Annotated in this window: 60 protein-coding genes and 1 tRNA gene (2 of these 61 running past the window's edge); 34 read left to right on the top strand and 27 right to left on the bottom strand. The window is 64.7% G+C overall.

Annotated features, from left to right (window positions below; genetic code table 11):
* Together mddA and ABIB99_RS06305 are read left to right on the top strand one after the other, a co-directional pair.
* Positions 1 to 410 carry the 3' portion of a methanethiol S-methyltransferase gene (gene mddA / locus ABIB99_RS06310; protein WP_354175287.1) on the top strand. 313 nt of this gene lie to the left of the window's left edge, so the window shows 410 of its 723 coding nt (coding positions 314-723); its start codon lies off the left edge, out of view; the stop codon is at positions 408 to 410.
* Between the two features lie 21 nt (positions 411 to 431).
* Positions 432 to 833: a nuclear transport factor 2 family protein gene (locus ABIB99_RS06305; protein ID WP_038944930.1), complete on the top strand. Its 402-nt coding sequence runs from the start codon at positions 432 to 434 to the stop codon at positions 831 to 833.
* Between the two features lie 69 nt (positions 834 to 902).
* On the opposite strand, the gene ABIB99_RS06300 is transcribed toward ABIB99_RS06305, so the two are convergent.
* Positions 903 to 1,751, bottom strand: a complete 849-nt coding sequence (locus ABIB99_RS06300; protein WP_354175286.1) for a LysR family transcriptional regulator — start codon at positions 1,749 to 1,751, stop codon at positions 903 to 905.
* 103 nt (positions 1,752 to 1,854) lie between these two features.
* Here ABIB99_RS06300 and ABIB99_RS06295 point away from each other — a divergent pair, with 103 nt between their 5' ends.
* Complete coding sequence (locus ABIB99_RS06295) at positions 1,855 to 2,847, top strand: zinc-dependent alcohol dehydrogenase family protein (protein WP_354175109.1); 993 nt, start codon at positions 1,855 to 1,857, stop codon at positions 2,845 to 2,847.
* A 44-nt stretch (positions 2,848 to 2,891) separates the two neighbouring features.
* Here ABIB99_RS06295 and ABIB99_RS06290 read toward each other — a convergent pair whose 3' ends face one another.
* Entirely contained in the window at positions 2,892 to 3,122 is a 231-nt protein-coding gene (locus tag ABIB99_RS06290) for a hypothetical protein (protein ID WP_014494328.1), read from the bottom strand.
* A gap of 276 nt (positions 3,123 to 3,398) precedes the next feature.
* A complete protein-coding gene (locus ABIB99_RS06285) occupies positions 3,399 to 4,382 on the bottom strand; it encodes an aldo/keto reductase (protein ID WP_354175108.1) in 984 nt (327 codons plus the stop codon).
* Between the two features lie 103 nt (positions 4,383 to 4,485).
* Here ABIB99_RS06285 and ABIB99_RS06280 point away from each other — a divergent pair, with 103 nt between their 5' ends.
* A complete protein-coding gene (locus tag ABIB99_RS06280; RefSeq protein WP_354175107.1) occupies positions 4,486 to 5,379 on the top strand; it encodes a LysR family transcriptional regulator in 894 nt (297 codons plus the stop codon).
* A gap of 274 nt (positions 5,380 to 5,653) precedes the next feature.
* Here the strand turns inward: ABIB99_RS06280 and ABIB99_RS06275 are convergent, their stop codons facing one another.
* Positions 5,654 to 6,727 (bottom strand): RgsD C-terminal domain-containing protein, encoded by a 1,074-nt coding sequence (locus tag ABIB99_RS06275; protein ID WP_063982501.1) that lies wholly within the window; start codon positions 6,725 to 6,727, stop codon positions 5,654 to 5,656.
* A gap of 244 nt (positions 6,728 to 6,971) precedes the next feature.
* Between ABIB99_RS06275 and ABIB99_RS06270 the strand changes: the two genes are divergently transcribed.
* Positions 6,972 to 8,015, top strand: a complete 1,044-nt coding sequence (locus ABIB99_RS06270) for a patatin-like phospholipase family protein (protein WP_354175106.1) — start codon at positions 6,972 to 6,974, stop codon at positions 8,013 to 8,015.
* Between the two features lie 19 nt (positions 8,016 to 8,034).
* Here the strand turns inward: ABIB99_RS06270 and ABIB99_RS06265 are convergent, their stop codons facing one another.
* The gene (locus ABIB99_RS06265; protein WP_071912650.1) at positions 8,035 to 8,463 is read right to left on the bottom strand and encodes a CBS domain-containing protein; all 429 of its coding nucleotides are present in this window, start codon (positions 8,461 to 8,463) and stop codon (positions 8,035 to 8,037) included.
* Between the two features lie 190 nt (positions 8,464 to 8,653).
* Positions 8,654 to 9,460 (bottom strand): rhomboid family intramembrane serine protease, encoded by an 807-nt coding sequence (locus ABIB99_RS06260; protein WP_354175103.1) that lies wholly within the window; start codon positions 9,458 to 9,460, stop codon positions 8,654 to 8,656.
* Positions 9,461 to 9,927: 467 nt separating this feature from the next.
* Here ABIB99_RS06260 and ABIB99_RS06255 point away from each other — a divergent pair, with 467 nt between their 5' ends.
* From ABIB99_RS06255 to ABIB99_RS06245, 3 genes are all read left to right on the top strand, one after another.
* Positions 9,928 to 10,482: a PAS domain-containing protein gene (locus ABIB99_RS06255; RefSeq protein ID WP_041958462.1), complete on the top strand. Its 555-nt coding sequence runs from the start codon at positions 9,928 to 9,930 to the stop codon at positions 10,480 to 10,482.
* Positions 10,483 to 10,546: 64 nt separating this feature from the next.
* Positions 10,547 to 10,975, top strand: coding sequence for a cupin domain-containing protein (locus tag ABIB99_RS06250; RefSeq protein ID WP_028150261.1), 429 nt, complete (start codon positions 10,547 to 10,549; stop codon positions 10,973 to 10,975).
* Between the two features lie 146 nt (positions 10,976 to 11,121).
* Positions 11,122 to 11,913: a Crp/Fnr family transcriptional regulator gene (locus ABIB99_RS06245; protein ID WP_354175285.1), complete on the top strand. Its 792-nt coding sequence runs from the start codon at positions 11,122 to 11,124 to the stop codon at positions 11,911 to 11,913.
* Positions 11,914 to 12,205: 292 nt separating this feature from the next.
* Here the strand turns inward: ABIB99_RS06245 and ABIB99_RS06235 are convergent, their stop codons facing one another.
* Both ABIB99_RS06235 and ABIB99_RS06230 read right to left on the bottom strand, forming a co-directional pair.
* Positions 12,206 to 12,697, bottom strand: a complete 492-nt coding sequence (locus tag ABIB99_RS06235; RefSeq protein ID WP_354175102.1) for a phasin — start codon at positions 12,695 to 12,697, stop codon at positions 12,206 to 12,208.
* A gap of 530 nt (positions 12,698 to 13,227) precedes the next feature.
* Entirely contained in the window at positions 13,228 to 13,614 is a 387-nt protein-coding gene (locus ABIB99_RS06230; protein WP_354120511.1) for a COG4315 family predicted lipoprotein, read from the bottom strand.
* Positions 13,615 to 13,761: 147 nt separating this feature from the next.
* Between ABIB99_RS06230 and ABIB99_RS06225 the strand changes: the two genes are divergently transcribed.
* Complete coding sequence (locus ABIB99_RS06225; protein WP_354175284.1) at positions 13,762 to 14,268, top strand: GNAT family N-acetyltransferase; 507 nt, start codon at positions 13,762 to 13,764, stop codon at positions 14,266 to 14,268.
* Positions 14,269 to 14,385: 117 nt separating this feature from the next.
* Positions 14,386 to 14,688 carry a hypothetical protein gene (locus ABIB99_RS06220; RefSeq protein WP_354096240.1) on the top strand — a complete coding sequence of 101 codons (303 nt, stop codon included), beginning with the start codon at positions 14,386 to 14,388 and terminating at the stop codon, positions 14,686 to 14,688.
* A 77-nt stretch (positions 14,689 to 14,765) separates the two neighbouring features.
* Here ABIB99_RS06220 and ABIB99_RS06215 read toward each other — a convergent pair whose 3' ends face one another.
* On the bottom strand, positions 14,766 to 16,739 hold the full coding sequence (locus ABIB99_RS06215) for a DEAD/DEAH box helicase (RefSeq protein ID WP_354175101.1): 1,974 nt from the start codon (positions 16,737 to 16,739) through the stop codon (positions 14,766 to 14,768).
* A gap of 284 nt (positions 16,740 to 17,023) precedes the next feature.
* On the opposite strand from ABIB99_RS06215, the gene ABIB99_RS06210 reads away from it, so the two are divergent.
* The 3 genes from ABIB99_RS06210 (at position 17,024) to ABIB99_RS06200 (ending at position 18,525) form a co-directional block, all read left to right on the top strand.
* Positions 17,024 to 17,311 (top strand): hypothetical protein, encoded by a 288-nt coding sequence (locus ABIB99_RS06210; RefSeq protein WP_354175100.1) that lies wholly within the window; start codon positions 17,024 to 17,026, stop codon positions 17,309 to 17,311.
* 54 nt (positions 17,312 to 17,365) lie between these two features.
* Complete coding sequence (locus ABIB99_RS06205; protein WP_063982494.1) at positions 17,366 to 18,106, top strand: metallophosphoesterase family protein; 741 nt, start codon at positions 17,366 to 17,368, stop codon at positions 18,104 to 18,106.
* A 65-nt stretch (positions 18,107 to 18,171) separates the two neighbouring features.
* Positions 18,172 to 18,525, top strand: coding sequence for a cupin domain-containing protein (locus tag ABIB99_RS06200; RefSeq protein ID WP_354175099.1), 354 nt, complete (start codon positions 18,172 to 18,174; stop codon positions 18,523 to 18,525).
* A gap of 21 nt (positions 18,526 to 18,546) precedes the next feature.
* On the opposite strand, the gene ABIB99_RS06195 is transcribed toward ABIB99_RS06200, so the two are convergent.
* The 4 genes from ABIB99_RS06195 to ABIB99_RS06180 form a co-directional block, all read right to left on the bottom strand.
* Positions 18,547 to 19,059 carry a hypothetical protein gene (locus ABIB99_RS06195; RefSeq protein ID WP_354097537.1) on the bottom strand — a complete coding sequence of 171 codons (513 nt, stop codon included), beginning with the start codon at positions 19,057 to 19,059 and terminating at the stop codon, positions 18,547 to 18,549.
* Positions 19,060 to 19,154: 95 nt separating this feature from the next.
* Positions 19,155 to 19,571: a VOC family protein gene (locus ABIB99_RS06190; protein ID WP_354175098.1), complete on the bottom strand. Its 417-nt coding sequence runs from the start codon at positions 19,569 to 19,571 to the stop codon at positions 19,155 to 19,157.
* A gap of 105 nt (positions 19,572 to 19,676) precedes the next feature.
* Complete coding sequence (locus tag ABIB99_RS06185; RefSeq protein WP_354175096.1) at positions 19,677 to 20,159, bottom strand: DUF5680 domain-containing protein; 483 nt, start codon at positions 20,157 to 20,159, stop codon at positions 19,677 to 19,679.
* Between the two features lie 3 nt (positions 20,160 to 20,162).
* Positions 20,163 to 21,314, bottom strand: coding sequence for a zinc-binding dehydrogenase (locus tag ABIB99_RS06180; protein WP_354175095.1), 1,152 nt, complete (start codon positions 21,312 to 21,314; stop codon positions 20,163 to 20,165).
* 177 nt (positions 21,315 to 21,491) lie between these two features.
* On the opposite strand from ABIB99_RS06180, the gene ABIB99_RS06175 reads away from it, so the two are divergent.
* From ABIB99_RS06175 to ABIB99_RS06150, 6 genes are all read left to right on the top strand, one after another.
* Positions 21,492 to 21,971, top strand: a complete 480-nt coding sequence (locus tag ABIB99_RS06175) for a GNAT family N-acetyltransferase (RefSeq protein WP_354175094.1) — start codon at positions 21,492 to 21,494, stop codon at positions 21,969 to 21,971.
* Positions 21,972 to 22,008: 37 nt separating this feature from the next.
* Positions 22,009 to 22,806 carry an alpha/beta fold hydrolase gene (locus tag ABIB99_RS06170; protein ID WP_354175092.1) on the top strand — a complete coding sequence of 266 codons (798 nt, stop codon included), beginning with the start codon at positions 22,009 to 22,011 and terminating at the stop codon, positions 22,804 to 22,806.
* Between the two features lie 142 nt (positions 22,807 to 22,948).
* A complete protein-coding gene (locus ABIB99_RS06165) occupies positions 22,949 to 24,196 on the top strand; it encodes an MFS transporter (RefSeq protein ID WP_354175091.1) in 1,248 nt (415 codons plus the stop codon).
* A 52-nt stretch (positions 24,197 to 24,248) separates the two neighbouring features.
* Entirely contained in the window at positions 24,249 to 25,415 is a 1,167-nt protein-coding gene (locus ABIB99_RS06160) for an MFS transporter (protein ID WP_354175090.1), read from the top strand.
* Between the two features lie 68 nt (positions 25,416 to 25,483).
* On the top strand, positions 25,484 to 26,095 hold the full coding sequence (locus ABIB99_RS06155; RefSeq protein ID WP_063982484.1) for a PilZ domain-containing protein: 612 nt from the start codon (positions 25,484 to 25,486) through the stop codon (positions 26,093 to 26,095).
* A gap of 330 nt (positions 26,096 to 26,425) precedes the next feature.
* Positions 26,426 to 27,049 (top strand): transglutaminase-like cysteine peptidase, encoded by a 624-nt coding sequence (locus ABIB99_RS06150; protein ID WP_028154093.1) that lies wholly within the window; start codon positions 26,426 to 26,428, stop codon positions 27,047 to 27,049.
* A gap of 118 nt (positions 27,050 to 27,167) precedes the next feature.
* Here ABIB99_RS06150 and ABIB99_RS06145 read toward each other — a convergent pair whose 3' ends face one another.
* Both ABIB99_RS06145 and ABIB99_RS06140 read right to left on the bottom strand, forming a co-directional pair.
* Positions 27,168 to 28,931, bottom strand: coding sequence for a CYTH and CHAD domain-containing protein (locus ABIB99_RS06145; RefSeq protein WP_354175089.1), 1,764 nt, complete (start codon positions 28,929 to 28,931; stop codon positions 27,168 to 27,170).
* A 451-nt stretch (positions 28,932 to 29,382) separates the two neighbouring features.
* Entirely contained in the window at positions 29,383 to 30,738 is a 1,356-nt protein-coding gene (locus tag ABIB99_RS06140) for a metal-dependent hydrolase family protein (RefSeq protein ID WP_354175088.1), read from the bottom strand.
* Between the two features lie 341 nt (positions 30,739 to 31,079).
* Between ABIB99_RS06140 and ABIB99_RS06135 the strand changes: the two genes are divergently transcribed.
* Complete coding sequence (locus ABIB99_RS06135; RefSeq protein ID WP_094183828.1) at positions 31,080 to 31,301, top strand: hypothetical protein; 222 nt, start codon at positions 31,080 to 31,082, stop codon at positions 31,299 to 31,301.
* A 14-nt stretch (positions 31,302 to 31,315) separates the two neighbouring features.
* On the opposite strand, the gene ABIB99_RS06130 is transcribed toward ABIB99_RS06135, so the two are convergent.
* The gene (locus ABIB99_RS06130; RefSeq protein ID WP_085398689.1) at positions 31,316 to 32,023 is read right to left on the bottom strand and encodes a GntR family transcriptional regulator; all 708 of its coding nucleotides are present in this window, start codon (positions 32,021 to 32,023) and stop codon (positions 31,316 to 31,318) included.
* 254 nt (positions 32,024 to 32,277) lie between these two features.
* Here ABIB99_RS06130 and ABIB99_RS06125 point away from each other — a divergent pair, with 254 nt between their 5' ends.
* The 6 genes from ABIB99_RS06125 (at position 32,278) to ABIB99_RS06100 (ending at position 37,863) form a co-directional block, all read left to right on the top strand.
* The gene (locus ABIB99_RS06125) at positions 32,278 to 33,264 is read left to right on the top strand and encodes an ABC transporter ATP-binding protein (RefSeq protein ID WP_354175087.1); all 987 of its coding nucleotides are present in this window, start codon (positions 32,278 to 32,280) and stop codon (positions 33,262 to 33,264) included.
* A gap of 42 nt (positions 33,265 to 33,306) precedes the next feature.
* Positions 33,307 to 34,596 carry an ABC transporter substrate-binding protein gene (locus ABIB99_RS06120; protein WP_071912606.1) on the top strand — a complete coding sequence of 430 codons (1,290 nt, stop codon included), beginning with the start codon at positions 33,307 to 33,309 and terminating at the stop codon, positions 34,594 to 34,596.
* Between the two features lie 4 nt (positions 34,597 to 34,600).
* Complete coding sequence (locus ABIB99_RS06115; protein WP_354175283.1) at positions 34,601 to 35,560, top strand: ABC transporter permease; 960 nt, start codon at positions 34,601 to 34,603, stop codon at positions 35,558 to 35,560.
* Positions 35,561 to 35,563: 3 nt separating this feature from the next.
* On the top strand, positions 35,564 to 36,442 hold the full coding sequence (locus tag ABIB99_RS06110) for an ABC transporter permease (RefSeq protein WP_063982477.1): 879 nt from the start codon (positions 35,564 to 35,566) through the stop codon (positions 36,440 to 36,442).
* A 20-nt stretch (positions 36,443 to 36,462) separates the two neighbouring features.
* Positions 36,463 to 37,194 (top strand): aspartate/glutamate racemase family protein, encoded by a 732-nt coding sequence (locus ABIB99_RS06105; RefSeq protein ID WP_283018894.1) that lies wholly within the window; start codon positions 36,463 to 36,465, stop codon positions 37,192 to 37,194.
* A 177-nt stretch (positions 37,195 to 37,371) separates the two neighbouring features.
* On the top strand, positions 37,372 to 37,863 hold the full coding sequence (locus tag ABIB99_RS06100) for a hypothetical protein (RefSeq protein ID WP_354175086.1): 492 nt from the start codon (positions 37,372 to 37,374) through the stop codon (positions 37,861 to 37,863).
* Between the two features lie 221 nt (positions 37,864 to 38,084).
* Here the strand turns inward: ABIB99_RS06100 and ABIB99_RS06095 are convergent, their stop codons facing one another.
* The 3 genes from ABIB99_RS06095 to ABIB99_RS06085 form a co-directional block, all read right to left on the bottom strand.
* Complete coding sequence (locus ABIB99_RS06095; protein WP_354175085.1) at positions 38,085 to 38,462, bottom strand: hypothetical protein; 378 nt, start codon at positions 38,460 to 38,462, stop codon at positions 38,085 to 38,087.
* Between the two features lie 206 nt (positions 38,463 to 38,668).
* Positions 38,669 to 39,199 carry a gamma carbonic anhydrase family protein gene (locus ABIB99_RS06090; protein ID WP_085398694.1) on the bottom strand — a complete coding sequence of 177 codons (531 nt, stop codon included), beginning with the start codon at positions 39,197 to 39,199 and terminating at the stop codon, positions 38,669 to 38,671.
* Between the two features lie 126 nt (positions 39,200 to 39,325).
* A complete protein-coding gene (locus tag ABIB99_RS06085; protein WP_014494286.1) occupies positions 39,326 to 39,655 on the bottom strand; it encodes a DUF6949 family protein in 330 nt (109 codons plus the stop codon).
* 223 nt (positions 39,656 to 39,878) lie between these two features.
* Between ABIB99_RS06085 and ABIB99_RS06080 the strand changes: the two genes are divergently transcribed.
* Positions 39,879 to 40,589 carry a hypothetical protein gene (locus ABIB99_RS06080; RefSeq protein WP_354175084.1) on the top strand — a complete coding sequence of 237 codons (711 nt, stop codon included), beginning with the start codon at positions 39,879 to 39,881 and terminating at the stop codon, positions 40,587 to 40,589.
* Between the two features lie 63 nt (positions 40,590 to 40,652).
* On the top strand, positions 40,653 to 41,057 hold the full coding sequence (locus ABIB99_RS06075; protein WP_354175083.1) for a PaaI family thioesterase: 405 nt from the start codon (positions 40,653 to 40,655) through the stop codon (positions 41,055 to 41,057).
* A gap of 116 nt (positions 41,058 to 41,173) precedes the next feature.
* Here the strand turns inward: ABIB99_RS06075 and ABIB99_RS06070 are convergent, their stop codons facing one another.
* A complete protein-coding gene (locus tag ABIB99_RS06070; RefSeq protein ID WP_007602550.1) occupies positions 41,174 to 41,392 on the bottom strand; it encodes a DUF3126 family protein in 219 nt (72 codons plus the stop codon).
* Positions 41,393 to 41,516: 124 nt separating this feature from the next.
* Complete coding sequence (gene cysE, locus ABIB99_RS06065; protein ID WP_014494283.1) at positions 41,517 to 42,341, bottom strand: serine O-acetyltransferase; 825 nt, start codon at positions 42,339 to 42,341, stop codon at positions 41,517 to 41,519.
* 277 nt (positions 42,342 to 42,618) lie between these two features.
* On the opposite strand from cysE, the gene ABIB99_RS06060 reads away from it, so the two are divergent.
* Positions 42,619 to 43,995 carry a hypothetical protein gene (locus tag ABIB99_RS06060; protein WP_354175082.1) on the top strand — a complete coding sequence of 459 codons (1,377 nt, stop codon included), beginning with the start codon at positions 42,619 to 42,621 and terminating at the stop codon, positions 43,993 to 43,995.
* Here the strand turns inward: ABIB99_RS06060 and ABIB99_RS06055 are convergent.
* Positions 43,981 to 44,736: an alpha/beta fold hydrolase gene (locus ABIB99_RS06055; protein ID WP_085401623.1), complete on the bottom strand. Its 756-nt coding sequence runs from the start codon at positions 44,734 to 44,736 to the stop codon at positions 43,981 to 43,983. The genes ABIB99_RS06060 and ABIB99_RS06055 overlap by 15 nt on opposite strands.
* A gap of 38 nt (positions 44,737 to 44,774) precedes the next feature.
* Positions 44,775 to 45,905, bottom strand: coding sequence for a hypothetical protein (locus ABIB99_RS06050; protein ID WP_354175081.1), 1,131 nt, complete (start codon positions 45,903 to 45,905; stop codon positions 44,775 to 44,777).
* A gap of 330 nt (positions 45,906 to 46,235) precedes the next feature.
* Between ABIB99_RS06050 and ABIB99_RS06045 the strand changes: the two genes are divergently transcribed.
* Positions 46,236 to 46,481, top strand: coding sequence for a zinc-finger domain-containing protein (locus ABIB99_RS06045; RefSeq protein ID WP_008562814.1), 246 nt, complete (start codon positions 46,236 to 46,238; stop codon positions 46,479 to 46,481).
* A 19-nt stretch (positions 46,482 to 46,500) separates the two neighbouring features.
* Positions 46,501 to 47,703, top strand: a complete 1,203-nt coding sequence (locus tag ABIB99_RS06040) for an FAD-dependent monooxygenase (RefSeq protein ID WP_354175080.1) — start codon at positions 46,501 to 46,503, stop codon at positions 47,701 to 47,703.
* A 21-nt stretch (positions 47,704 to 47,724) separates the two neighbouring features.
* Here ABIB99_RS06040 and ABIB99_RS06035 read toward each other — a convergent pair whose 3' ends face one another.
* Positions 47,725 to 48,150, bottom strand: a complete 426-nt coding sequence (locus ABIB99_RS06035) for a twin-arginine translocation pathway signal (protein ID WP_135216632.1) — start codon at positions 48,148 to 48,150, stop codon at positions 47,725 to 47,727.
* Positions 48,151 to 48,325: 175 nt separating this feature from the next.
* On the opposite strand from ABIB99_RS06035, the gene ABIB99_RS06030 reads away from it, so the two are divergent.
* Positions 48,326 to 48,414, top strand: a tRNA-Leu gene (locus ABIB99_RS06030).
* A gap of 120 nt (positions 48,415 to 48,534) precedes the next feature.
* Here the strand turns inward: ABIB99_RS06030 and ABIB99_RS06025 are convergent.
* Together ABIB99_RS06025 and ABIB99_RS06020 are read right to left on the bottom strand one after the other, a co-directional pair.
* Positions 48,535 to 49,818 (bottom strand): hypothetical protein, encoded by a 1,284-nt coding sequence (locus ABIB99_RS06025; protein WP_354175079.1) that lies wholly within the window; start codon positions 49,816 to 49,818, stop codon positions 48,535 to 48,537.
* Between the two features lie 246 nt (positions 49,819 to 50,064).
* Positions 50,065 to 50,844 carry a crotonase/enoyl-CoA hydratase family protein gene (locus tag ABIB99_RS06020; protein ID WP_354175078.1) on the bottom strand — a complete coding sequence of 260 codons (780 nt, stop codon included), beginning with the start codon at positions 50,842 to 50,844 and terminating at the stop codon, positions 50,065 to 50,067.
* 98 nt (positions 50,845 to 50,942) lie between these two features.
* On the opposite strand from ABIB99_RS06020, the gene ABIB99_RS06015 reads away from it, so the two are divergent.
* Positions 50,943 to 51,524, top strand: coding sequence for a TetR/AcrR family transcriptional regulator (locus tag ABIB99_RS06015; RefSeq protein WP_354175077.1), 582 nt, complete (start codon positions 50,943 to 50,945; stop codon positions 51,522 to 51,524).
* Positions 51,525 to 51,703: 179 nt separating this feature from the next.
* Complete coding sequence (locus tag ABIB99_RS06010; RefSeq protein ID WP_502917481.1) at positions 51,704 to 52,906, top strand: multidrug effflux MFS transporter; 1,203 nt, start codon at positions 51,704 to 51,706, stop codon at positions 52,904 to 52,906.
* 203 nt (positions 52,907 to 53,109) lie between these two features.
* Here ABIB99_RS06010 and ABIB99_RS06005 read toward each other — a convergent pair whose 3' ends face one another.
* Positions 53,110 to 54,269 carry the 3' portion of a glycosyltransferase family 39 protein gene (locus ABIB99_RS06005; protein WP_354175075.1) on the bottom strand. The gene runs 436 nt beyond the window's last position, so 1,160 of the gene's 1,596 nt are visible here — the last part of the coding sequence; the start codon falls outside the window, past its right edge; it ends in the stop codon at positions 53,110 to 53,112.

Genomic DNA, 54,269 nt, shown 5'->3' with positions numbered 1-54,269 from the left:
TTCCGACGGTCATCTGGAACATCGAGTCTCCCGCCTTGGCCGGGCTCGTGATTGCGGGCGAGTTCCTGGGCTGGCTGATTGTGCTCTACAGCACATTCCTCATCAGCCATTTCGAACTGTTCGGCTTGACACAGGTTATCAGCCATTTCGCCGGCCGGCTCACCGCGCCCGTCAAGTTCAAGACGCCGGGCCTGTATCGCCTCATCCGCCACCCGATCTATCTGGGGTTCATCATCGCCTTCTGGTCGACACCGGTGATGACGCTCGGACACCTGATGTTCGCATCAGTGACAACGGCCTATATCTTCGTCGGCATCTGGCTCGAGGAGCGCGATCTGGTGGCGCTCTTCGGCGACGAGTACCGAAAGTATCGGGAGCGCGTCGCGATGCTGTTGCCGGGCCTTTTCTGAACAGATTGGAAAGGCACCATCGTGACCGGACAGGATTTGATCGATCGTGCAAAAGCCTTCGTCGCGGCAGTCGCCGCGGCGAAGCCCCGCCAGACCGTCGAGGCCTTTTATGCCGATGATATCGTGCAGGAGGAATTTCCAAACCTTCTCCTGCCGCAGGGCGCAGTGCGCGATTTCATCAACTTGCGAGCGTCTTACGACAGATCCCGTTACATCCTTGCCTCGCAATCGTTCGAAATCGTCAACGCCCTTGCGTCAGGCAATTGCGTGGTGATGGAGACGATCTGGACTGCAACACTGGCGGTCGGCGTCGGCAAGCTTGCTCCCGGCGACACTATGCGCGCCCGTTTTGCGCAGTTCTTCGAATTCCGTGACGGGCTGATCTTCAGGATTCGCAACTACGATTGTTTCGAGCGAATCTAGTCCGTAGGGTGAGTTACGCCTGTCGACTGCGCTTCGCACGGCCGAAAGGCTAATCCACCCTGCAGGCCGTCATGCCAACCGTTCAATCACCAGATCGAGCAGCGCGCGCAGGCGCGCCAGGCGCCGGAGATCGCGGTGATAGCCGACATAGGTGTCGCGGCCGGGCGGCGTGGCGCCGATGTCGAGCGCGACGAGACGGCGGTCGCGATCGCCGAGGGGGCGTGGCAGCACGGCGAACCCGCCGCCGCCGGCACACAGCTCCGCCTGCGCCTGCCGGTTGTTGCTGCGCGAGGCGATCTCCGCATTCGGCAGCGTGCGCTTCAACCAGATCGCATCTGGCATGTCGCCGAATTCGGCATTCATGGTGACGACGCGGGCGCCGCTGCCGTCGCCGGCGCGCGGCGGCTTGCTGCCCTTCCTGCCATACAGCGCGTAGGGAATGTGGAGCAGTTTTCTCGAGATCACCTCGGGCTCACTGAACGGCTTGATGCGGAAGACGAGATCGGCCTCGCGCCGCGGCAGGCTGTAGAGACGGGCATCGGTCAGGAGCTCGACGGTCACCTTGGGATGGCGCTTGCCGAAGGCGGCGATCACCGGCGACAGCATCACCGTGCCGAACCAGTCCGACGACGACAGGCGTAGCATGCCGTCAAGCTGCGTCTCCGCACCCGAGGCGTGGCGCTGAAGCGCGAGCGCCTCCTCCTCGATCCGCTCGGCGTGGCGCAGCACGGCGGCGCCCTCGTCGGTCAGCACAAATCCATCGGCGGTGCGCTGGAACAGCGTTTGTCCCAGCGCGGTTTCGAGCGCGCGAAGCCGCCGCCCCATCGTCGGCTGGGTCTGGCCGATCTTGCGTGCGGCAGCTCCGAGCGTGCCTTCGCGCACAATCGCCAGGAAGATGCGCAGATCGCTCCAGTCCATCGAAATCCCCTCATACATAAATGCACGATCATCGTACATCCTTGTTTATTTCCATGCAAAAATTCATGGGCATATTGGAGGCCAACAACGGAGCAAGACGATCATGACGAGACAATCGACGATGCGGGCTGCGATCCTGGAGACCCACAACGCGCCGCTGCGCCTCTCAACCGTCTCCACGCCCGAGGCCGGGCCGCGCGAGGTGCTGGTGCGGGTGCATGCGAGCGGGGTCAATCCGCTCGACACCAAGATTCATGCCGGCGCGGCGGCGCATGCGCGCCATCCGCTGCCCGCCATTCTCGGAATCGATCTCGCCGGCGTGGTCGAGCAGACCGGGCGCGACGTGACGCGGTTCAAGCCGGGCGACGAGGTCTATGCCATGACCGGCGGCGTCGGCGGCGTGCCGGGATCGCTCGCCGAGTTCGCCGCGGTCGATGCCGACCTGCTGGCGCCCAAGCCCGCCAATCTCAGCATGCGCGAAGCGGCCGCCCTGCCGCTGATCTTCATCACGGCCTGGGAAGGCCTGATCGATCGCGCGGCGCTGAAGGCCGGCCAGAAGGTTTTGATTCACGGCGGTGCCGGCGGCGTCGGCCATGTCGCGATCCAAATCGCGCGCGCCATCGGAGCAGACGTGTTCGCGACCGGCTCGGCAGCGCAGCGCGCCACCATCGAAGGCTTTGGCGCTGTGTTCATCGACCGCGGCACTGCGATCGAAGCTTACGTTGCAGAGCATACCGGCGGCCGCGGCTTCGACATCGTCTACGACACCGTCGGCGGCAAGGTGCTCGATGCCTCCTTCGAAGCCGTGCGCCGTTTTGGCCATGTGGTGAGCGCGCTGGGCTGGGGCACGCACGCGCTTGCGCCGCTGTCGTTCCGCGCCGCCAGCTATTCCGGTGTGTTCGCGCTGCTGCCGCTGCTATCAGGCGAAGGCCGCGCGCATCACGGTGAGATCATGGCGGAAGCGACGCGCCTGGTTGAAGCCGGCAAGCTCGCGCCGCTGGTCGATGCAAGGCGCTTCACGCTGGAAAGTGTTGGTGATGCCTACGCTCTGATCCGGGATCACGCCGCCAAGGGCAAGCTGGTCGTCGACATCTGAGGTGAGGCTCGTAGCCCGGATGGAGCTGTCTGCTGCTCCCGCCGCTAGTCCTCGCTGGCCGCCGCGGAGCGATTGCGCAAGTAAGCCTGCGACAACAGGAAGAACAGTGCGCGCTCGCCATGATACTTGGCGGACGGCCGGGTGCGCTCGAAGCCATCGGCAAATATCTTGCCGGACTGGCACACCTGCCATCGCCAGCCAAACCGCTTACGCCTGGTGATGATCACTTCAAACATGCCGACGGGCTTGGTCCCCTGCTTCTGCCGGTCTCGCAAGTCATGCGCCTGCTCCGGCCTCCCCCGTTAGACGGATGCCCGACATATAGCGCAGCAGGACGGAAAGAGAATAAAATTGATTATCGGAAATCCGTATCTTCCACCGGCTATGACGAAGTCGCGACGCTTGCGGAATAAGCCTGTGCTGGCGGTGTTAATCGCTTCCTTCAACGCTGCTTGCAACGCTGCTTGCTAGCGCTGGCAAAGGTATTCAAGTCGGAACACAAGACGCGTATGCCCGGTAAGCGAACGCTCACCGGGCATTCACGCCGCAGCTCAGCGGCCGACTCGCGCCTGGAGATGCGCAGGATAGCGGTCGCCCTGCACGGCGACCTTGGACAGCGCCCCTGCAATTGCAGTGAGATCCGCGTCCGACAGCGTCACCGCAGCCGCGCCGAGATTTTCCTCGAGCCGGTGCAGCTTGGTGGTGCCGGGGATCGGCACGATCCACGGCTTCTGCGCGAGCAGCCAGGCCAACGCGATCTGCGCCGGCGTCGCTTTCTTCATTGCGGCGATCTCGCCAAGCAGATCGACGAGGGTCTGATTGGATTTGCGTGCGCTGGATGAGAAGCGCGGCACGATGTTGCGGAAGTCGCTCGCATCGAACGTCGTGCTCTCGGTGATCGCGCCGGTCAGAAAGCCCTTGCCGAGCGGGCTGAACGGAACGAAGCCGATGCCGAGCTCTTCCAGCGTCGGCAGGATCTCCTGCTCCGGCTCGCGCCACCACAGCGAATACTCGCTTTGCAATGCGGTCACGGGCTGCACCGCATGGGCGCGGCGAATGGTCTGCGCACCCGCTTCCGACAGGCCAAAATGCAGCACCTTGCCGGCCTGGATCAGGTCCTTGACCGCGCCCGCGGTCTCCTCGACCGGCACGTCGGGATCGACGCGGTGCTGGTAGAACAGATCGATGCGATCGGTCTTGAGCCGCTTCAGGGCAGCCTCCGCCACCGCCTTGACGTTGGCGGGCCGGCTGTCGAGCCCGGCCTCGACCTTGCCGCCCTTGAAACCGAACTTGGTGGCGATCACGACCTTGTCGCGGAATGGCTGAAGCGCCTCGCCGAGCAGCTCCTCGTTGGCAAAGGGCCCATAGGCCTCGGCGGTGTCGAAGAAGGTCACACCGCGCGCGACGGCGGTCCTGATCAGCGCGATCGCCTGCGACGTCTCGGTCGCCGGGCCATAGCCGTAGCTCAGGCCCATGCAGCCGAGGCCGAGGGCCGAGACCTCGAGGCCGCTCTTGCCCAGTTTTCGCATCTGCATCGTCAGCTCTCCCTAGAGTTCATGTTCGGCAGCGAATTTAGGCCACGCGCCGGCCTGCGATTAGATGATAAAAGCTGTATGTACTGATGAGATGGATTCATGAATGACCCGCACCAACGTCAATGACCTCCTGGCCTTCCTTGCGGTCGCGCGCGAGCGCAGCTTTACCCGCGCGGCAGCCCAGCTCGGCGTGTCGCAGTCGGCGCTCAGCCACACTGTGCGCGGCCTGGAGGAACGGCTAGGCCTGCGGCTGCTCACCCGCACCACCCGCAGCGTCGCGCCAACGGAAGCGGGCGAACGTCTGCTCCGCAATGTCGGGCCGCGCTTTGCGGAGATCGACGCAGAGCTGTCGGCGCTGACCGCGCTCCGCGAGACGCCGGCGGGCACGATCCGCATCACCACCGGCGAGCACGCCGCACAGACGGTGCTGTGGCCGGCGCTCGCAAAGCTGCTGCCGCGCTACCCCGATATCAAGGTCGAGCTCGTCGTCGACTATGGCCTGACCGACATCGTCGCCGAGCGCTACGACGCCGGCGTACGCCTCGGCGAGCAGGTCGCCAGGGACATGATCGCGGTGCGGATCGGGCCGGAGATGCGCATGGCCGTGATCGGCGCACCCGCCTATTTCGCCGCGCGGGGCAAGCCGAAGCTGCCGCAGGATCTCACCGAGCATAATTGCATCAACCTCCGCCTGCCGACCTATGGCGGGATCTATGCCTGGGAATTCGAGAAGCGCGGCCGCGCCATGAAGGTGCGGGTCGACGGCCAGCTCGTGTTCAACACCGGCCTGCTCAGGATGAATGCCGTGCTGGCGGGGCTTGGTCTTGCCTATATCCCCGACGATCTCGTGAAGCGCGAGATCGCCGACGGCCGGCTGATCCGCGTGCTCGCCGACTGGTGCGCACCGTTTGCGGGCTATCACCTCTATTATCCGAGCCGTCGGCAGCCAACGCCGGCGTTCGCCATGCTGGTGGAGGCGCTGCGCTATCGGAAGTGAGGGGGGCGGCTCTCCTCCTCGTCATTGCGAGCGCAGCGAAGCAATCCAGAATCTTTCCGCGGAGGTACTCTGGATTGCTTCGCTGCGCTCGCAATGACGGTGAGGAAACAGCTGCGCGTCGAAACTGCGCTCTCGTGCCCCGGACGCGGCGCAGCGCTCCTTCAGCGGTGCGCCGCTGAGCCGGGGCCCATCTATCGAGATATGTGCTTGTGGCTTCCTTGGTACCGGCTCTGCGGAGCGGCATTGCATGCCGCACCGCGTCCGGGACACGAGACTAGCGCGCGACCACTTCGACTTCGCCGTCGACGCCGTTGACGACGTTGAAGCCGCGCTCGTAGACCTTGCCCTCGTTCTTGGCGATGGCGCGGTATTCGCCTTCGGAGAGCACGACGCGCGGGAAGGCGCCGATCGATTCCTTGATGACGTCGCCGCCGGGGGTCAGCACCGACCAGGCGGTGTTGGCGAGCGCCTCGCCGCCCCTGTCGCTGACGAGCTTGAGCGTGATCACGGCGGCGCGGTGGGTGATGGTGACGTCGGTGAGCTTGCCGGCCTGGACGCGGATATCCGAGCGCACCACCGAATTGGCGTCGCCATAATTGGAGATGATGTAGTAGGTGCCCTCCGGGATCAGCACGACGTCGCCGGCGGCGACGTTCGGCACCAGCGAGGCGCGCTCGCCGGATTCGAACTGGCTGCCCTTGTAGATCGCGAACGAGATCTGGTTCTGCGGAATGCGGCTGGTGCCGACGCGGCCCTCGATGCGCAGGCCGCCGGCCGGCAGCACGAAGGATTCGCGGTCGGTCTCGGCCTTCAGGCTGACGGTGCGCACCGCGCTGACGAGGCCGAAGGCGACGTGCACGACGTAATTGCCCGGCGGCAGCACGATGTTCGGCGTGGCGTTCCGATCCTCGCGGATCAGCTTGAAGGTGCCGTTCTCGTCAGGACGGTCGGCAAACACGCGCCAGACCAGGCCGCTGGTGATCGCGGGTGTGTCCTTGCCGTATTTCGCGGTCAGCGACAGAACGCCCTGGCCGGGCACGGCCGCGTTGAGCGGCGGGGCCGCCGGCACGGTGCTGACCGCAGGCGGGGGCATGCTGGGCGTGTTCGGCTGCAGCAGGGTCGGCGGCAGGCTCGGCGGGGCAGCGCCCGGGCCGGAGGGGGGCGCGAGGCTGACGGCGCCGCCCGGATCGGGCACCGAGGCAGGCGGCACCGGGGGCGGCCGATCGGAGAAAAGCTGCGCCCGCGCTGCATTTTGACCAAGGATATAGAGGCAGGCAGCAAGGATCAGCGTCGGCAGCAGTGATGTGCTGCGCCGCCATCCGATGATGCCGTCACCCCCGAGAGTCATGCCACCTGCTTTTCACCGAAAACGCGGCAAATTCAAGCCTCCGAATCCCCGGGGAATACGGCCGGATACAGTTCTTTGGAACCCGGTTGACGCCTGCGTGATTAAACGGGAGGCAGCCGCTCCTCGCCACACTCCTGCCCCCTGCTTCCCGAACGGTATAAACCATGCTTTGCCCTCGTTCTGGCGGAGCGGAAGTACGGCGCCTACTCTGCTGTGAGGGCTGGCCCGGGGTAGGAGGGTTTCGGTGCTTGATATCTTGAAGGGTCGGGGCGCGAACGGCTCCAATGGAGAGAAGGTCGGTCTTGGTAGCGTGCGACGGCCGGTCATTGGCCTGGCGCTCGGCGGTGGCGCGGCGCGCGGCTTTGCGCATATCGGCATCCTCAGAACCCTGGCCGCCAATGGCATCGTGCCTGACGTCGTGGTCGGCACCTCGATCGGCGCCGTGGTCGGCGGCCTCTATGCGGCCGGCCGGCTCGATACGCTACAGGAGTGGGGACGCAGCCTGCAGGGGATGCGCAACATCCTCGGCTATCTCGACATCCGACTGAGCGGCTCCGGCCTGATCGGCGGTGAGAAGCTGGCAACCCGGCTCGAGGACGCGGTCGGCCAGACCCTGATCGAGGATCTTCCGATCAAGTTCGCCGCCGTCGCGACCGAGGTCCGTACCGGCCACGAGATCTGGCTGACGCGCGGCCGCGTGGTCGACGCCATGCGCGCCTCCTACGCCCTGCCCGGCATATTCTCGCCCGTCCTGATCGGCGACCGCTGGCTGGTCGACGGCGCGCTGGTGAATCCGGTGCCGGTCTCGGCCGCCCGCGCGCTCGGTGCCGAAATCGTCATTGCCGCAAATCTTTCCAGCGACATCTTCACCCATTCCACGACGATCTATTCGCACGGCGCGGTGCCCGAGACGGTCCCGCCGGCGGCCGAAGCGACCACGGCGAAGCGGCGCTTTCCGCGATTGTTCTCGCCCGAGAAAACCATGAAGCGCGAGTTCTTCGGCGGCGCCGGACGGCCAGGCATCTCCTCGGTGATGGTCGACGCCTTCAACATCATGCAGGACCGCATTACCCGCGCGCGCCTCGCCGGCGATCCGCCCGATCTCCTGATCACGCCGCGGGTCGGTCATTTCGGCTGGTTCGACTTCCACCGCGGCGAGGATCTGATCGCGCACGGCACCCGCGCCGCCGAGCGCGCGCTGGAGTCGATCCAGGAGGCGATCGAGGTGCTCGCGCCAGCGCCAGCGGGCAGCGCGCCCAAAACCGGCGAGCCCAAGGCAGACGAGTGAGGCCGACGAGTAAGGCCGCTCAGGCCGTCTTGATATAGTCGCGCAGGGCTTCCTGCTCGGCCTCGTATTCCTGGACGCGGCGCTTGACGATGTCGCCGATCGAGATCAGGCCGACCACCTTGCCATCGTCGACGACCGGCAAATGGCGGAACTTGCCGGTGGTCATCGTCTCCATGAGCTCGGCGACCGTGTCGGTCTCCTTGCAGGTCACCACCTTGCGGGTCATGACCTGGGAGACCGGCTCCTCCAGCGCGCCGGCGCCGCGCTCGCCGATCACGCGCACGATGTCGCGCTCGGACAGGATGCCTTCGAGCCGGCTCTGGTTCATCACCAGCACCGCGCCGATCTTCTTCTCGCCGAGCAGTTTGACCGCGGCAGCCAGCTTGGCGTCGGGCTCGACGCTCATGATCTGGTGGCCCTTGGTGTTGAGAATGGAACGTACCGTCATTGTCGGCCTCCCTGAATCGGATCCGTCCGCATTTCGCGGACCGGACTTGTTCGTCGAGTCTTCAACTAACAGTTTAGGCGCCGGTTGCACGCTGAGGCGCTTTGCGAAGCATCGCCGCTAGCGGCTTGTCGCTTCGGAACATTCTTCTCGGGAATGATGGATGAATTCGGGCGGCGCCGCAAGCGGCGCTTCAAATGCGGTTTGAAATGTCCTGTGATGACGCATCCGCAGCATCGTTTCGCACGCGCGGCACGGGATCGAACAGCGCGAACAGCAGAAGGCCCGCGAAGAAGCCGCCGATATGTGCCTGCCAGGCGACGCTCGTGGTTTCGGAATCGACGCCGATCGCGCCGACGCCGAAGATGATGTTGACGCCGAACCAGACGGCGAGGAAGCCGACCACCCGCCCGTCGCGCAGTGCGCGCGACAGTGGCAGTGCCGGAACCTTTGCGGCGGTATCGGCGTCTGATCGGCTGAACGACAGGAAGCTGCCGCGGACAAAGGCAAAGCGGATCGCCGCCGCCATCGCGCCGGACACCGAGGCCGAGGCGCCGATCATCGGCGCCACCGCGTGCTCATGGGTGACGAGATGGGCGAGCGCGCCGGCCGCTGCCGTCACCGCGAGAAACAGGAAGAACCTGATCGCGCCGAAGCGCCGCGCCAGCGCGCTGCCAAACGGCAGCAGCCACAGCACATTGAAGCCGAGATGGGTCAGATTGGCGTGCAGCAGCGAATAGGTGACGAAAGTCCAGACCTTGGCGCCGGCCCCGCCGGGGATCTGCAGGTTGAGCAGCGAGGAATCATAGCGCTTCGGGATGAAGCCGAAGACGTCGATGGTCCAGTTCTCGAGCTCCGGCGGCAGCAGCACCCGCAGATGGATCACCGCCAAAAGGAGGATATAGGCGGTCAGCGCGACCGGCAGCGTCAGGATCGGCTCGCGCGGAGCTTCCTCGACAACGGCCGGTATCTCCGGCGGAGAATCTTGCGGGGAATCCAAGGCAGCTTCGCTTTCAGGCGCGATCGGAGCGACAGGCTTAACGACAGGCCTTGGAGATAGTCGCCTTTGCCGGCCTTGCGCAAGTGCACAAAAGGAAAAGGCAGGGCCCTGGGAAAGCCCTGCCTGTCCGTGTCGGTCTTCCGGTACCCAGAGGAATAAGGTGTATCCCCACCCCTCCCCGCGGCCCGCGACCAAACTGTTTGACGCCCGTGTACAGGCCCCGCCGAGAACCTGGATGAAAGCGGCGAGGCTTGCGACCGCGATCACCATAGCAGCGGCGCGCCGGACGGAAAGCGGATAGTTAATTTAACGTTAACGACGCAAAGACAGCCTCCGGGGGCCCGAAAACGCCTCCACGGCATGGACGCTGCAAATCCCCTCCTGCACAACAACGAAAGGGATCGCGGGTGCACTGAAGCGGGACAGGTTTGTCCCGCGAGCTAGCGCCCCGGGGTAAGCGTTCAGTCATGAAACATCCGTCGAGCCGCGCGTTCTTCGCGTATTGGGACAAGAAGCGCGGCACTGCGCGGGCCCCTGATCGGGCCGATATCGATCCGGCCGCGGTCCGCGGCCTGCTCGGCGATATCTTCGTGCTGTCCTGCGAGCAAAACCTCGGCTTCCCGTTCCGCGTCGCCGGCACGCGCGTCTGCGCGCTCGCGGGGCTCGACCTCAAGGACCAGAGCTTTGCGGCGCTGTTCACCGAGGCCAGCCGCAGCGAGATCGAGGAGATCACCACGATCGTCGCCGACGAGACGTTAGGTGCGATCGCCGGCGTCACCGCCGCGCGCGAGGATGGCAGCAAGGCGCATCTCGAGCTGCTGCTGCTGCCCTTCAACGCCCGCCCCCATACGCCGGTGAGTGTCACCGGCGTGCTCGCACCGTTCAACGACGAATGCGGCGCGTTGTCCGCATTCGCCCTCACCTCCTGGCGCTATCTGCATCAGCCGGAGAAGCTGCTGCCGCGCGCAATCCGCAAATTGCAGATCGCACGCGGGCTGATGGTGTATGAGGGGCTGAGGTAGTTTTCGTTTCGACGAGGGCGAACGCCGCGACCTCGATGCAGCCTCTCACCGGGATGACACAGCCATGTCCGACATCATCAGTTTCGGTACGCTTCAGCTCCGCTTCCTGCACAGCAAGGACGACACCGGCGGCAGCGTCGACATCTTCGAAATGACGCTCCAGCCGAATGCGCGGATGCCGATTCCGCATTATCACGACCGCTGGGACGAAACCATCTACGGGCTGTCCGGCGTATCGACCTGGACGATCGACGGCAAGCAGAACGATCTCGGCCCCGGAGAATCGGTCTTCATCAAGCGCGGCATCGTGCACGGTTTCACCAACCGTTCGACGGGACCGGCAACATGCCTGTGCATCCTGAGCCCCGGGGTGCTGGGCCCGCAATATTTCACGGAGATGGCCGCACTCCTGTCGGCCGGCGCGCCACCCGATCCCGCGAAGATGAAAGAGACGATGCTGCGCTACGGACTGGTGCCCGCGCCGGCAGCGTGAGCCAGGCTCGCGATCCATCATTGGAACCTTACCTGCTGCAGGACGTTTAGCTGTTTGCCGGGCATATGCCTGCACGGCAACGCGGCTCGGCCGGAGACGATGCGTTTGCTCGCCGCCGGGCTTCCGTCGAGGGGTGATTACCCGTGATGGAGCACGCGACCAGAGTTGGTAATCGCCTGTTAGCTGCATTACCGCCGGCCGACTTCGCTTTGCTTGCACCGTATCTCCGGAAAGTACCGCTCCAGCACGATGCAGTCCTGGTTCGATCGGGCGACCGGGTCGAGCACCTTTGCTTCCCGTGCAGCGGCGCGATCGCACTCATCATGGAGTTGCCGAACGGACAGACGGCCGCAACCGCCGTGATCGGCAACGACGGCGTCGTCGGCCTCATGACGGCGCTCGGCCCCGTGCGATCTCCCCTGACGGCGGTTGTCCGCGTGGCCGGGACCGCACTGCAGATCTCGCCCGCGCGATTTCAAGCGACGCTCGAACGCAGTCCCGCCCTCGCAAGCGCGGTTCAGATCGTCACCAGGGCGATGATGACGCAATTCCTGCACGTCGCGGCCTGCAATGCACTGCACTCCGTCGAGGCCCGCCTCGCCCGCTGGCTGCTTCACATTCACGATCGGACGGAGGGCAGTGGTGACGTCCTGCACCTGACGCAAGAGACGTTGTCGGAATTGCTCGGCGTCCGGCGGACCACCGTCACGCACGTCGTGAGCGCACTTCGAACCTCAAGGGCCCTGAAATCCAGTCGGCGCGGCCAACTCGAGATCGACAGGCCGCGACTCGAAGTCGTCGCCTGCGAGTGCTACAAGGTGATGAGCCGCAGGATCGATCGGATCGTCTCGCAGGATGCCGTCAGGCGGCTTCACACCGCGCCCGCGCGGAACGGCTGCCCGCCCCCGGACTTCCCGTTCGCCGAGACCGATTCATAGACCCAGGCCTCTCTGGCGAACCACTCGTGCGTCGCCGCGCACATCCCGCAATATGTGCGCGAAAAGAACACCGTACTGCACCGAAATCTTTCGCGATCCATCTCGATGCCCGTCGGAATGGCGTGGCCCGTTTCCGGGCATTTGATCATCACCATACCCATCCTGACTTCCTCCAGCTTGGCATCACCTCACGGCAAGGCTTCTCACGGCAAGGCTTCGCCGCCTCGGCTGGACCGCGTCCCTTCTGGCGAAGACGCTCGTCCAGCCGATCCACGCGGCCAGTCGCCTCGATTCAAGCAGCCCTATGCAGAACCCGGTTGAAGCTCTTCTTGATCGGCTCGGCCGTCTCGGTTGCGACCTTCTGGGCGAGGTCCCAAAGCTCCCGGTTTTGGCGAGAAGCCACTTCAAAGGTCTTGCGGCTGTGGGTGGTGGAGAGGTTCACGACATCCGCAAACGACCTCGCATCCGCAAGCTGGGACATGAACTCCAGCGCGGAGCTGGTATTGATGTTTGATATTTCGATGACCTTGGTGCCGTAATCGGCGGCACGCGTGGCATTGGTCGAACAGGCTTCACGGAGCGCTTCGGTGATCTCCTCGGAAGCCGCCCTCATCCGCTCCAAATTTGCCTTGGCCCGGGCGGCGCCCTGCTCGGCGAGATCGCCGAAGATCGCCTGGAAGTTGAAAAATGGCATGTCAAACCTGGGCATTGCACCGCCATTCGCCGTCCCATTCAGTGCAGTGGCGTTCGTCTCGGCTTTCAGATTGGCATCATTCATGGTCATTCATCCCCTCACGCGAAACCAGATAATGGATTGAAGACTCCCAGAAGCTCCCAGGTGCGGACCGCACCGGGAAACCAGTGCCCCTACTCTCAAATGGAGGGATGCTGCTGCCGATATGCCGCTTTCGCCCCCTGCCGGAACCAACTATGACCAACCAAAATCGGGCCTTCGGTTCGCTTTCGGACTCTCGACTTGAATAAATTCGATTCAAGCGACGGCGCGCCACGGGCGGCGTTTTTACTTCTTCGAAGTTGTCGCGATTACTCCCGCCAATTTGAGATCAGTCCGGCAGGCGGTTCGGAGGCGCCGGCGCCGGTAGCCTTCCTTGGGGTGCGCGGCGAGGATTCGGCCGTTTCCAGATGGCGCCCTGTCATTGCTTGATTGCGACTTGATGGAGCCGCTCCGCAGCGCACCGCATTGAACGATACGTCGCATCGCCAATGCGGCGCTGCGCTGCGTCCGAGGCACGAGACCGGTGGCATCCCGTCAATGTCAGACACCACCTCGCATTGCCGCGGCGGATTGTCAGCTCACGGCGTCGCCAGATGCCAGGCGCCGTTCAGAAAGCCGTCGCCGGTGATGTCGCCGGGCTTCTGGTCCTTGGCGAAGGTGTAGAGCGGCTTGCCCTTGTAAGCCCACTGCCTGGAACCGTCGTCGCGCGTGATGACGGTGTAGCCGTCGGCCGCGGCATCGCTCGCCTCGGCCTTCAGCACCGGCCAGTTTGTCGCACAAGGTCCGTTGCAGGCCGACTTGGCGTCCGCATCCTTGTCGAAGGTGTAGAGCGTCATGCCCTTGGCGTCGGTGAGCACGTTGCCCTTGTCGGTCTTGCCGGTCTTGGTCGGCGGCGCGGCGAAGGCAGCGGGGATGATGGCGAGCGATACGGCGAGCGTGAGCGCGAGGCGGATCGAGGACGTCATGGGTTCTCCTGTCATGCAATTGGCTTGCATGGGGTAGGACGCCGCGCAACGCTTCGTATTCCTGGGACGGTGGCAAAGATATTTTTCGCTGCGCGCATCGTCGCGACGGAATAAACTGGATTGGGTGAGACCGACCAACGGACCGACATGAGCAAGCCGCACTGGCGTCCCGCGCGCGCCTCCGACCTGGTCGCGATCAGCGCGATCGCAGCGCGGATCCATCCTGATCTTCCCGAGAGTCCCGACGTGTTCGCGGAGAAGATGCGGCTCTATCCTGATGGCTGCCGTCTGCTCATCGCCGACGAAGAGATCGCCGGCTACGGACTCGCGCATCCGTGGAGGCAGCACCGGATTCCGCCGCTCAACGGCTTCCTGCAACAACTGCCCGATGATGCGGATTGTCTCTACGTGCACGACGTCGCCGTGCTGCCCGATTTCCGCGGTGGCGTCGCGCGCGATTATATTGCCGATATCGAGAAGCTGGCGCGCGCATCACACATCACAACGCTCGCGCTGGTCTCGGTCTACGCCACACGGCCGTTGTGGGAGCATCTCGGCTTTCGAGCCGTCGCGGCGGATGCGGAGGCGCGCGCAAAGCTCGCCTCCTATGGCGAAGGCGCGACCTACATGCTTCGCGACCTCGCTGCGACATAACGTCCCCGCCCGGCTCACGCGGGCGTGAAGCCGTCCCTCGAACCGCCTTCGATCAGCCCCCGTCGAAGGTGTGCGCGGGCCGTTCCGGTCTCGCCGAATCGAGACTGGAGAATTTCCATGAAACTCACATTGTCGAAAGTTGCTTTGATTGCATTCGCTGCGGCGGCCGCGTTCAGCGCGACCAGTGCCAACGCGGCGCAGGTCCGGACCTATGGCTGCGATTCCGCCTTCTTCGAGGGCTGCGGTATCCTGGTCGAGACGCCGACCCCTGGCGGCAGAAGCCGCGTCAACCTCACTCACGACACCTCGCCCATCTACATGAAGCAGACCGACCCCCGCTACAGCTCGTCGATGCGCGATGCCGGCGGTGGCGGCGGAGGTGGTGGTGGTGGTGGTGGCGGCGGCGGCGGTGGCCGCTGAGTTCGCAGCTGACTTCTCAGATGATGTCGCCGGCGCAATCCGGCGGCATCATTGCAGTCTGCACGGTCAGGCGCAGTTCAGCCCCGATGCTTTTTCTTCGCCTTCTTTTTTCCAGGCGCGCCCTTCAACGGCCACGGCGTAACCGCCGGCTCGGCATGGCCAGGCTTGTTCTTGTGCTTCTTTTTCTTTCCGAACGAAGGAGCATCGTCGAATTTCGGCCTGCGCTCGCCGTGAGCCTTGTCTCGTGGCTTGAATCCGGCTGCATCGCGCGGGCGATCGTCGCGACGTTCACGATGATCGCTGTCGCCGCTCTCGCGCCGCGGCGGCTTTGACCGCTCTTCCGAAGGCGCCTGCCGCTGCGGCGCATCCGTCATCGGCTCGAGGCGGATATTGTCTTCCTTGTCCGGACGCTTGATCTTGGCAGCGAAGGATTCCGCGACCCGCTCGGAAATTTCGAACTCGGTCGTCGTGTCCATGATCTTGATGGCGCCGATGTCGCCCTTGTCGATGCCGCCGCGGCGGCAGATCATCGGCAAGAGCCAGCGTGCTTCCGCATTCTTTCTTCGTCCGATGTTGGCCCGGAACCAGACGCTGCCGTCCGCCATGCCGTGTTTCGCCGACGATTTTCCTGATTTGGGTCGGGCTCTTTCGGGGCGATCATCGCCGCGCGAAGTGCGGGCATCGTCGCGCGGTGCGCGGACATTGTCGCGACCGCGATCGTCGCGCGGCCGGCCGGCTCGCTCGCCGGGATCGATGATGTCTTCGGGAGACGGCAGCCGCGCGCGATAGAGCCGCGCGAGTGCGGCTGCGATATCCTCAGCCGACCGCTCGGCCAGCAGCGCCTGCGCCAGCACCAGATCGTCCGTGGTCGTCTCCTCGGTGAACAACACGTCCTTCATGCGGTCGTGATCGAGCTTGCGGATTTCCTCAGCTTGAGGCGCCGTTCCCCAGACCGCCTCGATCCCCGAGACATTCAGCAGCATTTCCGCACGTCGCCGCCGTACAGGCGGCACCAGCAGGACGCTCGTCCCCTTGCGGCCCGCCCGCCCGGTGCGGCCGGAGCGATGCTGCATCACCTCGGCGTCGTTGGGCAGATCGGCATGGATGACGAGATCGAGGCTCGGCAGGTCGATGCCGCGGGCGGCGACGTCGGTCGCCACACAGACGCGAGCGCGTCCGTCCCGGAGCGACTGCAGCGCCGTGGTCCGCTCGTTCTGCGTCAATTCGCCTGACAGCGCGACCACGGAGAAGCCGCGCTCCAGCAGCGCCGCCTGCAAATGCCTGACGTGATCGCGCGTGCTGCAAAACACCAGCGCGCTCGGCGCCTCGAAGAAGCGCAGCACGTTGACGACGGCATGTTCGACATCACCGGGGGCGACCCGGATGGCGCGGTACTCGATGTCGGCGTGACCGCCTTCATCGCCGGCGACCTCGATCCGAAACGCCTGCTGCTGATATTGCTTGGCCAGCGCCACGATACCGCGCGGAAACGTCGCCGAGAACAGCAACGTGCGGCGTGTCTCCGGCGTGGTCTTGAGGATGAATTCCATGTCCTCGCGAAAGCCGAGATTGAGCATCTCGTCGGCCTCATCGAGGACGACCACTTTCAATTCCGTGATGTCGAGACGGCCGCGACGCAAATGGTCGCACAACCGGCCGGGCGTGCCGACGACGATGTGAGCGCCCGCCGCAAGCTCGCGCTGCTCGCGCCGCGGATCCATGCCGCCGACGCAGGAGACGACCCGCCCGCCGGCATGCCCATACAGCCATGCCAGTTCGCGCTGAACCTGCAAGGCGAGCTCGCGGGTCGGCGCCACGATCAGGGCGAGCGGCGCCCCCGCCTGCTCGAACCGCTCGGCATCGCCAAACAGATCCTTGGCCATGGCGAGGCCATACGCGAGGGTCTTGCCGGAGCCGGTCTGGGCCGAAACCAGGAGGTCGCGGTCGGCGGCTTCGTCCGCGAGCACGGCGAGCTGGACGGGGGTGGGTGAATCATAGTTCCGCTCGGCCAAAGCGTGGGCGAGCGGCGGGGTCAGGGCCGGAAAAGACACGGGATGGAGAACCTTGGTTAATGTCAGGCGCGGAACGGTGAACCGGCGGACCTGAGTTGCGTGCGCGGCAAACAGCCCGGCCGCACGCTGGATGTGATCAGGGCGCTCTTTACGCCAAGTGCTCTGAAATCACCATGCCTATGATGCATGGCTTGACGGAAAGAACCGCGCCTGAAGGTTGCAGCGGCCTTTCGCGGCCACCTCCATTAACCTGAAGCCAACCGGCTTAGAGGGAACGACCGCGTGACGCCTTCCGCCAAACGCGCCTGCGGCGATTGCACGCTTTGCTGCAAGGTCATGGCCATCGAGGCGCTGGCCATACCGGCTGGAAGCTGGTGCCGGCACTGCAACCCGGCCAGAGCTGCGCGATCTATGCCGAACGCCCGGCCATCATGGGCCAGCGCATGATCCTCGTCACGCCGGACCGCGAGTTCGATCGCGGCATCGTCGGGCCGGACGAGCGGGTCGTGCGGGAGCTGGAGGGGACCAAGGTCGTCGGCGCGACGGTGGTGAAGGAACATCAGATCAGCCATGGCTGGTTGGTGAACGTCCCATCAGCCGATGCTAGATAGGTCCGGTGACCTGGCAGAGTTAAGTTCAGGCAAAGCAGCACGGGGAGCACGACGATGCGATTGGCAGTCATTTCTGATATCCACGGCAATCTCGCTGCGTTGGAAGCGGTGCTGGCCGACATCAAGGCGCGCGGCGTCGATCGTACGGTCAACCTCGGCGATTGCGTCACCAGCCCGCTGTGGCCAAAGGAAACTTTCGAGGCTCTCCAGTCGCTGTCGTTGCCGACGGTGCGCGGAAATCATGATCGCTGGATTGAGGAGTTTCCAGACGACAAGCTCTCGCCGGCAGGTCTGTTTGCGCGTAGCGCATTGACCGCGGAGCAGCGCCGCGCACTTCACAGCCTGCCCTCCCAAATACGGCTGGACGACGGGATCCTGGCCTGCCACGGCACACCCGACGACGATACGACGTGCCTGCTCGAAGAAGCGCTCGAGGACGGCCGCTTCGTGCCGGCGCGTCGCGACGTGCTGACCGCGCGCCTTTCGAGCGCGCCAACGGCGCGTGTCGTGCTGTGTGGTCACAGCCACCGCCAGGCGGCTGTTCAGGGCCCGGGCGACCGCCTGGTCCTCAATCCCGGCAGCGTTGGTTGCCCGGTGTTCGCGGACATTCCTTTTGCCGCAAACCTGGAGCATCGCTCGCCTCACGCCCGCTACGCGATCCTCACGAAACGAACAAGAGGCTGGCAAGTCGAACTGCTGGCCCTGGAATACGACTGGGAAGCCGCGTCCGCGCAGGCGCTCGCCAACGGCCGCCCGGAATGGGCGGAGGCCATGTTATCAGGACACGTCAAATAGCTGGCGTTGCCACGTCGGTTATTCGATCCCAAATCGTGCCTCACGAGAGAGCAACGGGGTGAAAGATGGCCGACAAGATATCACTTGCCGACAAACTCGCGACCTTTGGGGATTTCTGGTCGCCGCGCACGGTCACGACCTTCAACGATTGCGACGTGATGGTGGTGAAGGTGAAGGGCGAGTTCACCTGGCACAAGCACGATGACACCGACGATTTCTTTCTCGTCCTGAAAGGCAGTCTGGACATCGAATTGCGGGATCGCACGGTGACGCTCGGTCCGGGCGAACTCTATGTCGTGCCCAAAGGTGTCGAGCATCGCCCGGTGGCACGCGAGGAGGTTCACCTCCTGCTCATGGAGCCCACCGGCACCCCGAACACGGGCGACAAGGCCACCGCCGCAGCACGCAAGCTCGCATAGAGGACAACGCTTGGCGCGCGTCTAATCCCTGGAGGTCGCCAGCTTGCTGAAGCGGCCGACCAGCCTCGCCTTTACCCGTGCAACTGTGTCCCTCGCCGCGCGGCTCAGGGCGCGGATGGCGCGCCAGGCGTCGGTTGCCTGCAGCCACGCCTTCACCTCAGAGAACTTGCCGTACGCCCAGGCGAACGCCGGAATCCGCATCAGCTTGTCGCGCGTGAGATGGAACAGGCGCTCGACCAGCACGAGCTTGAGCAATTCGCCGACGATGAAAGTCACGGCGGCGCTCACGATCTGACCTGTTGCAGCGAGGTAGGCCGCCACCGGCTTGATCGGCTCCAGAATGATCACGGGCACGGAAAACAGGGCGAGCGAGGGATAAGGGGACAGCGACCTGATCCAGGTGCGCAACCACTTGAATTCGAAATGCCGCCCAATCCAGCGCGCCATTGGCCGCGCCACGGCCATGAAGACGGCATCCACCAGGAAGTAGATGGCCGCCAGGATGTAAGTAACGGGTTTCAGGATTCGCTTCACGATACCTCTCCCGTGAAGTGAAAGTCGGAACCTGGGCCTAAGTTTCACCTTAACATGGATAGATCGGGGATTCCCGATGGAACTTTTTGGGCGCCTCAGATCTCGGCATAGACCTCCAGCAAATTGCCGTCGGGATCGCGAAAGAACAGCGTCCGGTGCCCGAACGACTGGTTCGTCGGCGGTGACAGCAGCGCCACGCCCTGCCGCACCAGTTCATCGGCACATTGATCGACCTCGGTCGCGGACACCTTGAAGGCCAGTTGCAGCGAAGCGCTGCCCGCCGGTGTCGGCGCGTCGGCCGCGGTCCGGCTCGGTCTCGCCAGCGCCAGCGTGTTGCCGCCCAGGCCGTACTCGATCCAGTTCGGCGAGAGCTCGCGCAGCAGCGGAAAGGCGAGAACGTCCTCGTAGAACCGGCGCATCGCCGCCATGTCGCGCACGAAGATGACGGTGTAGTCGATCGCGCCAATGGCGTTGAAGGGGGAGCGGGTGCGCGAGTTAGGTTCGTCTGTCATCGTGGCCCTCATTCCAAACTCAGGCTCGTAGCCCGCATGGAGCGGAATGCCGGACCGGCGGCCCCGGATTGCGCTGCGCTCCATCCGGGCTACAAGGTTCAAGAATTATCGCAACAAACCACCGCTATAGCGCAGCTCGTACAGCGGTGCGCCATTCTGCCGCGCGACCATCTCGATGCCGTGGAAACGATCGAGCGAACCTTCGACCTCGTTGCGGTAGGTCATGCCCGCCTGCTCGAACAGGCGCGGTCCCCGATAAGGCTCCTCGACGCTTACGCCCAACAGCGCCTGGCGCAGGAACTTGTAGATCTCGAGCAGCGTGGTCCGATCCGTGATGTCCGCGCGGGCGCCGCCGCTGTAGCTCATCGACCAGACGACACGGTCATCCCGTGACACGGTCTCTTGGCCAACGAAAAACCCCATCCCGAAATAGATATCGCGATAGGCGTAAGGTGGCGCGCGATGCTCGAGCTGCTTGGAGCCGGCAAGCAGCGGCGCGGCCACGGTCGCGTCGTCGTCCAGCCCCGCATAGGTGCGCCGCTTGGCTTCGACCAGGAACGCTGCGAGATCGGGTGGAATGGACGGCATTATCTAGTCCACCAATTCCGGCCACGGCACGATGGTCGATTTCACCGTCTTCATCGCCATCGCATCCCTCACCGCCTGCGCGACGCCTTCCTCCGTAAAGGGATAGATCGTCTGCATCTTCAGCCAGGGATATTTGTCACGCGTGCGGTAGAGCATGTCGACGCCGAGCGGGAGATCATTACCGGTAAAGCCCCAGGATCCCAGCACGTTGAGGTCCTTGGTGCAGATGCGGTGCCAGGAGGTCTCGATCGAGCCGGCATCGGTGAACTGACCCATCTCGACATAGGTGCCGCCATCGCGCAGCATCTCGATGCCTTCGGGGCCGGCGGTCGGATGTCCCGAGCAATCCATCACGAGATCGGCGCCGAAGTGGCCTACGATCTCGCGGACGCACGCGATGCGCTCCTGCGGCGATTTGATCTCCTCGATGTTCACCGTCGTCTCCGCGCCGAACTCGCGCGCGAGCTTGAGCCGCGGCTCTTCCGGCGCGCCGACGCAGATCACGCGCCCCGCCCCCATCTCCTTGGCGGCCGCGACCGCGAGAATGCCGATCGGACCCGAGCCCTGGATCACCACCGTGTCGCCCCAGGAAAAACCACCGGCGCGACTGGCGCGGTTGAAGGCGCGGATGCAGGAGGTCAGCGGCTCCGAGAGCGCGCCCAGCCGCAGCGACATGTCGTCGGGCAGCTTGTAGATCTTGGTGCCCGGCAGCATGTCGAGATCGACATAGACATATTCGGCCCAGCCCCCCCACATATGCGGCGCCTTATCGAAGCCGAGATAGCGGCCGTAATAGACCGGCGTCAGGCATTTGTTGGCGGTCTGCGGATAGTGGATGCAGTAATAGCAATGGCCGCAGGGCATCAGCGGCGGGATCATCACTTTTGATCCGACCTTCAACGGCTTGCTCATGAAGTCCTCGGTGAATTCGTCGCCGCATTCGACGATGATTCCGCCGAGCTCGTGGCCGAGCGTGAACGGCCAGGGCAGCGGCTTCGGCCAATGCCCTTTGAGAATGTGCAGATCGGTGCCGCAGACGCCGCAGGCGCCGACCTTGATCAGCGCAGCCTTTTTGCCGACCTTCGGCCATGGCACGGTCTTGATGACGGGCTCCGAGCCCGGTCCTGCGTGAGTGCAGACACGGATCTGGTCCATGGGTGTGTCCTCGCGGCCCGTCTGTTATGATTGATGGTGCGGGCGTGAGGCAAAGCGTATGTGAGATGCGCGCTCGTGCCAAGCGTGTGTCTCGTAGCCCGCATGCAGCAGCGCGAAATGCGGGACCGGCGGCCCCGGATTACGCTTCGCTTCATCCAGGCTACAAGGACGTCGTCGATGCTACGTGACTATCAGCCAGCGGATGCGGAAGCGATCGTGCGCGTTGCGCTGGCCGCGTTCGCGCAATTCGAGCAGGATTATTCCGACTGGCCGTTGTTTACGACCCATGTCGCTAAGATGCCGGAGCTTGCCGAAACCGGCGAGATCATCGTCGCCGAGGATGGCGGACAGATCGTTGGCGCCGTCGCCTATGTCGGTCCGCAAGCCCCGAAGCCTGCCTTCTTCGATCCGGCCTGGCCGGTCATCCGCATGCTGGTGGTTGATCCGGCCGCGCGCAGCAAGGGCATCGGCCGGCAATTGACCGAAGAATGCCTGCGCCGCGCCGAGCGCGACCGGTCGCCGGTCATTGCCCTGCACACGACGCCGATCATGACGGTCGCGCTGCCGATGTATCAGCGGATGGGATTTGCCAGGGTTCGCGAGGCGCCGGATATTTTGGGCGTGCCCTATGCGGTTTACGTCAAAACGCTGGGGTAGGATGGCGTCGGCGTTGATTCTTTGACAGTCGTTGCGAATGACAAACTGGACGAGCCGAACCTGCGCGGCAAATGGCATCGACATCCATTATTTACGGACCGGGGACGACAAGCCTGCGCTGATTGCGCTGCATGGTCTGACCGGAAGCGGCGCCTGCTGGACACCGTTGGCGCGAGCTCTCGAGGACGGCTACGACGTCATCATGCCCTCTGCGAGAGGACATGGCGCGTCGAGCGCACCGTCCGGCGGGTATCTGTACTGCGATCTCGCAGCCGACGTCATCGGCCTCATTGACGCGCTCGGGCTGACTGCCCCGATCCTGCTCGGCCATTCCATGGGCGGCATGACCGCCGCCCTGGTTGCGAGCGAGATGGGTACAGCCATTCGCAGCGTTATCCTCGCCGATCCGACTTTCTTGGCACCGGAGCGCCAGCGCGAGGTTTACCGGAGCGACGTCGCCGAGCAGCATCGCCGACTTCTCGCTCGGGACAAGGACGAGGCGCTGGCCGAGGCCCGGCGGCGGCATCCGCACCGCTCATCCGAGCTGCTTGACCTGATCGTTGATGCGCGGCTGCGGACCGAGATCAGCGCCTTCGAGGTTCTCACGCCGCCGAACCCGGATTATCGCGGGCTTGTCAAAGCCATTGCCGTCCCGAGCCTGCTTGTCATCGGAGACAATGGCGTTGTCTCGGTCGAGACGGCGCGGGAGCTGCAGGGGCTCAATCCACACCTCCGCCATGAGGTGATCGCGAATGCTGGCCATGGGTTGCCATATGACAAGCCGGATGAGTTTGCTGCGGTGGTCAGGTCGTTTCTGGCGACGGAGATCGCGTGACGCGCTGCTTCGTAGCCCGCATGGAGCTTTGCGGAATGCGGGGCCGGCGGTCCCGGGTTGCGGGCTACGGACACACACCCAAGTGTCTTGAGCGGCCGGCGGCGAACGTGTATGGCCCCAAGGGTCCCACCCAGGTGATCGCTTGAACCCCCTTCCCCAAAATCCTGTTGTCGCGTCCGGATCGTTCGCGGCGATGAAGTCGGTGCCGTACCGGCTCCAGTTCATCGCCTACGTGCTGGCGATGATGGCGGACAATATCGAGCATGTGATCAGCTATTGGGTGGTGTTCCAGAAATTCCATTCGCCGACGCTGGGGGGCTTTGCCGTGCTGTCGCACTGGCTGCCGTTCCTGCTGTTCTCGGTCGCGGTCGGCGGGCTCGCCGACCGGTTCGATCCGCGGCGCATCATCCAATGCGGCATGCTGCTGTTCATCGTGGCCTCGGCCGGATGGGGCTTCTTCTTCATCACCGACACCATCCAGATGTGGCACGCGATGCTGCTGCTGGTGATCCATGGCTGCGCCGGCGTGCTGTGGCAGACGCCGAACCAGCTGCTGCTCTACGACCTTGTCGGTCCCGCGGATCTTCCGAGCGCGGTGCGCCTGAATGCGATGGCACGCTATCTCGGCATCCTGGTCGGCCCCGCCGTCGGCGGCGTCATCATGCTCACGCTGGGCACCTCGCACGGCATCATCGTCAACACACTGTTCTACCTGCCGATGCTGCTCTGGCTGTTCTGGGCGCCGGTGCGCGACAAGAGCGTCGCGGTGCGGCGCTTCGCCATGCGCGGCCTTGCCGACATCGTGCTGACGATGCGCGCCATCGGCACGCAGCCGGTGCTGACCGCAATGACGTGGCTCGCCGGCCTCACCTCCTTCATGATCGGCAACGCCTATCACGCCCAGATGCCGGGATTTGCCGGCGATCTCGGCCATGGCGATCCCGGCGTCTCCTACAGCGTGCTGCTCGCGGCCGACGCGGCAGGTGCACTGCTCGCCGGCATCGCGCTGGAATCCTGGGGACGGTTGAAGGGCACGCCGCGCACCGCGATCATGCTCGCGATGCTGTGGAGCGTGGCGCTGCTCGGCTTCGCCGCGGTGCGGATCTATCCGGTCGCCATCGTGCTGCTGTTCTTTGCCGGCTTCTTCGAGCTGTCCTTCAACACCATGGCGCAGGCGCTGGTGCAGTTGAACGCGCCGCACGACATCCGCGGCCGCGTCGTCGGGCTCTACAACATGGCCGGCCTCGGGATGCGGGCCTTCAGCGGCATCACCGTCGGCCTGTTCGGCGCGGCGATCGGCATTCACTGGTCGCTCGGGCTCTCGGCCGCGGTGCTGCTGGCGCTGCTGTGCCTTCTCTACGGACGCGCGACGAGGAAGACAGCCGGTTGACTCTCGTCCCTCTCCACCGCACCTTCGAGAGAGGGCTTGGGGAGATGAGACGTTGCGCAATCGCTGGGGCATTCTTGCGATCCTGTTCGTCGTGCGCCTCACCATCGCGTTCCAGTTCCAGAGCGTGGCCGCAGTCGCGCCGTTGCTGCAACAGACTTTCGGCGTCGGGCTCGCCGATATCGGCATCCTGATCGGGCTCTATTTCACCCCCGGCATCGTGCTGGCGCTGCCGGGCGGCGCGATCGGCCGGACTCTTGGCGACAAGCCGACGACGATCGCAGCGCTGCTGCTGATGACCGCGGGCAGCCTCGTCATGGCCACCACCGACGTCTGGGGCTGGCAGATGGCGGGCCGGCTCGTCTCCGGCGCCGGCGGCGTGCTGCTGACGGTGCAGCTCACCAAGATGGGCACCGACTGGTTCGCCGGGAAGGAGATCGCCACCGCGATGGCGATCTTCGTCAACTCCTGGCCGGCCGGCGTCGCGATCTCGCTGCTGGTGCTGCCGGCGATCGGCACGGCCTATGGCGCAAGCGCGGTGTTCCTGACGGCGGGCGCCCTCACGGCAATCGGTATTGTGCTGATCACGCTCTATCAGTCGCCGCCGGGAGCCACAGTCAGCGCGGCCGGCCCAGGCCGGCTCGATCCCCTCGCGCTGCTGGCGGTGATCGTCGCGGGCCTGATCTGGGGACTCTTTAATGTCGGCTTCGCCATGATCTTCTCGTTCGGCCCCTCCCTGCTCGCCGAGCGCGGCTGGAGCATTGCGGCGGCGGGCTCCGCGATCAGCCTCGTGATGTGGCTGTCGGTGATCTCGGTGCCAGCAGGCGGCTATCTCGCCGACCGCTTCAAGCGTCCGCTCACGCTCGCGACCGCAGCCAGCCTCATCGTGGCCGGGCTGCTGGCCTGGTTGCCGCGATCGGATGCGGTGATCACGGTCCTCGTCCTGATCGGCCTGATCGGCGGCCATCCGGCCGGCCCGATCAAGAGCCTGGCCGCCCGCGTGCTCGCGCCGGAAACAAGGGCGATCGGCATGGGCGTGTTCTACACTCTCTTCTATGCCGCGATGATGCTGGGGCCGGCGGTGGCCGGCCGGCTGGCCAAATCGGCCGGGACGGCCGCGGTGGCGCTCGACCTCGGCGCGCTGACGGTGCTGGCCTGCCCGCCGTTGATGTGGCTTTTCGAGCGCATTGTGTCTGTCCGTAATCGACGCGCCCAATCCTAACGCGGCGTTAACCCTGTGCACCTTAGGGTCGTCCCGGACTCCGCCAGGCGGGGGGTCGGGTTGTGAAAATGGCGTTGGCGAACAAAAAATTTCTTCCGGCCGCCGAGGAACGACGGCGTTTCCAGCGGGTGAAGGTTCACCTGCTCGGCCGCTACATGCTGCCGGACCGCCGGGAATTCCCCTGCCAGGTGATCAACATGTCGCCGGGCGGACTGGCGCTTCTGGCCCCCGGCATCGGCAATGTCGGCGACCGCGTGGTCGCCTATCTCGACCATATTGGGCGGGTCGAGGGCAAGATCACCCGCATCATCGACAACGGTTTCGCCATGACGGTCGGGGCGACGCCCCGCAAGCGCGACAAGCTGGCGGCCCAGCTCACCTGGCTTGCCAACCGCGACATCCTCAATCTGCCGGAGGATCGCCGCCACGACCGTATCGTGCCGCGCAACCCGATCGCGGTGCTGACGCTCGAGGACGGCACCAAGATGACCTGCCGCATCATCGACCTCTCGCTGTCCGGTGCCGCCATTGCCGCGGAGAACCGCCCGCCGGTGAAATCGATCGTGCTGCTCGGCCGGGTCCAGGGCCGCGTGGTCCGAAACCTCGAGGACGGCTTCGCGCTGGAGTTCATGCACGAGCAGCCGATAGAGACTCTCGAAGAGAGCGTTACCGCGCGGTAAAGCGCAAGGACGCTAAAACGCCTGTATTTCCAGCCCTGAAGGCGGCTTCCGCGATGCGGACGCCGCCTTTTTCGTGTCCGGCGACCGCCTCGCGCGGGTTAACGCGAGGGCCGCGTGCGCGCGCAAACAACAGTTCCGCCAGCGTTTCCGCGTTAATAGATAAAATTTGAATCAATTGAAGTCATTTCAAATCTTAGTCGAATTCGATTCAAGTATAGATCGAATTCATCGCGCCTTTTACTTGCATTCGTCTCGACTTGACTTGGCCGACTTAGCGGCAACTCAAAAGCTCCATGCGAAATGTGGTCCCAACAAGAAACGGGGGCCGCAATGTTGGACTTCAGGGGACAGGGGAAAGGGCTGGCACTGGCTGCCATGCTCTTCGGGATCAGCGCGGCAGCGCAGGCCGGCGAAGGCCGTCTGCTCTACGCGAGCCTCGGCGACACCACGCGTGCGCCGATCGGCTGGGTCGAGTTCTGTGCGGATAATGCCGCTCAGTGCCAAGGCGCGCCGACGCAACCGCGCGACATCGTGATGTCGCAGGCCGCATGGCGCGACCTCGTCAAGGTCAATCGCTGGGTCAACGAGACCGTCAAGCCTTTGACCGACCAGGAGCACTGGGGCGTGATCGAGAAGTGGTCGCTGCCGACCGACGGTTACGGCGATTGTGAAGACTACGTGCTGCTGAAGCGCAAGATGCTGATCGATGCCGGATGGCCGCGCGAGGCCCTGCTCATCACCGTCGTGCGGGACAAGAAGGGCGAAGGACACGCGGTGCTGACGGTGAAGACCGACAAGGGCGAGTTCGTTCTCGACAATCAGAACGAGAACGTCGTTGCCTGGACGGAGACCGGCTACCGCTTCGTCAAGCGCCAGTCACAGAGCGATCCCAACGTCTGGGTCTCGCTCGGCGACACCAAGCCGGCGGTCTCCACCGCCAGCGCCAAGAACTAGCAGTCAGGAAAACGAGTTACGCGGCCCGGTCACATCCCCACCCCTCCCCGTCCCAGACCGGTTCGCGCGCGGCCAGCCATCCCCCAATGGCTGGCCGCAACTTTTTTGGGGCGAGCAATCAGCCTTGCGACGACCAGGGCACGCGCGCGGCGGTGAAATCGCGCCACGTGCTTTGCAAAGCGGGCTGCACGCCGATCGATGCACGGGCCTGCCAGCCGGCGATCGCCGCGGCCGCGACGGCGCTGTCGCGTTCAGTACCGAGCCCATCGAGCAGCGATGCCGTGACCGCCATATCGTTGAAGGCGCCAAGCTCCTCCTGCAAGGCTGCGAGCCTACGCGAGAAACGTCGCGCCGACTTGCGATCCTCGTACAGCGGCAGCAGGAACTCGCTGAGATAGCGCAGCCGCTTGGTCGCGAGCCGCACCCGGTGCAGCTCCTCGGCGGGAAGCGACTTGAAGCGGCGGCCGCGCTTGAGCACCTTGGCGTATTGCTCCGACAAGATGCGCTGCGCGAAGTCGACGGCGGGTTCGGCGAGCTGGCCGAGATCTTCGGCGGCAACGTCGTTGCGCCAGCCCCGCGTCTCGATCCAGTTTCCGAGGCCGATCAGGAACACGGCGCAGCGGCGATCATCGAGCGCATCATGCGCCTTGCGATAGGCGTCCGACTGGCGCTCGGCCGCAGCCCGGCCCAGCGCATCGAAGCCGTCGACCGACGGACAGGCCTGTGCGATCGTCGGCAAGGTCTCGAGCTGGAACACGTCCCAATCACGGGCGGCGGACAGGTCTTGCGCCAGCCATTTGACCTCCGACCGCAGCGCGTCGAGATTGCTGAGCGCGCCGACCGATCGCATCAGGTCGAGTGCCGATCGCAGCCGGCGCAGCGAGACGCGGAGTTGATGCACGCCTTCCGGGTTGCGCCCGTCCTCGGCCGCCGGCAGCGACTGAAGCAGATGGAGGAAGCAGGAGCGCAGGATCGTCGCGAAGGCCTCGTCGAGCGTGACCGACGCATCGAGGCGAAGTTTTCGCGGGCGACGTGCCGGGGGTGGCTCATCGGCGGCAAGATCAAAGCCGCGCGCCGACTTGGTACGGATGGACGGCTTCACCGCACCCTGCTCCGCGAGCCGCAGCGCGACCTCGTAGATCGTGCTGGCGCTTCCGCTCTTCAGCTCAAGCTCGATCTCGCTCACCTGTAGCGTGCGATCGCCAGCCGTCAGCTCGCCTTGATCGAAGGCGATTTCGACCGTGCCGGACGGCAAGTCGATCATCCTCGCATGACGACGGATGTTAGCTGTGAAGACGGCTTCGAGCGGCTGCGTCACGAGGTAGCTACGAAGCTTCTCCGGAATGAAGGGCATCGCCAGAGCGAGATCGGGCGCAAGCGACGACACGCTCGCCTCCCACTCGCCACGGCGCAACGGATCGTCCGCGGCGTCCGTCTTCACCGTCTGCACGAAGCGTGCGCCGCTCTGGCGGACGCGCAGGCTCAGGCCATTGCGCCGAAGCAGGCGCTCGGCCGTGTCGTAATAGACCGACTTGAGATGCTTGCGCGTGCCCTTGTTGCGCGCGTTGGCCGTGATGACCGGCGCGGCGTTGAAATGCGCCATGCGATCGGCATCGACGAGAAGCTTGAGCTCGATCTCACCGGCGGGACGCGCAGCAGTGCCGGACTGGGCAGGCTCCGGTGCAGGCGTCGTGTCTTGCGATGGCGTCTGATCAATCACAGCGCCTTCGACGATCGCATGTTCCGCGCCGGGCTCGGCTGCGTCACGTTGCCTGAGGAAGCCGGCGACGACGTCCGTTCTCTTGTTGCTGTCCTTGGGGACAGGATTCCCATCCGGCGCGCTCATGGTTTTGCGAGCCGGCGTAGCGTCTGATTTCAACATTTCCGGTGACATGACGGTTTGATGACAGAGCGCAGCATATAGCTCGTCAGGCCCACAAGGAATAGTAACGTTACGTCGCAACGCATCATCGTCCACATGCGACACGCTCGACGCTAAAGATCGGGCGGAACTGTCATAATTCGTCTGGCGTGACGAATTAAATTGCCGCCGCGTACAGTAAGTGATCGAATTGATAGCGAATCTCGGCGTTCTCGAAACCGAGATGAACGCGTCAGCGAGCTTGACTCATGCTAGCAGAAAAATTCTTTCTGGTTTTGGAGACGCTCAGAAGTCACGCCTCCGATGGTGACAGGCCCGAGATTGTGACAAGCCCCGCGCGGCCTCCTGCGCTCCCGGAGATCGCAAAAGGCTCTCGACCAGGAAAGCCGGTTCCTGACGAGCGCGGCTAGAAGCGATTGAATTTCGCGGGCTCACACCTGCCCAGCGCGCATCAATGCGCGAGCCTGTTCTTGTAGATCCTGCCGTCCTTCATGATCACCACAAAATTCTTCGCGGGATCTTCGACCAGCTTGATGTCGTCGAGCGGATTGCCGTCGACCAGCAGGAGATCGGCGAGCGCGCCCTCCTCGACCACGCCGAGCTTGCCGGGATAGGGATTGCGCAGGCCCGACAGGCTCAAGAGTTCAGCGTTGGTCGACGTCGCCATCGTCAGCGCTTCGGCCGGCGTGTACCAGCGCGTCAGTGCGGCCAGCATCGAGCCCTGCTTGTCCGCCAATGCCTTCGAGAACAGGACGTCAGTGCCGAACGCGGTCTTGATCTTGTACTTCTTCGCCAGCGCATAGACGCGGTCAGTGCCGGCAACGACCTGCCGCATCTTGTCCTGCTCCGACGGTCCCAGCGCCGCGGCGCCGGAGATATCAAGGAATGGTTGCGTGCTCAGCCAGACGCCCTTCTCCGCGATCAGCTTCGCGCTCGCCTCATCCATGAGATGTCCGTGCTCGATGCATCTCACGCCGGCCGCGATCGAGCGCTGGATCGCGACCGACGTATAGGCGTGCGTGGCGACATAGGTGCCCCAATTGTCCGCGGCCTCGACAGCGGCGCGCAGCTCGGGCTCGGTGAAGGTGGAGACATCGAGCGGACTGAAGGGCGATGCGACGCCGCCGCCCGCCGTGAGCTTGACCTGCGACGCGCCTTGCATCAGTTGCTCGCGCGCGCGCACGCGCACCTCGTCGGGGCTGTCGGCAACCATGCTGCCGCCGATCAGCTCCATGCGGCTGAGCATTCCGCCGATCGTGCGCGGCAGATCGGAGAGCTGCCGGAAGTCGCCATGACCGCTGGTGACGGTGATGATGGCACCGGACGGATAGATGCGGGGTCCGGCGACGAGATCCTCGTCGATGGCCTGCTTGAGGCCGAAGCTCGGTCCGCCCATGTCGCGTATGGTGGTAAAGCCGCGCATCAGCGTCGCCGTCGCCTCACTGGCGGCGAGCAAATTGTTGTAGCCGATATCGCCTGCGAGGGCTGCCATCGGCGTCGGACGCACCAGCATCGCGTGCCAGTGTGCGTCGATCAGTCCCGGCATCAGCACGCGGCCGCCGCCGTCGATCACCTGACCGGTGGCCGCGATATCGGCGGTCGAAATCTTCTCGATCTTCCTGTTCCTGATCAGGACGTTGGACGCGGCCGAGAGCGTGGCATTCTTTCCGTCGAAGATCCGAACGTTGCGGAACAGGACGGCGGAGTCCTGCTGGGCTTGTAAGGGCAACGGGCTGCCGAGGCTTCCAATCGACACAAGCAATGCGGCGGCTCTGAAGAGTCCGGCCGGCGTGGTCCAACCCCACATGTCCAATCTCCACGCAGATCCGGGCGAACGCCAGCCAGCTGACGCCGCGCGATGCAGCTATGGATTGATGCCTGCAAACCGCATCGAGTCAATTTGCAACCACAGGGAGGTTTTGCAAATCAGCCATACGGACGCGAAGAGAAGCGTCCCCATCAAGTTGGATAGGCGAATGGGTAAGTGCACCTGTCGCACTCGCGTCGAACTCAAATTAAAACGCACTATCGATTTCGACCCGCCAGCAACGGTAGATTGCAACTTTCTCGCTCGGGAGTACGATCCTGCGCGGTCTACGCGACTTGAGCCGCTGGGCAGGAGGGCTTGCGGTCGTCTGTAGAATTCAAATGACGAGGCGTAACATGGTGGCGCAAACGAGTGACGGACGCATCCTGCTGGCCAAGAAGCTCGGCGGGCTCATCGCAATCATCTTGGGATGCCTGCTGACGGCCGTCGGCGTGACGTTCGAATACAGCGGCATGACTTTCGTCGGCGTGTTGTTGCTCGTCCTCGGAGCCGTCCTGCTGGTGCTCAAGATCATGAGGCGAAATCAGGAACGTCCGTTCTGACAGACGGCAGGCGGTCACACGCCCAGCACGTCGGCGAGCCGCAACTCGTCGGCGGCGGGATCCTTCAAGAACAGCTCGGCCTCGATCTCGTCCAGATGTGACAGCATCTGCACGCGCGCAGCCTGCTTGTCGCGCTTGCGGATCGCGGCGACGATGCCGGCGTGATGATCGGTGCCACAGGCCGGCGTGTCGTGGCGGCGGTAGAGCAGGATGATGAGCGAGGAGCGCGCGATCAGCTCCTTCAGGAAGCCGAGATAGATGCTGTGGCCGCTCATCTCGGCGACGAGACGATGAAACTCGCCGGAGAGCCGGACCGAGGCGCGCGCGTCACCGCGCAGCTCCGCCTCGCGCTCCTCGGCGAGATGCTGCTGGAGGCGATCGATCCAGGCCGGTGACACCGCATCAATCGCGTGATCGACGATGGTCGGCTCGATCAGGCGGCGCGCCTCGAACACTTCACGGGCATCGCCCGGCGTCGGCCGCGCGACGAAGGCACCGCGGTTCTTCTCGATGTTGACGATGCCCTCATGCGCAAGCTGCTGGAGCGCTGTGCGGACCAGCGTGCGGCTCGCGCCGTAGATCTCGCCGATCTCGTCCTCGCCGAGCTTCGTGCCCGGCAGCAGGCGATGCTCGAGGATCGCGGCAGTCACCCCCTCCCTGATACGGCTGACGCGATCGTTCGCATCTGGCGCGTCGGATTTCGGGTGAGTCTTGGCGGCCATGGGTCTGAGGGCTCGATCGGCGACGTTCGGCCTTGAATGTTAGTCGACGACCTGTATCCAATCACAGGCGAAAGTTTATACAATCCGCGCCCGTTTTGTGTGCAGCGAGGCAGACGGACGCTGGGACGGCCGAAGGCGGCGGATTCGATCTAACGACCTGACTCTGCTGCACAGTTCTGGAATTCAGCCGGCCAAGGGCGGTTGGCACGGACCTTGCGGAGAGACGGGAGCATCGCCCCTCCCTTGGACACGCCATGGCCACTCCCGCCGCTCTCGAACTGGTCGCCGTCACCAAGCGCTACGACACGACACTGGCGGTCGACACCGTCAATTTGAAGATCCCGGCCGGGACCTATTGCTGCCTGCTCGGCCCCTCCGGCTGCGGCAAGACCTCGACCTTGCGCATGATCGCGGGCCACGAGGCGGTCAGCAAAGGCGACATCATTCTCGGTGCGCAGAACGTGACCGACCTCGAGCCCGCCAAGCGCGGCACGGCGATGATGTTCCAGTCCTACGCGCTGTTTCCGCATCTGACCGTGCTCGACAATGTGGCGTTTGCGCTCAAAATGCGCGGCGTCGACCGCGCGACCAGGCACAAGCGCGCCGGCGAATTGCTGGAGCTGGTGGCGATGACACCCTATGCGGGCCGGCTCCCGGCCCAACTCTCCGGCGGCCAGCAGCAGCGCGTGGCGCTGGCTCGCGCACTGATCACCGAGCCGCAGATCCTGCTGCTCGACGAGCCGCTCTCCGCGCTCGATCCGTTCCTGCGGGTAAGAATGCGCGGCGAGTTGAAGCGCCTTCAGCGCGAGCTCGGCATCAGCTTCATCCAGGTCACCCACGGCCAGGAAGAAGCGATGGCGCTCGCCGACCACATCGTGGTGATGAACCAGGGCCGGATCGAGCAGCAGGGCACCGCGCGCGACATCTTCCACCGCCCCCGCACCGAATTCGTGGCGCGCTTCATCGGCGGCCACAACGTCCTCAGCGATGCCGGAAACCTCATCGCCGTGCGCGCCGATCAGCTCGGCATCGCGCCGTTCGCCGAGGGCGCGTTCGGCGCGCCTGCGCTGCTGACCCAGACCGAGTACCAGGGCTCCTACATCGCCGTCTCGCTCACGCTCGACGACGGCACTGCCCTGTTCTCCCACCTCCCCGAGGCCGCCTTCGACGTCCACCCGTTCCGTCCGGGCGATCGCGTGCTGGCCACCTGGGATCCTGCCAAGGCGCAACGCCTGCAATAGCGCCGATCGATCACTGGAATGCGCAACAGAGGAGTGACTGATATGACCGAGACCACCAGGACGAAGGGCGTCAGCCGCCGCACGCTGCTCAAGGGCACCGCAGGTCTGGCGGGCCTCGCCGCCGGCTCCGGCGCCATCACCGGCTTCCCCTATGTGAAATCGGCCGATGCGAAGGTGCTGCGCTATCTCGGCACCGCCGTGAACGAGGGCGACGACATCTCCAAGCAGTGCCTCAAGGACACCGGCATCAAGATCGAATACATCACCGCGACCACCGACGACGTCACCAAGCGCGTGATGACCCAGCCCAACTCCTTCGACGTGCTGGACACCGAATATTTCTCGCTGAAGAAGATCGTGCCGTCGGGCAACATCCTTGCCCTCGATGCCAGGAAGATCAAGGAATTCGACAACATCACGCCGGTCTTCACCAAGGGCGAGACGCCCGGCGGCAAGAAGATCGGCGGCCAGGGCACGGCGCCCTGGAAGGTGCTCTATCTCGAAGGCAAGGACTCCAAGAAGTTCGCGACGTCGGCGACCGAGTTCGTCACGCTGATCCCGACCGTCTACAACGCCGACACGCTCGGCATCCGTCCCGACCTGATCAAGCGCCCGATCAGCTCGTGGTCCGAGCTGCTCAATCCCGAATTCAAGGGCAAGGCCTCGATCCTCAACATCCCCTCGATCGGCATCATGGATGCCGCGATGGTCGTGGAAGCCACCGGCAAGTACAAATATGCCGACAAGGGCAACATGACCAAGGAAGAGATCGATCTCACCATGAAGGTGATGACCGAAGCCAAGAAGGCGGGACAATTCCGCGCCTTCTGGAAGGACTTCAACGAGAGCGTCAACCTGATGGCCTCCGGCGAGACCGTGATCCAGTCGATGTGGTCGCCGGCCGTGACGAAGGTGCGCTCGATGGGCATCCCCTGCACCTTCCAGCCGCTCAAGGAAGGCTATCGCTCCTGGGCCTCGGGCTTCTGCGTCTCCAAGGGCGTGTCGGGTGCAAAGCTCGAATGGGCCTATGAGTTCGTGAACTGGTTCCTGTCCGGCTATGCCGGTGCCTATCTCAACCGCCAGGGCTATTACTCCGCCGTGCTCTCGACCGCGAAGGCGCACATGGAGCCGTACGAGTGGGCGTACTGGATGGAAGGCAAGCCGGCCGAGAAGGACATCAAGGCGCCCGACGGCTCGCTGCTCGAGAAGGCCGGCGCGGTACGCGACGGCGGCTCCTACGAGGACCGCATGGGCGGCGTCGCCTGCTGGAACGCCGTGATGGACGAGAACGACTACATGGTCCGCAAGTGGAACGAGTTCATCGCGGCCTAACGTGATGGACACGTCAGAGGACATCCTGCAACAGGCGTCCCCGGGCTTGATCCCGGGGTCGGGCACGGCGCGCACTGCAAAGGCAACGCGCCTGTCGCCCTCCTTCATCTCCTGGCTCCAGGCCGGGCCGATGATGCTGGTGTTTCTCGCCTTCTTCCTGATCCCTCTGGTCTTCGTCGTCATCGTCTCGTTCTGGGACTACAACGAATACCAGCTGCTGCCGGCCTTCTCCGGCCGCGGCTACACCGACACGTTCGAGGGCTGCATCGCGCAGCTTCCCGATCTCTGCACGATCGCCAAGACCTATCTGAAGACGCTGAAGCTGTGCTTCCTGGTCTGGGTCATCACGCTCTTCATCGGCTTCTGGGTCGCCTACTTCCTCGCCTTCCACGTCAAGTCCAAGACCTGGCAGATGGGACTGTCGCTGCTCTGCACGATCCCGTTCTGGACCTCCAACGTGATCCGCATGATCGCCTGGATCCCGCTGCTCGGACGCAACGGCCTGGTGAACTCCGGACTGGTCAAGAGCGGATTGATCAACCATCCGCTGGAATGGCTGCTGTTCTCCGAATTCTCCGTGGTGCTGGCGCTGGTCCACCTCTTCACCTTCTTCATGGTGGTGCCGATCTTCAATTCGATGATCCGCATCGACAAGTCGCTGATCGAGGCCGCCTATGACGCCGGCGCCACCGGCTTCCAGACGCTGGTCAACGTCATCATCCCGCTCTCCAAGCCCGGCATCGTGATCGGCTCGATCTTCGTCATCACCATCGTGATGGGCGATTTCATCACCATCGGCGTGATGGGCGGCCAGCAGATCGCCGCCGCCGGCAAGATCATCGAGACGCGGGTGAACGCGCTGCAGTTCCCGGCTGCGGCCGCGAACGCCGTGATCCTGCTCATCATCACCTTCCTGATCATCACCATGATGTCGCGCATCGTCGACATCAAGAAGGAGCTCTAGAGCATGAAGGAGGGACGCCCGCGCTCGTTCTACGTGCTCGCGATCTTCTTCGCTGCCTATGTGCTGTTTCTCTACGGCCCGATGATCGCGATCTACGTCCTCTCGTTCCAGGGGCCGCAGGGCGGCCTCACCTTCCCGATGAACGGCGTGTCGACCTTCTGGATCGCAAAACTGTTCCAGGGCACCGGCATCGTCGATCTCGGCGCGGCCTTCCGCCGCTCGCTGCTGCTTGGCCTGATCGTGATGGTCGTGACCGTCGTGCTGTCGGTCGCCGCCGGCATGGCCTTCCGCCGCAAGTTCAAGGCCCAGAGCATCCTATTTTACTCGGCGATCGCAAGCCTGATCGTGCCCTCGATCATCACCTCGCTCGGCATCTCGCTTGAATTCCGCATCATCGACGATTTGATCAAGGCGCATTGGAACGAGAACTTCGAGACCTCGATGGGCCTGCTGACCTCGGGCTTAGGTGCGCACCTGACCTGGACGCTGCCGTTCGGCCTGCTCATCATGTTCGCGATCTTCAACCGCTTCGATCCGAGGCTCGAGGAAGCCGCGCGCGATCTCGGCGCGACGCCGTGGCAGGCCTTCCGTCATGTCGTGCTGCCGATCATCCTGCCCTCCGTGATCGGCATCGGCCTGTTCGGCTTCACGCTGTCCTGGGACGAGCTCGCCCGCTCCAGCCAGGCGATCGGGGCGGTGAACACGCTGCCGCTCGATCTCCAAGGCCTCACCACCACCGTGACGAACCCCGACATCTATGCACTCGGCACCGTGATCTCGGCGGTGTCGTTCACCGTGATCGCCCTTGCACTCGGCACCATCCACATGCTCAACAAACGGCAGGCGGCCAAGGGCTCGGATGCCGGCCAAGGGCTTGTCTGACAAGGGGCTTGTCTGAACTGATGCGACTGCACGTCGTCAATCCCAACACCACCGCGTCGATGACGGCGAAGATCGCCGCTGCAGCACGCAGCGTCGCCCTGCCCGACACATTAATCGACGCGCGCCAGCCCGCGATGGGCCCGGTCTCGATCGAGGGCTTTTACGACGAAGCCTTCGCCGTGCCCGGTATGCTCGGCTGCATCCGCGACGCCGACCGCGACGGCGCCGACGCCCACATCATCGCCTGCTTCGACGACACCGGCCTCGACGCCGCGCGTGCCGCCGCGAAAGCGCCGGTGATCGGCATCGGGGAAGCCGGCTTCCACATGGCGAGCCTGATCGCGGCGCGCTTTGCCGTGGTGACGACGCTCGGTGTCTCGATCGTGCCGATCGAGCATAATTTGCGGAAATACGGTCTCGCCGAGCGCTGCGCGCGCGTCCGCGCCGCCGAGGTCCCGGTGCTCGCGCTCGAGGAGCGCAATACTGATGCTCTCGGCAAGATCTCCGCGGAGATCACCGCCGCGGTCCGCGACGATCGGGCAGAAGCCATCGTGCTCGGCTGCGCCGGCATGGCTGACCTCGCCGCCGAGCTCGCCGCCACACATGGCCTGCCCGTGGTCGACGGCGTCGCCGCGGCGGTCACGCTGGCAGAATCACTGGTGCGGCTAGGACTGAAGACCTCCCGACTCGGGCCCTATGCGGCGCCGCGCTCGAAGACCTATTCCGGACCGTTTTCGCCGTTCCAGCCTTGATCCCGGCTCTTTTCGAGGACCTTCAGGGGTCCCAAGACCAGCTGATTGCTGGTTTTTTGCCGTTAGCCTCTTTTTGGTCCCATTTGTTGCCGAATGGTAACACTTTCGGGACGTCCCGGCGACCTCTGGTTGCCGCACTTCGCCACTCACCAAGTTTCAATTTGGGTTTTGTCAGCGATGATCGATCTCGCCCAGGACAGGCCGTCCAACCCCCTCCTTCGCCTTGGCGCCCAGCCGATTGCGCTGACCGCCGCAGCCCTCCTGCTCCTCATCGCCGGCGTGACCTCGATCGCGATCTGGCGCGCTTCTACCGGTGCAACTCCTGAGACCGACCGCGCGGTGGCGTCGCGGCAGCTCCAGGCCCGCACGGCCCAGGCATCCGAGCAACTCGTCGAGAAGACCAAGGGTCTCGAGGCGACCCAGCAGGAATCGATCGACCAGCTCCAGGTCGTGCAGGACCAGCTCCAGACCATGAAGCGCCTGATGGCGGCGCAGCAGGCCGACACCAAGCGCCTGTCCGAACAGGTCACGACGCTGAACGAGTCCATCGACGGCCTTCGGCAGTCCTTTGCCAGCGTCCGGGCCACGGAAGCGGAGACACCCTCGGTTACCCGCAGGAAACCGTCGCGCCGTGTCCACGCCAGCGCCCGCAAGCGTTCGCGCGGCTAGCCGGGTCAGGGCCTGCGACTTAAATTTTTCCACATGTGAACTGGATCACATTCCCCCGTATGATTCCGCGCCATGCTGTCGGTTACCGGATGGCGTGAGCCGATTTCAATGTCCGGGGCTGGCAAGGTCGTTGACGGTATACTGCGTCAACGGCCTTGTTCTTTAATGGGTCCAGCCTTTTGGTAGATCTGGCTTTGTAGTCTGGGTGAGGCTCGTGGCCACTATTCGCAGACATCCACGCGGCGGACACGCCAGCCCGACGGCGTCATGACGCGCTTCCGCGCGACATAGCAGCCACCATAACCACCATCGTCGTAGCCGGTACCATAGTAATAGGGATCGCCGTAACCATAGCCGTAGCCGTAATAGCCGCCATAGTAGCCGGCGCCGGCGAGACCGGCCCCGATCGCCACTCCGGGCCAGAAGCCGCCGCCACGCCAGTGGCCGCCATGGCCCCAGCCGCCACCATGGCCCCAGCCGCCGCCGTGACCCCAGCCGCCGCCACCATGACCGAAACCGCCCCGCGCCTCAGCCGCCTGCGGCGCCGACAAGCCGACTGCCGCGACGGCCAGCGCCGCCATCATCATCTTGCGTAACATCACTCGATCCTCCGCGTGGAGACGCTCCACGCTCAAAGCGGGACCAAGCTAACGTCACCCGCGCTTTCCTGACAGCCTTACTGCCTCACTTCCGCGCGAGCATCAGCAGCCGCGATCGAAGCATGTGAATCCGAAGGAAGCTGACGCGCGGCACGCGCGGACCGCTATGCGGCGGCCGCCATCTTCTCGGCGGCCCACGGCTATTCTCAGCCGATCCGCTTCAGGCCTTTCTTGAAGCGCGGGCCGTTGGCCACGTAGAACCTCGCCGCACTCCCCATCTTCTGCACCTGGGCGTCGTCGAGCGTGCGGATCACGCGCGCGGGCGAGCCGATGATCAGGGAGCGTTCGGGAAATTCCTTGCCCTCGGTGATGACGGAGCCCGCGCCGACGATGCTGTTGCGGCCGATCTTCGCGCCGTTCATCACGATCGAGCCCATTCCGACGAGCGCGCCCTCCTCGATCGTGCAGCCGTGCAGGATGACGTTGTGGCCGACGGTGCAGTTCTTGCCGATGACCATGGGGAAGCCGAGGTCGGTGTGGCAGGTCGAGCCATCCTGCACATTGGCGCCCTCGCCGATCTCGATCCACTCATTGTCGCCGCGCAGCACGGCGCCGAACCAGACGCTCGCACCCGGCTTCAGGCGTACGCGGCCGATCACGGTCGCGGTCTCGGCGATGAAGTAATTCCCGTCGGCGGGAAGATCGGGTGCCTGTCCGTCGAGCTCGTAGATCGCCATGGGGTTCTCCTGTCGCGTCAACCCCAGCCATAGCGAAACGGCGACGCTGAGGCAAAGGGCCGCCGCGCCACGCAGGGGACGCCGAGCGTCCTTGGGGAACGCAGAGCGTCCCGGGCAACGGAAGCGTCAGACCAGAACGCCGGCGGCGCGCAGCGTCATCAGGAAGAAGGTGCCGCTCATCATGCTCCAGAAGCCGGCGATGACGGTCGCCATCATCACGAATTCGACGCGGCGGCTTTCCACCCGCATGCCGCGCAACGTGTTGCGCATGATGATGAAGGGCGCCGCGAACACCAGGAACGGAACCGCGGCAAACGTCTTCGGCGCCACGCCGTCCTGCAACAGGCCGAAACCGGCGGGCCGCTGGGCAAACGCCTGGTAACCGTTCACGAGCGCGCCCGCGAGCGCGAAACCGATGCAGATCGAGAACAGAGAATTGAAGGCTTCAGGTGTCATCGGAACGGTCCGCCCTTACGCAACGCCGGAGCCTTCCTGTGACAAAGAGTGCCGGTTAACGCTACATTATCCTTAAGGGAAGGTTAACGTCGGCGGCCGATCCACGCAGGGCCCTCCCCCGTCCCGGCGGCCGGGAACGCTCCGCGAATTCGCCGCCGCATGGCATATTCGCCGCTGATTCGTCGGCCACCGGCCGACTTCCCGGTTCGACTTGCGCAAGCTCATGACGATGTTTTCGGCAGCTCCCCTCAGGTCCTCCAGGACGCACCCTCGGGCGCATGTCGTCCCGATCGTGCTCGGCGGCATTGCGGCGCTGGGCGCGGTGGCGCTCGTCGCCTATTTGCTGTGGCCGACCTGGGGCTCGGGCGGCGCGAACGCTCCGGACCGGCTGCCGGTGAGTGTCGGCGGCACGCTGTTCAACGTTCCCACGACCGCGATCAGGATGAAGATCCAGCGGCACTCCGGGCCGCAGGAACGCATCGATCTCGACTTCCTCTACCCTTCGCTTGAGCCGCCGGGCGCGCCGAAACATGTCACCGCCGACACCGTGGAAGAGGCGATGCAACCGATCGACCGTGTCTTCCTGTCGATATCGGCGCATCACGATGCGCTGGCGCCGGAGCAGCGAACAGCCACGATCTATCCGCGCTATCTCGACCAGGCCGCGACCAGTGGTGCGGCAGACGGCCTGACGATGCGGATGTTCCGCGCCGACACACCCTATGGCAGCGAGGACTTCTATTCCGCGACAAGCCCCGCGCTGACCGCACGCTGCACGCGCGATGCCGCCACGCCCGGCATGTGCCTCTCCGAACGCCGTGTCGGCGGCGCCGATCTCACCTTCCGTTTTCCGCGGAGCTGGCTGTCGCAATGGCGCGATGTCGCGGAAGCGCTGGACCGGCTGTCAGCGCAATTGCGCGGACCGAAGGGCTGACCCCCGATCGCTTTGCGCCGCATTGACCGGCTGATAGGCTCGTCGCCAACAACATCAAGCGCGGTGATCGACGTGACCGATGCAGCAGCAAACCTGCCTCCGGGCGCCCAATTGTTGGGGCGCGAATGGCTCGGCTTCGACGAGAGCGGTCATGCACTGATCCGCTTTCAGGCGCAGCTCGCATTCACCAACAGGCACGGCACGATCCAGGGCGGCTTCCTGGCGGCGATGCTGGACTCCGCCACCGGGATTGGCGCGCTGGCAGCGCTGTCTCCCGACTTGACAGTGGTCACCAGAAGTCTGGATACGCGCTTCCTGAAGCCTGCAGCGGTCGGAGCTATCACGGCACGCGCGCGCGTTGTCGAACGGACGGATCGCGATATGGTCGTGCAGGCCGAGCTCGTCGATGCGAACGGCATCACTGTCGCTGATGCCACGGCGCGGCTGCGCATTCTCGCGAAGAAATAGAACTACGGAACCGCGGAGTTAACGTTCGTCATTGCGAGCAGAGCGAAGCAATCCAGAATCCCTCCGCGGAAGGATTCTGGATTGCCTCGCTCTGCTCGCAATGATGGAGAGAGAAACTATTCCTGATCGACGAGATCGTCCTCGAGGATCGCCATCTGGAATTGGAACGAGCGATCATCATCCTCGTCATCGACGAAGAGCACGCCGATGAACTCCTCGCCGATATAAACCTCGGCGGAATCATCCTTCTTCGGCCGCGGCACGACGCGGATCTTGGGATTGCCGAATACGCGCTTCAGATACGCGTCGAGCTTCCTTACTTCCTTGACGTCCACGGCAAGTCTCCAATCGAAATCTGGGTTGGCGGGGTTTTAGGACGAGACGCGACGAACCGCCAGCATGAATTGCCAAAGAATTTGGGGACGAGCAGGGCCGGAGAATCCGGCCCTTTTCTCTCGCTCAAAGTCCCATCGCGTTGATCATCTGATCCATGGTGCGCGACGGCTCGGCGCAGCCGGCCTCACCAACGATCTTGGCGGGCACGCCGGCAACCGTGACGTTGTGCGGCACCGGCTTGACCACGACCGAGCCGGCGGCAATGCGCGCGCAATGACCGATCTCGATGTTGCCGAGGATCTTCGCGCCGGCGCCGATCAGGACGCCGTGACGGATCTTCGGATGGCGGTCCTCGTTCTCCTTGCCGGTGCCGCCGAGCGTGACGCCATGCAGGATCGAGACGTCATCCTCAATCACCGCGGTCTCACCGCAGACGAAGCCGGTGGCGTGGTCGAGGAAGATGCCGCGGCCGATGCGCGCGGCGGGATTGATGTCGGTCTGGAACACCGCAGACGCGCGGCTCTGGAGATAATACGCAAAGTCCTTGCGGCCCTTCAGATAGAGCCAGTGCGCGAGCCGATGGGTCTGAATGGCGTGAAAGCCCTTGAAGTAGAGCAAGGGGTCGATGAAGCGCGACGTCGCGGGATCGCGGTCGTAGACGGCGACGAGATCGGCGCGGAAGGCGTTGCCGAGATCGGGAGCCTCGCGCAGCGCCTCGTCATAGGTCTGGCGAACGAGATCACCCGACAGCGCGGAATGATCGAGCCGGTCGGCGAGACGATGGATCACCGAATCTTCCAGGCGGCTGTGATGCAGCACCGTCGAGTAGATGAAGGTCGCAAGCTCCGGCTCGCGATGGACGATGTCCTCCGCCTCGCCGCGGATCCGATCCCAGATCGGATCGAGCGTTGCGAGCTTTCCTCCCGGACTGACCTGATGCACTGCCATAGGATCTGCTCTTTCGAATTGGCTCATTTTGCTGGCTCTATACCACAGTCTAGCCGACGAAGTCCCGACGGGCTTGCCTGAGAGTGAACAGTGAGTTGCTCCGCGAAAGCACGCCAACGCCTTGAAACACAACAGTTTCTTCTGACGCCCCCAGGCGGCGAGGTCGGCTCAAAATGGTCAGGGTTTTGCCAAATTCAAGCCGGGCAGCGTCAAACTATTGGTGAATTCCGCCTCGACGGCTATTGCGGGCATGGTCGGGGAACACGACGGAGCGGATTTGAGCATCACCACCGACCAATTGCGCGCGGGCGCCGCGGGCTCGCTTTGGCTGCGGCTGGCAGCGGTGGGACTGCCCCTCCTCTTGATCGCGCCGGCGTTCTGGAACGGCTATCCGCTGTTGCAGTGGGATACCGGTGGCTATCTGGCGCGCTGGTACGAAGGCTATCTGGTCCCGAGCCGCTCCACCGTGTTCGGCCTCTATCTGCACTACGGCGAGAGTTTCGGCTTCTGGATCAATCTCGCGGTCCAGTCGCTGGCGACGCTGTGGCTGTTGCAACTGACGCTACGCGTACTCGGGTTGATGCAGACGTCTCGCTTCGTCGCGATCAGCCTCTGCCTGATCCTGTCGACCGCGTTGCCCTGGCTCGCGAGCATGCTGCTCACGGACATCTTTGCAGGGCTCTCGATCCTGTCCGTGTTCTTGCTGGTCGTCGGCGCGAGCCGGACATCGGGCCTCGAAAAGATCTCGCTGTTCGTCTTCACCGCCTTTGCCGCCGCAACCCACAGCGCCACACTGGGCGTGCTGTTCGGGCTCTGCGCCGCCGGCTGGATCGTGCGGCCGTTCCTCGGCGCGCGCCTGCCGCTCGCCGGATTGGCGCAGGCAAGCCTCACCATCGTCGCGGGCGGCCTGATGCTGGTGTCGGCAAACCATGCGCTGTCGGGCAAATGGACCTGGACGCCCGGCGGCTATGGCGTCGCTTTCGGACGCATGATGCAGGACGGGATCGTCGCGCGCTTCCTGAGCGATCATTGCCCGCGCGAGCACTACAAGCTCTGTCCCTATCGCAACCAATTGCCGGCGACCGCCGACGAGTTCCTGTGGGGCAAGAGCATGTTCAACACGCTCGGCCGCTTCGAAGGCATGAACGACGAGATGGGCTATATCGTCGTGCATTCGCTCGCCGACTATCCGGCGTGGCAGGCCGGCGCGGCGTTGCGGGCGATGGGCCAGCAATTGCTGCATGTGGCCACCGGCGAAGGCACCAGTGTCTGGATCGGGCACACCTACGGCATCATCGAGCGCTACATCCCGGCGCAAGTCGCGCCGATGCGCGCGGCGCGGCAACAGAATCACGGCCTCGATTTCGATCACGTCAACTGGTTGCACGTTCCCGTCGCGCTGGCCTCGATGCTGGCGCTGGTCGGGCTGCTCGCGCACGCGCTCGCAAGCCGCAGGCTCGACGATCTGACGCTGCTGGCGGCAACCGTCGCGCTGGCGCTGCTCGGCAACGCCTTCATCTGCGGCGTGATCTCGGGCCCGCACGACCGCTACGGCGCACGGATGGTGTGGGTCGCGACCTTCGTCGTGCTGATGGCGCTGGCGCGTCGTTTCGGTGACGACCAGCCCGACGACGAGACCTCAGCCGCGGCGTGACAGGAAATCGAGCACGCCGGTCTTGTAGACCTTGTCGCCGACCGCGCGCATGTGGTCGCGGTTGGGGATGTCGAGCACTTCCGATCCCGGGATGATGGCGCCGAGCGCGCTGGCGGATCCTGCGACGTCGTCGGCGCTGCCGACCGCGATCAGCACGGGCACGTCGATGCGCGCGGCCTCTTCCTTCGTCATGAGGTCGCGGGTGCCGCGCAGGCAGGCGGCGAGCGCACGACGGTCGGAACGGGTCTGATCGGCGAAGGCGCGAAACGTGCGGCCGACGGGATCGGTGACGTCGTCGAGCGAGGGCGCCTCCAGCGCCTTCGCGACGTTCTCGCCGGGCCCGGTGCCCTCGATCAGGCCGCCGATGCCGATGCCGCCGAGGATCGCCGAGCGCAGGCGCTGCGACTCGTTGAGGGAGAGCCAAGCCGTCATCCGTCCGCCCATCGAATAGCCCATCATGTCGGCCTGCGGAATCGCGAGATGATCCATCAGCGCGAGCACGTCGCCGGCCATGGTCGGGATCGAGTACTGCGTGGGCTCGTAGAGCTTTGCGCTTTCGCCATGACCGCGATTGTCGAGCGCGATGACACGGCGGCCGTTCTTGCGCAGTTCCGAGACCCAGGTCGGATAGACCCAGTTCACGTTCTTGCTCGAGGCAAAGCCGTGCACCAGGATGATCGGATCGCCCTCGCCTTCGTCGAGATAGGCAATTTCAACGGCGCCGTTGTGAAAGCTCGGCATCAGCAGTTCCGGAAGTCGTTGTGGGGGAGAGATCGATCTTAGGCGGTAAGCGCCGCGTCCGCCAGAGCGGATTGGGCTGCCGCCCGGCGAAGCCGGCGCGCCCGTCTGCGATCGCACCAGGCCTGGGTCAGGCGCTCCGTCGCCGCCTTGATCGAGGACAGCAGGCCGAACAGCGTCAGTGCCGCGCCGAACAGCCAGAGCGCCAGATCGAACATGCCGACGACGAGCAGCAGCGCGCCGCGGCCGAGCAGCTTCATGATCGCGCGGGTCTTGCCGCTCTGCGCTTCCGCCAACCGGGCCGCGCGCGCGACGTCCTTCGGGCCTTCGGCGATGCGCAGCGTATCCATGGCGCCGCGCGTGCCGGTCTTTTCGGCAACGCGGGTGACGTCCTTGCCGAGCCGGACCAGCGCACCGGCCTTCTCGGCACGGAACGCGGCCTTGATCGCGCTCGCGGTCTCGCCGGGGCGGAACACCGAACCCTTGGCGACGGCGTTCTGGAGCATCGGCGTATCGACCACCTCACGCGCCGACCGGCCGGCCCATGCGGCAAGTCCCTCGCCGAGCCGTCCGACCTTGCGGGCATCCTTCACCAGCGTCAGTCCAGCACGCACGGGCGCGGCGCCGCCGACCGACACGTAGGTCACCGCCGTCACCGCAAGGCCGGCGGTCGCAAGGCCGAGCACCAGATGGTCGGTGTCCTCGCCCATGGCGAGACGCTTGCCCTCGCGCACGACGTCCCTGATGTCGCCGATCACGAAGAGATCGCCGGCGACGGTTCCGGACAGGCTCGCGACATCGTCGGCGTTGCCGGTGACGAGACCGGTGGCGAACTGTTTGGCGAAATGCCGCGTGGAATTTTCTTCCTTGACCGCATCGCTCACGCGGTTGAGGAGGTCGTCGGGCAGCGCGATGTTGCGGTCACGCGCCAGCGCGACAAAACTGTCGGCGAGATCGGCGTCGCCGGCGGCGAGCGCGGCCTCGATATCGTCCTGAACCAGGCGGTCGTTCTGCCGCAGCAGCGCATCGAGCTTGAGTTCGGAGAGCGCCGCCGGATCGTCCTGGGCGGAGAGGAGCGCGCCGGCCTCGCGGGCATGCGGCGCTACCTGCGCGAGCATGAAGCTGCATGCTGCAATACCGGTCAACGCCGTGCTGATTCGCAGCCACTTCATGCCAAGAGTCATACCAAGAGTTGTGCCAAGAGCCTGGACGATCCCGAGATCATTGCGCCTGATGGTTCGTCTTTCGTCGCAGTTCCGCTCGTCCAAAGACATAGTATGCCAAAATTGCGACACAACGTCCCCGACGAAAGAAGGGCTTCTCTCAGGCCGCAAGATTGTGTCGAATTTGCATGAGCAAATGAGCATGGGGCAATTGCGAACCTTTCGGTTCCGCTGGACTAGCAATCATCTGCACCCAACAGTATGGTCCGCGGCGCCTCAAAGATGCCGCGTCAGTGTTTGATTGTGTCTGCCGCCATTGCCACTCCAGGATGAACTACGATGTCCGACCATGTCGTCCCGCACTTCCATAACGATGCCGGTGTCCCCGTCATCGAGATCGGCTCGCAAGAGTTCATGTGCGTCGGCGCCAATCCTCCGTTCGATCATCCGCACGTCTTCCTGGACCTCGGCAACGACAACGAGATCATCTGCCCCTATTGCTCGACGCTGTACCGTTTCGCCGCCGACCTGAAGCCGGGCGAAGCCCGTCCGCCGGAATGCGTGCTGAAGGACAAGGTGGCCTGACCGCCTCTCACGGTCAGGGGTGGCGCTCTCCCGAACGATTGTCATCGCCGGTGCCGGCATAGGTGGACTGACGGCCGCGCTTGCGCTCGCAGCCCGTGGCTTCCGCATCGTCGTGCTGGAAAAGGCCGAGCGGCTCGAGGAAGTCGGCGCCGGCCTGCAACTCTCCCCCAACGCCAGCCGCGTGCTGGTCGAGCTCGGCCTCACCGAGCGGCTCAAGCGAAGCGCCGTCACGCCTGAGGCGCTCTGCGTCATGAGCGCGCGGGCCGGCGGCGAACTGCTGCGCATGCCGCTCGGCGAAGCCGCTTCCGCGCGGGCCGGCGCACCCTATTGGGTGGTGCATCGCGCCGACCTGCAATCCGCGCTGGCCGGTGCGGTCTCCGACCATCCCGATATCGATCTGAAGTTAGGTGCGACCTTCGAGGATGTGGCGCCCCACGCCAAGGGGCTGACGGTCGTCCATCGCAGCGGCACGATACGGCGCAGCGATCTGGCTAGCGCACTGATCGGCGCCGACGGTATCTGGTCGACGGTACGCCAGCATCTGTTTCCCGAGGTGCAGCCGCGCTTCTCCGGCCTGATCGCCTGGCGCGGCACGCTCGATGCCACGCAACTGCCGAAGGATTTTACCGCGCGGCGGGTGCAGCTCTGGATGGGTCCGAACGCCCATCTCGTCGCTTATCCGATCGCCGGCGGACGCCAGATCAACGTGGTCGCGGTGCTACCGGGGACCTGGAACAGGCCCGGCTGGAGCACGCCGGGCGACCCGTTCGAGGTGATGGACGCCTTCGCGGCACCGCGCTGGCCATCGCAGGCCAGGATGATGCTCACTGCTGTCGACAATTGGCGCAAATGGGCGCTGTTCGGCGTGCCCGACGGCTGCCCCTGGAGCCAAGGACCGGTCGGCCTGCTCGGTGACGCCGTGCATGCGATGCTGCCATTCGCCGCCCAGGGCGCCGGCATGGCGATCGAGGATGCCGCCGTGCTCGCCCGGCATCTGAGCCTCGAGGCTGCCGAGAGCGCGGCCGGCATCACGGCGGCGCTGAAGCAATATGGCCGCGCGCGGCAGGCGCGGGTGCGGCGGGTGCAGCGGACGGCGCGGCAGCAGGGCCGCATCTATCATCTCGGTGGGCCGCTCGCGATCGCGCGCGATGTTGCGATCCGCGCGCTCGGCCCGGAGCGCATGCTGGCGCGGCAGGACTGGATCTACGGCTGGCGCCCCTGAGGCGGGCGCAATCGTGTCAACTCAGCGAACGGCGCTACCGGATTTCGGGGCGGGCTTGATGTCCGGCCGCTGCGGAGCAGAGGCCGCCGGCGTCGCACCGGGCGGCGTTTCCCGGCACTTGTTGCGGCGCCATGCCTCCTCGGCAAGTTGCGACTGCCCGCGCACCGCGATGTAGTCGTTGCGATAGGCGAGCTCGGACACGACCGCGCCTCCCGCCCCGGTCTCAGCCTTCTCCATCAGCTTCTGCAACTGCTCAGTGCGGCTGGCGAGCGCCTTACGCTCAGCCTCGAGTTGCTTGCAGTCGTACAATTCGTACTTGCCGGGATCGGCAAAGGCCGGTGCGACCGTCTCGGTCATGCTGGCGCAACCGGACAGCGCCGCGCCCGCCGCGAGCAGCGCCAGAAATGCGCCCGAGTCGCGCAGGCGAGAGGAAAACGTAGCAGCCATGCCGGATGAATAGTCCCCGTGGATTGAGAATGCCTAAAGCAACAACAGATGTCCGGATTGAGGCTTTGCCTTGCGCGGCCGGCTCGCTTAAGGAAGAACCGCCCATCCGGCCCGCGAAACGCGCCAATTCCAGACGGCCGGAGGTGGACTTAACTAGTTGATCTCGTTGGATCAAGCGGGCATGGCGGAATTGGTAGACGCAAGGGACTTAAAATCCCTCGGCGCGCAAGCGCTGTGCCGGTTCGACCCCGGCTGCCCGCACCATCGGAGCTGACGGGGCGAGCCTCCGCCCAAAGGCGGACGGAAGACCGATGCAGTCACGAACCGGCTGGAGCCCGCGCGGGGCAAGGCGCCGTCCTTTTCCGGCGGACACCGCGGCATGCGTTATGACTGCGCGCCTTCCGTCTCCAGCCGCTTCGGCTCGGCGCGAAAGTCGAGCAGCAGGATCCAGAAACTTGTCAGCGCAATGATGAGGAGGATGAAGCTGCCCTCGAATGCCGTCCCCAGAATCGAGATCAGTGCCGGAAAGGCGAGACCGACGGCGAGGAACGCGGCAAGTGCCAGGGCCGGAAGATCGACGACGAGGATCGCGGCATAAAGCGCGAGCTCGAAGAAGGCATATTCCTTGAGGCGCGGCGAGCTGAGATAGAGCGCAAACATCGCGAACACCGTGATGCGCATGGCAACGCGGGGATGATCCATCAGCCAGCGATCCAGTCGCACAAGAAGTGATCCGCCTTCCTGCGCCGGCTCGCTCGTGACCACGCGCAGGATGGACAATGCAAACGGCACCAGCACGAGCGCGAGTGCTGCGAATGCATAGGTCGCGAACGTCGCCGCCTTGCTGCCACCGAGGCCGGCAAAGTCCATGAGGTCGCGTGCCGCCAGCAGCAGCGACGGATTGATCTCGAAGAGATCGACGAGATGCTGGTCGGGGATCCTTCCGCCCATCGCCAGCTGCCAGCTTGCGAACAGCTCGGGGTACATCAGCCGCGATATCAGGATCGGCAATGCGAAGCTGAACGCCGCAACCGCGATCAGCGCGAGCTTGCGGCCGCGCGGCAGCGGCAGGAAATAGAGCGCGGCCAGCACGGGAAAGAACACCAGCTTGAACGACGTCACGACGCCAAGCAGCGCGGCGCCGGCGAGCCGCAACGGAAAGCTGCGGTCCTCAGACACGCCGGACGCAGCCGGAGAAAGCAGGGGTCTCAGCGCAATCGCGGTCAGCACGCCGCTCAGGATCGCGAAGTTGCCGGACGCCTGCACCCATTCGAAACCGACGAACGCGCCGAGCGTGCAGAGCACCCTCAGCGCAACATCGCGCGCGCCCGAGCGCGTTCGGCCAAGACCGGGCAAGAGGAGCCCGCAAAGCACGGCGAGGACAGGAAAGATGCCCTTGTAGTGAGCGACCAGAAGTCCACCCGCGCACATGGGGCGGAATACATCCAGCGTCACCGGCAGATAGGGATAAGAGAGCTTGGTGCCCTTCAGGTTCTTGACGAAATAGGGATCGAGCCCGCCGGCATACGCATCGACCGCCGCGCAATTGACGCGGGTGTCCCAGCCATATTTCATATCGAGCACGGCGTCGTTGGCGAGATTGCCGAGCACCAGCAGTGCAGTCAGTGCGATCAGGCAGGCAAGCCAGAAATTCCGTCGCGAAGCCATGTCGGCCGAGGGTTCCAACCATCGTGCTGCACCGGTGACGTCGGACACAATCGGATACCTTGTTGGGCCGGGTTTCTCCCGACGCCAACGCGGCGCCAGGCCGTGCCACCATGGACAGGATGGGTTGCGGATTCATCTCCCCTGTGCGTTGCGCTCGCGCTTATGGTGAATCCCTGGTTGCCAGCCGTCCGTCTGGACGGCAGGGAACCGGTTCCCTGTCGCCGCGACCGCCAGATCCGCCGCCCCCTACCGCGACGAGCGGGCGGCAAGCCAGGCATCGAGTGCTTCGCGCGTGTCCCGGGTCGCCGCCATGCGTGCGAACTGCTCGCTCTCGATGGCGAGGCCTTCCGAGATCGAGACGTTGAGGCCCCGCGTAGCGGCAGTGATGACGCGGGCGACCGCCAGGTGCGAATGCCGCGTGATGCGGTCTGCCAGCGCGAAGGCTGCGTCCAGGAGCTGCCCGTGCGGCACGATCTGGTTGACCAAACCGATCTCATGAGCCCGCTGTGGTGAAAAGGAATCTCCTGTCAGGAGATATTCGAGCGCCCGCTTCCGGCCTGCGAGCCGTGGCAGGCGCTGCGTGCCGCCGAAGGTCGGCGTGATTCCGATCGCAATCTCGGGCTTGGCGAAGCTCGCCCGCTCGCTCGCGACGGCGAGATGCACGGCTTCCGTGATCTCGCAGCCGCCGCCGAAGGCGATGCCGTTCACGGCGGCGATGATCGGCTTCGGAAACGCCTCCATGCGCGCCGTCATCGCCTGCCCGCGCCGTACGAAAGCCTTTACCGCTGCGTCCGGCCCGCATCTCACGCTCTCCGAAAACTCGGCGATGTCGGCGCCGGCCGAGAAGGCGCGGTCGCCCGCCCTGGTCAGGATCACGGCGCGGATATCGGCATCGTCCTCGATACGATCGAGGATCGCCATCAGGCGGTCGACGAGGGCGTAGCTCAGCGCATTGAGCTTGTTCGGGCGATTGAACGTCAGCAGCGCGACAGCGCCTCGCGCTTCGGAGAGTACGAGATCGGACAAGTGCAGGCTCCTTCCAGGTCGAATTCCAGGTCGAACAGGCGCGGAAGTCAGCCACAGCGGTCTTGTCGTGTATACTCACTAGGCAGTATACATTTGCGATGTCAGGCAAAGGCGACACCACACGCGAGCAGATCGTCATCGCGGCGACGCGCCTGTTCTATGGCGAAGGCATCAGGGCGGTGAGCATGGACGCGGTCGCCGAGAAGGCCGGCGTCACCAAGAAGACGCTCTATTATCACTTCACCAGCAAGGACGAGCTCGTCGCCGAGACCATCGCGGCCAGGGACCAGCCGACGCTGGAGCTCTATATGCGCTGGTTCGCCGAGACCGAGGGCACGGTGGCCGACAAGGTCCGCGGTCTCTTCGCAAGGCTCGGACGCTCCGTGGATACGCCGCGATGGCGCGGCTGCGGATTCCTGCGCACCATCGCCGAGCTCGCAAACACGCCGGCACATCCCGCGGTCAAGGCCGGCGCGGCGCACAAGAAGCGTTTTGAAGCGTGGCTCGAAACCGAATTGCGCGGGCATGGCGTTGCCGGTGCAGCGGCGCTCGCGCGCCAGCTCGTGATCCTGCTCGACGGCGCCACGACCGTGATGCTGATCCATCGCGATCTCGACTATGTCGACACCGCGGGACGCTTGGCGCTCGGCCTGGTCGAGCAGGCCCGTAGCGCGCGATGATGGACGAGGCAGCCCTTCCCGAGCCGGCGACATCACCAATTCTTGTGCACCCGCCTGTCAGCCATCCCGAAACATGGGTTGTGCGGCGCAGCATAACCGATAGAAAAGCCTCTGATTTTCAGAGGTGAGCTTTGTCCGACGTCAATGCCGACGATTGGGTGTCCTCGGGACACCGGCCCATGGGTTTTCCAGAATTCGTCATCGTGATCGCGTCTATCATGGCGCTGAATCCGCTTGCGATGGACATGATGCTGCCGGCGCTGCCCAACATCGGGGCAGCCTTCGCCATTCCCAACGCCAACCATCTTCAGCTGGTGCTCTCGACCTTCCTGATCGGCTTCGGCGCCGGCCAGTTCGTCATGGGCCCGTTGTCGGACCGCTTCGGCCGCCGCCCGGTGCTGCTCGGCGGCATGGCCGTCTATGCGGTAGCGAGCGTGCTCGCGGTCGCCGCGCCCTCGTTCGAGACGCTGCTGCTGGCGCGCGCGCTGCAAGGGCTCGGTACGTCGGCGACGCGCGTGATCGCGACCTCGATCGTGCGCGACTGCTATGTCGGCCGCCGGATGGCGAGCGTGATGTCGCTCGCCATGATGGTGTTCATCGCGGTGCCGGTGATTGCGCCCTCGTTCGGGCAGGCGGTGCTGCTGGTCACGCAATGGCGCGGCATCTTCGTCGTACTGATGCTCTACGGACTGCTCGCGCTCGCATGGAGCGTGCTGCGGCTGCCTGAAACCCTTCCCGAGTCCGAGCGCAGGTCGCTGGCGCCCGCCGACGTGCTCTCGGCGTTCCGGCAGACCGTGACCAACCGCCAGACCATCGGCTATGCGACGGCCGCCGGCAGCGTGATAGGCGCGCTCTTTGCCTATGTCTTCTCGGCGCAGCAGGTCTTCACCGGCGTCTATCATCTCGGCCATTATTTCCCGATTGCCTTCGCCGCGATCGCGGCCGGCACCGCGATCGCCGGCTTCCTCAATGCGAAGCTGGTCGGACGGCTCGGCATGCGCGTGATCTCGCACAGCGCGCTGACGCTCTACACCGCGGTTGCGGGCGTGATGCTGCTGACGGAAAGCCTCGGCATGCTGCCGCTCTCGTTGTTCATGGTGCTGTCCGCCCTGATGATGTTCTCGTTCGGCATGATGGTCGCGAACTTCACCGCACTCGCCATGGAGCCGCAGGGCCACATCGCGGGCACCGCCTCCTCGCTCTACGGCTCGATCACGACGCTGATCGGCATCGTCGTCGGCATGGCGATCGGGCAGAGTTTTGACGGCACGCTGCTGCCGTTCTCGGTCGGCTTCTTCCTGTCGACGCTGGCGGCGCTTGCGATCGTGCTGGTGGTGGAAAAGGGACGGCTGTTCAAGCCGCATCATCGTCCCATCGGTTGAGGAACTTCCCGGCCGCATCGATGTTGTACTGCAGCAATTCGAAAGGCCGCCTCATGGAACCGGAACATCGCGAAGACAGCACCACCCCGGATCGGGCGGAAACGGAACGCCCGACGTCGGGCGCCGACCGAACTGCGTTCACTCCCCCCTTCGCGAGCGAAGGCCTCGAGCGAATCCGCGACAGCCACTGCTGAGCGCAAAGCCTAGTCCGTCGGGCGCCTGCTGGCACTGAAGTCCTGCGCGGCGCTCTCGGGCGTCGCGCTGCTCGTTCGCGGTGGCACGATCAGCACGACCACGTCCCGCGTCAGGCCGGGCTTGCCCCATAGCGTCGCCTGCACGGTGAACTGGCGTCTGACGAAATGCTCGGCGCGCGCGGACACCGACTCCATCCACCTGCCGCAATAGTCCTGGCCGCTGAAGCAGAGCGCGGCCCAACCGCGATCCAATGTCGTCTTTCGCGGCATGCCCCACCTGTACTGAAATTCGAACGGCCGCGCGTAATACGGATGGTCCGGACTGTAGAACGCGGTCGCAAAGGCAAGCGAATCGTCGCCACTGACGGCGCTGAGCGGTTCCCCGGTCAGCTCGTGCCATTCGCGAGTAATCTCGTTAGCTACCTGCGCGTAGAAATTCCGGCCCTCTTCGTAGCCGTGATTGTTGCGATAGACGGCGTGAATCGGGGCGGCGACGAAGACAGCGGCGAGCCCAACGATTGCGGTGATGACCGTGACATTGACGGTGTAGAATCTTTCGATCGGGTAGCGCGTGCCGCAAACGATCAGCACGACGAACAGGAACAGCCCTTGCAGCGCCCATAGCGACGGCAGATCGGTGCCCATCGCCAGCGACGTCAGGACCGGCAGTACGATCGTGCCGATCGCAACGTAAAAAAGAAGCCGCAGGCCGGAACTCATCGCGGCGAAGTCGGCCGCAAATTGTTTCAGCCGTGTGCCGGCGATGATCACCCAGAAGACGGCCGATACGCTGATGGCCGCCACGAGTCCGAGCAGGAAGTTCTGCACCTCGCCGAGCGAGCTCACGAAGTTGCCGTTGGCGTGCGCCATCGCGTAGGTGAAGGCCGACGCGCCCGTCGTCGCGAGCCAGTAGATATGCGGCGACAACACCGCGACCCCGACCACGACCGATATCCACGGCGAAGCGGACGCGAAATAGGCGCGGCGCGCGGGATGCGCCAGCGCGGCAAATGCAAAGCTCGCCACGAGGAAGACCGAATAATATTTGCCGACCATCGCCAGCGCCGTTGTGCATCCTACGGCGACAGCCCAGGCCGCGCTGCGGGTCTCGAACGCGCGCAGAAAACACCAGGTCGCGAGCGGCCAAAGCGCAAGCAGCACCGTATTGG

It is taken from the genome of Bradyrhizobium sp. LA6.1, from assembly GCF_040547805.1.
Taxonomy (GTDB): Bacteria; Pseudomonadota; Alphaproteobacteria; order Rhizobiales; family Xanthobacteraceae; genus Bradyrhizobium; species Bradyrhizobium barranii.
The sequence above is the reverse complement of the archived record's forward strand: the minus strand, read 5'-3'. Positions and strand labels throughout refer to the sequence as shown.

Excerpts from the sequence above, each read along its gene's own strand:
- ABIB99_RS06300 (WP_354175286.1), bottom strand. The coding sequence starts at position 1,751 with ATGGACTGGAGCGATCTGCGCATCTTCCTGGCGATTGTGCGCGAAGGC.
- ABIB99_RS06295 (WP_354175109.1), top strand. The coding sequence starts at position 1,855 with ATGACGAGACAATCGACGATGCGGGCTGCGATCCTGGAGACCCACAAC.
- ABIB99_RS06285 (WP_354175108.1), bottom strand. The coding sequence starts at position 4,382 with ATGCAGATGCGAAAACTGGGCAAGAGCGGCCTCGAGGTCTCGGCCCTC.
- ABIB99_RS06280 (WP_354175107.1), top strand. The coding sequence starts at position 4,486 with ATGACCCGCACCAACGTCAATGACCTCCTGGCCTTCCTTGCGGTCGCG.
- ABIB99_RS06275 (WP_063982501.1), bottom strand. The coding sequence starts at position 6,727 with ATGACTCTCGGGGGTGACGGCATCATCGGATGGCGGCGCAGCACATCA.
- ABIB99_RS06265 (WP_071912650.1), bottom strand. The coding sequence starts at position 8,463 with ATGACGGTACGTTCCATTCTCAACACCAAGGGCCACCAGATCATGAGC.
- ABIB99_RS06255 (WP_041958462.1), top strand. The coding sequence starts at position 9,928 with ATGAAACATCCGTCGAGCCGCGCGTTCTTCGCGTATTGGGACAAGAAG.
- ABIB99_RS06250 (WP_028150261.1), top strand. The coding sequence starts at position 10,547 with ATGTCCGACATCATCAGTTTCGGTACGCTTCAGCTCCGCTTCCTGCAC.
- ABIB99_RS06245 (WP_354175285.1), top strand. The coding sequence starts at position 11,122 with ATGGAGCACGCGACCAGAGTTGGTAATCGCCTGTTAGCTGCATTACCG.
- ABIB99_RS06235 (WP_354175102.1), bottom strand. The coding sequence starts at position 12,697 with ATGACCATGAATGATGCCAATCTGAAAGCCGAGACGAACGCCACTGCA.
- ABIB99_RS06230 (WP_354120511.1), bottom strand. The coding sequence starts at position 13,614 with ATGACGTCCTCGATCCGCCTCGCGCTCACGCTCGCCGTATCGCTCGCC.
- ABIB99_RS06225 (WP_354175284.1), top strand. The coding sequence starts at position 13,762 with ATGAGCAAGCCGCACTGGCGTCCCGCGCGCGCCTCCGACCTGGTCGCG.
- ABIB99_RS06220 (WP_354096240.1), top strand. The coding sequence starts at position 14,386 with ATGAAACTCACATTGTCGAAAGTTGCTTTGATTGCATTCGCTGCGGCG.
- ABIB99_RS06205 (WP_063982494.1), top strand. The coding sequence starts at position 17,366 with ATGCGATTGGCAGTCATTTCTGATATCCACGGCAATCTCGCTGCGTTG.
- ABIB99_RS06200 (WP_354175099.1), top strand. The coding sequence starts at position 18,172 with ATGGCCGACAAGATATCACTTGCCGACAAACTCGCGACCTTTGGGGAT.
- ABIB99_RS06190 (WP_354175098.1), bottom strand. The coding sequence starts at position 19,571 with ATGACAGACGAACCTAACTCGCGCACCCGCTCCCCCTTCAACGCCATT.
- ABIB99_RS06185 (WP_354175096.1), bottom strand. The coding sequence starts at position 20,159 with ATGCCGTCCATTCCACCCGATCTCGCAGCGTTCCTGGTCGAAGCCAAG.
- ABIB99_RS06180 (WP_354175095.1), bottom strand. The coding sequence starts at position 21,314 with ATGGACCAGATCCGTGTCTGCACTCACGCAGGACCGGGCTCGGAGCCC.
- ABIB99_RS06175 (WP_354175094.1), top strand. The coding sequence starts at position 21,492 with ATGCTACGTGACTATCAGCCAGCGGATGCGGAAGCGATCGTGCGCGTT.
- ABIB99_RS06170 (WP_354175092.1), top strand. The coding sequence starts at position 22,009 with ATGACAAACTGGACGAGCCGAACCTGCGCGGCAAATGGCATCGACATC.
- ABIB99_RS06155 (WP_063982484.1), top strand. The coding sequence starts at position 25,484 with ATGGCGTTGGCGAACAAAAAATTTCTTCCGGCCGCCGAGGAACGACGG.
- ABIB99_RS06150 (WP_028154093.1), top strand. The coding sequence starts at position 26,426 with ATGTTGGACTTCAGGGGACAGGGGAAAGGGCTGGCACTGGCTGCCATG.
- ABIB99_RS06145 (WP_354175089.1), bottom strand. The coding sequence starts at position 28,931 with ATGTTGAAATCAGACGCTACGCCGGCTCGCAAAACCATGAGCGCGCCG.
- ABIB99_RS06140 (WP_354175088.1), bottom strand. The coding sequence starts at position 30,738 with ATGTGGGGTTGGACCACGCCGGCCGGACTCTTCAGAGCCGCCGCATTG.
- ABIB99_RS06135 (WP_094183828.1), top strand. The coding sequence starts at position 31,080 with ATGACGAGGCGTAACATGGTGGCGCAAACGAGTGACGGACGCATCCTG.
- ABIB99_RS06130 (WP_085398689.1), bottom strand. The coding sequence starts at position 32,023 with ATGGCCGCCAAGACTCACCCGAAATCCGACGCGCCAGATGCGAACGAT.
- ABIB99_RS06125 (WP_354175087.1), top strand. The coding sequence starts at position 32,278 with ATGGCCACTCCCGCCGCTCTCGAACTGGTCGCCGTCACCAAGCGCTAC.
- ABIB99_RS06120 (WP_071912606.1), top strand. The coding sequence starts at position 33,307 with ATGACCGAGACCACCAGGACGAAGGGCGTCAGCCGCCGCACGCTGCTC.
- ABIB99_RS06115 (WP_354175283.1), top strand. The coding sequence starts at position 34,601 with ATGGACACGTCAGAGGACATCCTGCAACAGGCGTCCCCGGGCTTGATC.
- ABIB99_RS06110 (WP_063982477.1), top strand. The coding sequence starts at position 35,564 with ATGAAGGAGGGACGCCCGCGCTCGTTCTACGTGCTCGCGATCTTCTTC.
- ABIB99_RS06105 (WP_283018894.1), top strand. The coding sequence starts at position 36,463 with ATGCGACTGCACGTCGTCAATCCCAACACCACCGCGTCGATGACGGCG.
- ABIB99_RS06100 (WP_354175086.1), top strand. The coding sequence starts at position 37,372 with ATGATCGATCTCGCCCAGGACAGGCCGTCCAACCCCCTCCTTCGCCTT.
- ABIB99_RS06095 (WP_354175085.1), bottom strand. The coding sequence starts at position 38,462 with ATGTTACGCAAGATGATGATGGCGGCGCTGGCCGTCGCGGCAGTCGGC.
- ABIB99_RS06090 (WP_085398694.1), bottom strand. The coding sequence starts at position 39,199 with ATGGCGATCTACGAGCTCGACGGACAGGCACCCGATCTTCCCGCCGAC.
- ABIB99_RS06085 (WP_014494286.1), bottom strand. The coding sequence starts at position 39,655 with ATGACACCTGAAGCCTTCAATTCTCTGTTCTCGATCTGCATCGGTTTC.
- ABIB99_RS06080 (WP_354175084.1), top strand. The coding sequence starts at position 39,879 with ATGACGATGTTTTCGGCAGCTCCCCTCAGGTCCTCCAGGACGCACCCT.
- cysE (WP_014494283.1), bottom strand. The coding sequence starts at position 42,341 with ATGGCAGTGCATCAGGTCAGTCCGGGAGGAAAGCTCGCAACGCTCGAT.
- ABIB99_RS06055 (WP_085401623.1), bottom strand. The coding sequence starts at position 44,736 with ATGCCGAGCTTTCACAACGGCGCCGTTGAAATTGCCTATCTCGACGAA.
- ABIB99_RS06050 (WP_354175081.1), bottom strand. The coding sequence starts at position 45,905 with ATGAAGTGGCTGCGAATCAGCACGGCGTTGACCGGTATTGCAGCATGC.
- ABIB99_RS06045 (WP_008562814.1), top strand. The coding sequence starts at position 46,236 with ATGTCCGACCATGTCGTCCCGCACTTCCATAACGATGCCGGTGTCCCC.
- ABIB99_RS06035 (WP_135216632.1), bottom strand. The coding sequence starts at position 48,150 with ATGGCTGCTACGTTTTCCTCTCGCCTGCGCGACTCGGGCGCATTTCTG.
- ABIB99_RS06025 (WP_354175079.1), bottom strand. The coding sequence starts at position 49,818 with ATGGCTTCGCGACGGAATTTCTGGCTTGCCTGCCTGATCGCACTGACT.
- ABIB99_RS06015 (WP_354175077.1), top strand. The coding sequence starts at position 50,943 with ATGTCAGGCAAAGGCGACACCACACGCGAGCAGATCGTCATCGCGGCG.
- ABIB99_RS06010 (WP_502917481.1), top strand. The coding sequence starts at position 51,704 with ATGGGTTTTCCAGAATTCGTCATCGTGATCGCGTCTATCATGGCGCTG.